The sequence below is a fragment of the Leptospira interrogans genome, assembly GCF_900156205.1.
In the GTDB taxonomy this organism is placed as follows: Bacteria; Spirochaetota; Leptospiria; order Leptospirales; family Leptospiraceae; genus Leptospira; species Leptospira interrogans.
The window spans coordinates 5,001-62,671 of record NZ_FTNA01000009.1 but is presented as its reverse complement, the minus strand read 5'-3'; the positions used below and the strand labels follow the sequence as shown (position 1 = coordinate 62,671).

The 57,671-nt window shown below is 34.2% G+C and carries 37 protein-coding genes and 2 pseudogenes (1 of these 39 only partly in view); 14 read left to right on the top strand and 25 right to left on the bottom strand.

Translation table 11 applies throughout. From position 1 onward, the window contains the following. Nucleotides 1-5: 5 nt before the first annotated feature. The 5 genes from BW942_RS09530 to BW942_RS09510 all read right to left on the bottom strand — a co-directional run bounded on the left by BW942_RS09530 (nucleotide 6) and on the right by BW942_RS09510 (nucleotide 7,355). Nucleotides 6-338 (bottom strand): hypothetical protein, encoded by a 333-nt coding sequence (locus BW942_RS09530; RefSeq protein WP_000989649.1) that lies wholly within the window; start codon nucleotides 336-338, stop codon nucleotides 6-8. A gap of 127 nt (nucleotides 339-465) precedes the next feature. After that, the gene (locus BW942_RS09525) at nucleotides 466-2,979 is read right to left on the bottom strand and encodes a TonB-dependent receptor (RefSeq protein ID WP_000767854.1); all 2,514 of its coding nucleotides are present in this window, start codon (nucleotides 2,977-2,979) and stop codon (nucleotides 466-468) included. Between the two features lie 24 nt (nucleotides 2,980-3,003). Next, the gene (locus tag BW942_RS09520; protein WP_000721110.1) at nucleotides 3,004-4,212 is read right to left on the bottom strand and encodes a HupE/UreJ family protein; all 1,209 of its coding nucleotides are present in this window, start codon (nucleotides 4,210-4,212) and stop codon (nucleotides 3,004-3,006) included. Further along, entirely contained in the window at nucleotides 4,209-5,057 is an 849-nt protein-coding gene (locus BW942_RS09515; protein ID WP_000464902.1) for a peptidyl-prolyl cis-trans isomerase, read from the bottom strand. The genes BW942_RS09520 and BW942_RS09515 overlap by 4 nt, the downstream gene beginning before the upstream one ends. A 69-nt stretch (nucleotides 5,058-5,126) precedes the next feature. Next, nucleotides 5,127-7,355 carry a DUF3604 domain-containing protein gene (locus BW942_RS09510; RefSeq protein WP_000426795.1) on the bottom strand — a complete coding sequence of 743 codons (2,229 nt, stop codon included), beginning with the start codon at nucleotides 7,353-7,355 and terminating at the stop codon, nucleotides 5,127-5,129. 268 nt (nucleotides 7,356-7,623) lie between these two features. Here BW942_RS09510 and BW942_RS09505 point away from each other — a divergent pair, with 268 nt between their 5' ends. Continuing rightward, entirely contained in the window at nucleotides 7,624-9,045 is a 1,422-nt protein-coding gene (locus tag BW942_RS09505) for an OmpP1/FadL family transporter (protein ID WP_001221079.1), read from the top strand. A gap of 988 nt (nucleotides 9,046-10,033) precedes the next feature. On the opposite strand, the gene BW942_RS09500 is transcribed toward BW942_RS09505, so the two are convergent. Next, nucleotides 10,034-11,587: an SDR family NAD(P)-dependent oxidoreductase gene (locus BW942_RS09500; protein WP_001983276.1), complete on the bottom strand. Its 1,554-nt coding sequence runs from the start codon at nucleotides 11,585-11,587 to the stop codon at nucleotides 10,034-10,036. Nucleotides 11,588-12,471: 884 nt separating this feature from the next. Between BW942_RS09500 and BW942_RS09495 the strand changes: the two genes are divergently transcribed. Continuing rightward, complete coding sequence (locus tag BW942_RS09495; RefSeq protein WP_000651726.1) at nucleotides 12,472-13,656, top strand: adenylate/guanylate cyclase domain-containing protein; 1,185 nt, start codon at nucleotides 12,472-12,474, stop codon at nucleotides 13,654-13,656. A gap of 382 nt (nucleotides 13,657-14,038) precedes the next feature. Here BW942_RS09495 and BW942_RS20955 read toward each other — a convergent pair. After that, nucleotides 14,039-14,546 (bottom strand): annotated as a pseudogene (locus BW942_RS20955) (hypothetical protein). Nucleotides 14,547-14,715: 169 nt separating this feature from the next. Then, nucleotides 14,716-14,970 carry a hypothetical protein gene (locus tag BW942_RS21735; RefSeq protein ID WP_223809842.1) on the bottom strand — a complete coding sequence of 85 codons (255 nt, stop codon included), beginning with the start codon at nucleotides 14,968-14,970 and terminating at the stop codon, nucleotides 14,716-14,718. Here BW942_RS21735 and lenC point away from each other — a divergent pair. Beyond that, nucleotides 14,855-16,222, top strand: a complete 1,368-nt coding sequence (gene lenC / locus BW942_RS09485; RefSeq protein WP_001983274.1) for an endostatin-like outer membrane lipoprotein LenC — start codon at nucleotides 14,855-14,857, stop codon at nucleotides 16,220-16,222. The two genes, BW942_RS21735 and lenC, sit on opposite strands and share 116 nt — an antisense overlap. A gap of 185 nt (nucleotides 16,223-16,407) precedes the next feature. Here lenC and BW942_RS09480 read toward each other — a convergent pair whose 3' ends face one another. The 3 genes from BW942_RS09480 to BW942_RS09465 form a co-directional block, all read right to left on the bottom strand. Continuing rightward, the gene (locus tag BW942_RS09480) at nucleotides 16,408-16,890 is read right to left on the bottom strand and encodes an SF0329 family protein (RefSeq protein WP_000837676.1); all 483 of its coding nucleotides are present in this window, start codon (nucleotides 16,888-16,890) and stop codon (nucleotides 16,408-16,410) included. A gap of 586 nt (nucleotides 16,891-17,476) precedes the next feature. Next, nucleotides 17,477-17,842 carry a hypothetical protein gene (locus tag BW942_RS09470; protein WP_000611683.1) on the bottom strand — a complete coding sequence of 122 codons (366 nt, stop codon included), beginning with the start codon at nucleotides 17,840-17,842 and terminating at the stop codon, nucleotides 17,477-17,479. A 176-nt stretch (nucleotides 17,843-18,018) separates the two neighbouring features. Continuing rightward, complete coding sequence (locus tag BW942_RS09465) at nucleotides 18,019-19,692, bottom strand: acyl-CoA dehydrogenase family protein (protein ID WP_001274139.1); 1,674 nt, start codon at nucleotides 19,690-19,692, stop codon at nucleotides 18,019-18,021. Nucleotides 19,693-20,026: 334 nt separating this feature from the next. Between BW942_RS09465 and BW942_RS09455 the strand changes: the two genes are divergently transcribed. Then, nucleotides 20,027-21,100 carry an ankyrin repeat domain-containing protein gene (locus BW942_RS09455; RefSeq protein WP_000697253.1) on the top strand — a complete coding sequence of 358 codons (1,074 nt, stop codon included), beginning with the start codon at nucleotides 20,027-20,029 and terminating at the stop codon, nucleotides 21,098-21,100. Nucleotides 21,101-21,320: 220 nt separating this feature from the next. On the opposite strand, the gene BW942_RS09450 is transcribed toward BW942_RS09455, so the two are convergent. Further along, nucleotides 21,321-22,073: a hypothetical protein gene (locus tag BW942_RS09450; RefSeq protein ID WP_000143775.1), complete on the bottom strand. Its 753-nt coding sequence runs from the start codon at nucleotides 22,071-22,073 to the stop codon at nucleotides 21,321-21,323. A 484-nt stretch (nucleotides 22,074-22,557) separates the two neighbouring features. Here BW942_RS09450 and BW942_RS09445 point away from each other — a divergent pair, with 484 nt between their 5' ends. Then, complete coding sequence (locus BW942_RS09445; protein WP_000346055.1) at nucleotides 22,558-25,581, top strand: DUF2339 domain-containing protein; 3,024 nt, start codon at nucleotides 22,558-22,560, stop codon at nucleotides 25,579-25,581. Between the two features lie 470 nt (nucleotides 25,582-26,051). On the opposite strand, the gene BW942_RS09435 is transcribed toward BW942_RS09445, so the two are convergent. The 6 genes from BW942_RS09435 to BW942_RS09400 form a co-directional block, all read right to left on the bottom strand. Then, on the bottom strand, nucleotides 26,052-26,309 hold the full coding sequence (locus BW942_RS09435) for a hypothetical protein (RefSeq protein ID WP_000106491.1): 258 nt from the start codon (nucleotides 26,307-26,309) through the stop codon (nucleotides 26,052-26,054). A 1,173-nt stretch (nucleotides 26,310-27,482) separates the two neighbouring features. After that, a complete protein-coding gene (gene mltG / locus BW942_RS09420) occupies nucleotides 27,483-28,499 on the bottom strand; it encodes an endolytic transglycosylase MltG (protein ID WP_001022114.1) in 1,017 nt (338 codons plus the stop codon). 48 nt (nucleotides 28,500-28,547) lie between these two features. Beyond that, the gene (locus BW942_RS09415) at nucleotides 28,548-29,111 is read right to left on the bottom strand and encodes a phosphoribosyl-AMP cyclohydrolase (RefSeq protein WP_000098500.1); all 564 of its coding nucleotides are present in this window, start codon (nucleotides 29,109-29,111) and stop codon (nucleotides 28,548-28,550) included. Between the two features lie 1,064 nt (nucleotides 29,112-30,175). Continuing rightward, nucleotides 30,176-33,487: an efflux RND transporter permease subunit gene (locus tag BW942_RS09410; protein WP_001017334.1), complete on the bottom strand. Its 3,312-nt coding sequence runs from the start codon at nucleotides 33,485-33,487 to the stop codon at nucleotides 30,176-30,178. Nucleotides 33,488-35,150: 1,663 nt separating this feature from the next. Continuing rightward, nucleotides 35,151-35,678, bottom strand: a complete 528-nt coding sequence (locus tag BW942_RS09405; RefSeq protein WP_000651384.1) for a hypothetical protein — start codon at nucleotides 35,676-35,678, stop codon at nucleotides 35,151-35,153. Beyond that, the gene (locus tag BW942_RS09400; RefSeq protein ID WP_002081002.1) at nucleotides 35,678-36,067 is read right to left on the bottom strand and encodes a hypothetical protein; all 390 of its coding nucleotides are present in this window, start codon (nucleotides 36,065-36,067) and stop codon (nucleotides 35,678-35,680) included. The genes BW942_RS09405 and BW942_RS09400 overlap by 1 nt, the downstream gene beginning before the upstream one ends. Before the next feature lie 234 nt (nucleotides 36,068-36,301). Here BW942_RS09400 and BW942_RS09395 point away from each other — a divergent pair, with 234 nt between their 5' ends. After that, entirely contained in the window at nucleotides 36,302-36,988 is a 687-nt protein-coding gene (locus BW942_RS09395; protein ID WP_000390247.1) for a hypothetical protein, read from the top strand. A gap of 556 nt (nucleotides 36,989-37,544) precedes the next feature. On the opposite strand, the gene BW942_RS09390 is transcribed toward BW942_RS09395, so the two are convergent. Next, the gene (locus BW942_RS09390; RefSeq protein WP_000863354.1) at nucleotides 37,545-40,070 is read right to left on the bottom strand and encodes a cyclic nucleotide-binding domain-containing protein; all 2,526 of its coding nucleotides are present in this window, start codon (nucleotides 40,068-40,070) and stop codon (nucleotides 37,545-37,547) included. Between the two features lie 124 nt (nucleotides 40,071-40,194). On the opposite strand from BW942_RS09390, the gene BW942_RS09385 reads away from it, so the two are divergent. The 4 genes from BW942_RS09385 to BW942_RS21725 all read left to right on the top strand — a co-directional run bounded on the left by BW942_RS09385 (nucleotide 40,195) and on the right by BW942_RS21725 (nucleotide 44,372). Then, complete coding sequence (locus BW942_RS09385; protein ID WP_001128536.1) at nucleotides 40,195-41,370, top strand: DUF1343 domain-containing protein; 1,176 nt, start codon at nucleotides 40,195-40,197, stop codon at nucleotides 41,368-41,370. A gap of 468 nt (nucleotides 41,371-41,838) precedes the next feature. Continuing rightward, on the top strand, nucleotides 41,839-43,161 hold the full coding sequence (locus tag BW942_RS09380; RefSeq protein WP_000594730.1) for a phospholipase C/P1 nuclease family protein: 1,323 nt from the start codon (nucleotides 41,839-41,841) through the stop codon (nucleotides 43,159-43,161). A 306-nt stretch (nucleotides 43,162-43,467) separates the two neighbouring features. Further along, nucleotides 43,468-43,836 carry a GNAT family N-acetyltransferase gene (locus BW942_RS21730; protein WP_001977355.1) on the top strand — a complete coding sequence of 123 codons (369 nt, stop codon included), beginning with the start codon at nucleotides 43,468-43,470 and terminating at the stop codon, nucleotides 43,834-43,836. A gap of 104 nt (nucleotides 43,837-43,940) precedes the next feature. Then, the gene (locus BW942_RS21725; protein WP_001982411.1) at nucleotides 43,941-44,372 is read left to right on the top strand and encodes a hypothetical protein; all 432 of its coding nucleotides are present in this window, start codon (nucleotides 43,941-43,943) and stop codon (nucleotides 44,370-44,372) included. 1,124 nt (nucleotides 44,373-45,496) lie between these two features. Here the strand turns inward: BW942_RS21725 and BW942_RS09370 are convergent. Continuing rightward, nucleotides 45,497-46,201 (bottom strand): DJ-1/PfpI family protein, encoded by a 705-nt coding sequence (locus BW942_RS09370; protein ID WP_001119768.1) that lies wholly within the window; start codon nucleotides 46,199-46,201, stop codon nucleotides 45,497-45,499. A gap of 99 nt (nucleotides 46,202-46,300) precedes the next feature. Between BW942_RS09370 and BW942_RS09365 the strand changes: the two genes are divergently transcribed. Then, entirely contained in the window at nucleotides 46,301-46,990 is a 690-nt protein-coding gene (locus BW942_RS09365; protein WP_001109095.1) for an HAD-IA family hydrolase, read from the top strand. A gap of 610 nt (nucleotides 46,991-47,600) precedes the next feature. On the opposite strand, the gene BW942_RS09360 is transcribed toward BW942_RS09365, so the two are convergent. Further along, entirely contained in the window at nucleotides 47,601-48,620 is a 1,020-nt protein-coding gene (locus tag BW942_RS09360) for a DUF2804 domain-containing protein (protein WP_000864365.1), read from the bottom strand. Between the two features lie 116 nt (nucleotides 48,621-48,736). Here BW942_RS09360 and BW942_RS09355 point away from each other — a divergent pair, with 116 nt between their 5' ends. After that, on the top strand, nucleotides 48,737-49,621 hold the full coding sequence (locus BW942_RS09355; protein WP_000230454.1) for an LIC_13029 family protein: 885 nt from the start codon (nucleotides 48,737-48,739) through the stop codon (nucleotides 49,619-49,621). A 557-nt stretch (nucleotides 49,622-50,178) separates the two neighbouring features. On the opposite strand, the gene BW942_RS09350 is transcribed toward BW942_RS09355, so the two are convergent. Further along, on the bottom strand, nucleotides 50,179-50,769 hold the full coding sequence (locus BW942_RS09350) for a DUF6962 family protein (RefSeq protein ID WP_001177666.1): 591 nt from the start codon (nucleotides 50,767-50,769) through the stop codon (nucleotides 50,179-50,181). A 620-nt stretch (nucleotides 50,770-51,389) separates the two neighbouring features. Here BW942_RS09350 and BW942_RS22225 point away from each other — a divergent pair. Then, nucleotides 51,390-51,470, top strand: a complete 81-nt coding sequence (locus tag BW942_RS22225; protein ID WP_368471397.1) for a calcium-binding protein — start codon at nucleotides 51,390-51,392, stop codon at nucleotides 51,468-51,470. 564 nt (nucleotides 51,471-52,034) lie between these two features. Here BW942_RS22225 and BW942_RS09345 read toward each other — a convergent pair. The 3 genes and pseudogenes from BW942_RS09345 to BW942_RS21720 all read right to left on the bottom strand — a co-directional run. Then, the gene (locus tag BW942_RS09345; protein ID WP_001982414.1) at nucleotides 52,035-53,138 is read right to left on the bottom strand and encodes a DegT/DnrJ/EryC1/StrS family aminotransferase; all 1,104 of its coding nucleotides are present in this window, start codon (nucleotides 53,136-53,138) and stop codon (nucleotides 52,035-52,037) included. Between the two features lie 922 nt (nucleotides 53,139-54,060). Then, nucleotides 54,061-54,909, bottom strand: coding sequence for an Lp29 family lipoprotein (locus BW942_RS09340; protein WP_001982416.1), 849 nt, complete (start codon nucleotides 54,907-54,909; stop codon nucleotides 54,061-54,063). Between the two features lie 323 nt (nucleotides 54,910-55,232). After that, nucleotides 55,233-55,322 (bottom strand): annotated as a pseudogene (locus tag BW942_RS21720) (transposase); the annotation flags it as partial. Nucleotides 55,323-56,692: 1,370 nt separating this feature from the next. Here BW942_RS21720 and BW942_RS09330 point away from each other — a divergent pair. Next, on the top strand, nucleotides 56,693-57,671 hold the 5' portion of the coding sequence (locus tag BW942_RS09330; protein WP_000734960.1) for a glycosyl hydrolase family 18 protein. It continues 302 nt past the right edge of the window; the window shows 979 of its 1,281 coding nt (coding positions 1-979); the start codon lies at nucleotides 56,693-56,695; its stop codon lies beyond the right edge, outside the window.

Here is a 57,671-nt window from a genome sequence, read left to right as displayed (position 1 = left end):
AAACACTAAAATAACAGATGTTCACTTCCCGAATGATAACGAAAAATTTTAGTTGGATAATTTAGTCGAATTGAATGCGAAGAAATCCCTTTTCGATCCGGTTTAATTCTCGCGTCAAATTCAATTTCATCACCCGGTTTGAGATTCATAGATCTGAATTTTCTAGATAAATAAAACAATTGAGATTGAATCACCGATTTTCCAGAAATCAATAAACGAATATCATACAATAGAATTTTAGATTGTTCCTGGTTTTTATGGTGTAGAACGGATTCTACCGTAGCACGAAATCGAGTTCTTTTATAAGGAAGTATTCGAATTGAGTCTTGAACCATCATTCTATTATACCATTTTTTCAAAATTTAAATTTCTAAAAACTTGATAGTGTTGTTTTATAAGCCGCGCTTTTTATCTTTTTGCTTTTGCAAGAACGTGTCCACCATTCTAGAGAAAAATCGCTACTCTTCAAAATGAAGCTCTTACACCAAACCGAATAGAACGTGGAGAAGCGGGTCTGGTATGTATATCATTGTATCCGCCTTCGTCCGGGCCTTCTGGCTCTGATTTTAATCTTGACGCATAATAATAATCTATATCACTTACTTTTGCATTTTGAATATTCATTATTTCGAATACAATACTCCATACATCGTTGAACTTTTTTCCTATTTGAAAATTGAATAAAGTCGTAGGAGGAGATCTGACGCTATTGTCTTCTATCAAAGCCCTGGGACCAAAATATCTACCTCGGATCGAACCAAAAAAACCGTTTGTTTCTTTGAGAGTAATTCCACCGGAATAAACGTGTTCAATGGAACCTGGAATAAAATTTCCTGTGCTTTCGTCCCCTCTAAATCTAGATCTGGAAATCGACACTTCCGAATCCAAAATTAAACCCTTTATCGGTTCAAAATAATTGGACCATTCTACTCCCCTTCGAGTACTGGATCTACTGGCTACGGTCGAAGCCGAATCTCCTTCAAATATGAGTTCGGAATCTAAATCTAACTGCCATAGACTCAACACAGTTTTCCAATTTTCAAAAACCATACTTCTAACTCCAAATTCTCCTCCATACGATCTTACTATCGGAGTGAAAGTATTTTCTTTATTGGTAAGTCCTCTTGCATCGTTTGTGTGAAATCCTCTACCTGCGTTTAAATAAATTTCTGTATTTAACCAAGGACCAAAAACAATTCCTCCTTTTGGATTAGCGGTTGAAAAACGTTTTCGATCGTTTAACTCCGAATTACGATCATCTACATGAAATTGAAATTGATCTCCACGAAGCCCAATAATAGTTCTTATTTTAGAACTCCAGTGTATTTTACTTTCATAATATACTGATATATTCGTTTCGATAATTTGATTAGATCGAACTATATCCAACTCAGCCCTTTTTTCGGTATGGTAGAGCGCATTCCTGATAAAATCTCTTCGCATCTGAAATCCGAATAAATTTTCAAATTTAATTTCATCCCATACGGATCGTATTTTATAACTAGATTTAAGACCGGACACTGTTCTTCTATCTGTTTGCTCAATTTGATCCCCACGTATCGGATCATCAAGATAGTAGGTTGTATTTGAAAATAAGGAAAGATCGTTATATAAACCGTAAATTAAAATTTTTGCATGTGTATTTTTGTCGGTATGCTGCGCCTCACCCGAAATCGAAGCTCGATTTGTAAAACCCCCGTCGGTAGGATCAACTGTATCAAACCTTCTAAGTTCATGGCCTATCGCTCTTTTAGGAATTTGGTGAGTTGTATGCCAATTTCCTCTATAACCCATTGCTAATATACGATAACCATTCTGTTCATCTCCTCCGCTGTAACTAACAACCCCGTTGACTTTTTTATAATTTTCTTTAACGGTCCAAGGGCCGTCATAATGCGAAGTTTCCAAAGCATACAACAGACTACCGCGACCAATCTTGTAGGATTTTGCAACGAGCGCCCTTGCATATCCTAAGGTCCCACCTTCTAAAGAAACGATTCCTTTTTGAAGAGAACGAAAGTAGGATACGTTCATAGAACCGGCTGAAGAAAAATTCCCCTCCTCTGCAGAATAAACTCCTTTTTTAAATTTAATCTCTTCAATCAGTTCGGGAATGAGAAAGCTGAGGTCTGTGTATCCTTGTCCATGTCCGTGAGAAGGATTGTTGATCGGAATCCCGTTCACATGAGAAGCGAAATCGGTTCCATGATCTAAGTTAAAACCGCGCAAAAAATATTGATTTCCCTTTCCCGATCCGCTGTGTTGAGTAGCAATCATTCCGGGAACAAATTCTGCAATTTCCCCCGTTCTAGAAATTGGCCTGGATCGAATTTGTTCAGATCGAACCGTATCTTCGCTAGCCGAGTTTAAATTTGTAAAATCCGCTTTTCCGGTAACAACAATTTCTTTCTTTTTTGTTTCTTCTTTTTCTGTGTTTGGTTCCTGAGCCATTATAACATTAGAAATAAATAATATACTAATTATCTTTAAAATCCATTTTGGAGTTATTTTTAAAACTCCAAAGAAATCTACAAACCTTGGAAATATTTTTAATAAAATGCAGTAGTTCCCGCAAGTTATGTCTCTTAGGGCAGAATCTCCGAATTTAAACGATTTTTCTGTGGCTAAATTTCGGTATGAGTTCCCACACCACAAGTTTCTAAAATAAGTTCTTAAATTTCTAAATAAACTTTTATTTACAAAGACGACCAAACTCCCCAAGATACGCATCTTTTGAAAAAGAAAAACTTTTTGAAACGATTTTGTTTTCAAGAACCCGTTCCAAAACCGACTTGATTTTATTATATTTAAGTTTGTTTTTTTACACTTTTGAAATTCTGAGATAAGTTCTAATAACGTTTCAAACGATCTCACCCAAAATAAAACCAAATATATTTTTTTAGACAAGAAATCAAAAACCAGAAATCGAAAGCAAAAATCTTTTAAAAATAATATTAATATTTTATAAATTAATTTCATTCTTAAAATCAAATATAAATGTATTTAAGAATGAACTTGAAAACTACGCTGAAAGAACCAATATGTTCCTAAAGTCGCAAGTAGAAACAATAAAGATAAAATAACACGTTCTTTGAATTTAGGTTTGATTTTTCGAAACAAACACCAAATCATTCCAAGAACAAGACTGATTAAAATCAACTGACCTATTTCCACACCTAAGTTAAACCCAAGAAGTGGAATTAATAAATGATCCCGATCTAGACCAGTCTCGAGTAAAAATCCTGCAAACCCAAAACCGTGAACCATCCCAAAAGCAAGAGTAGTAATTCCCAAATACAAACCTTTTGATTTCGAATCCGTTATATACCGATTGAAAGACAAATAACAAAAAGTGAAAAAGGACATTCCTATATATGCAAATAAAATGTGAGTTTCTCGGATCTGTAAACTCCAAACGATCCAACCTACTATCAAAGGAACAGAAGCGACCCAAAAAGAAATTTGATTCCGGCTTTTTTCCACACCTAACACTGATTTAGCGGCAACAATTAAAATTGTAAGTCCAATAAATGCTTCTATACCCGAGGTATCTGGTTTGATTTTATTTAACGTTGCGATTGAAAGAGTAAAACTATGACCCAAGGTAAAACCTGTAATCGAAAGTAAAACTTCCTTCCAATGTTTAGAAGCTAAAAGAACTGCTAATAAAAATACGATGTGATCAATTCCAGTCCCAATGTGTTCAATCCCTGCAAATACAAACCCAAAAAAACCAGAAGACTGAGAAGCAGATTCTTTTTTAAAACTCCACTCGGTTCTTTTAGATTGAAATAAATTTTCAGAGATATTCCCGTCTTCGAAACTCAATCTGGAATAATGAAGATGAGAAGGAGCATAAAATCCAGTATAAATCATAAAATCCGGAGGTGAATTTTCACATTGGAAAATCATTTCCAGTCGTATAAAAGCCGAATTGGACTTTAAAGGACGAATCGGTGTGGAAAGAAAACATTCCTTATTTTCAGAACGAACTACAATATGAGGCCGAATATAAGAAGCGAAATGATCTGATAAGTCTCCAGTTTCTCCTTCTAAAAAGGGAACTCGAGTAACTTCCCGAATCGGAATCGTTATTACACCGCTAAGAATATTTTTATCTATCTTCCAAACCGAAAAAGACTCACTCCTATTGTGAGAAAAAATTTCATTTGAAAAAAATAATATAATAATAAAATAAATTATTTTCTTCATATTTTATTACTCTGAACTAGGTAGGCTTTTTTTATTTTAGATTTTGCCTTTAACTTGTCTAAATATTCTCTTAAAGTCCTGTCACCCTTTTCCTGAATGTAAGACGCTTCCACTTCTTTCTTTACGGAATCAAAATCAGGCGTAGAACCTGGCTCCAAAACAAATACCTTGACTACAAAAAATTTTTCTCCCGATTTTATCGGATCAGATACTTCTCCGGATTTTAAATTTCCCAAAGCCAAAACCACATCCGGACCTAAATAATCCAAAAGTTTACGCAAAGGTAATAATGTATTTGGAATATAATATACATTAGGTGCCATTGTTCGTCCGGCTTCTCTGAGTTCTTTTGAAATCCGAGTGGCGGAAACTTCATCTGATTGTTGATAAACCATCACTTGATAACGAGACGTTTTTAAAAATTTATCTCGGTTTAATAAAAAATAAGACCTAAGTTCTAAAACGTTCGGTTTTTCAGAAACATTTTCCGAAATGATGGATTGAATGACAGCTCTCACGATAGAAGCCCTGATCAAACGATCTTCTCTTGCAAAACCTAACTCCAATCCCCTTTGTACCAATAATTCCTCTTCTATCAGTCGCTCCAATACGTTGGCGCGAGCTTCTTCCGTAATCGGATTTTTGCTATCGGAAGAAAGAGCAGTTAACGTTCTAAAATATTCATCTTTTTTAATATAATTTCCGTTTACTTCCGCAACCGTATCGGAAAGTAAAATTTCCCTTTCTGGAAACAATAAACCGATAAGAGCGAGTAAAAAGCCGAACAATGCCCCAGCGCCTAAAAAATACTTAGGCCCTATAACTATATTTTTCCCAAAAAACATTTTACTAAATTTCCCAAAGTTAGAACTCGACAATCATAGTTGTCAGAATCTAGCCGATTTAGAACAAATTCATTTTTGTTTCGGCTGAGTTAGATAAATTGGAGAAGACCAAGCCCGCTCTTCTACGTCCGCCAAACAATCGTCATTCGGATCGGTGCGATAATCTCCGTAACAAGGTTTCACTTTGATACAACGTCCTTGTTCGTCGTATTCACAACGTAGTTGCCCTCCGTTTACCGCTGGAGAAACTTCTTCAATTGCCCTAACGTAATAAACCGCGTCCCTTCCCAAATCGGAATAAGTTGTGTCTTGAAATTCAACTTCACAACCGGATGGATCGGGTTTACAACGAAACGTTTTCCAAGGATCTTGAATCAATTTGGAAACGGACTCGTTCGAAGAAATTTGAGGAAGGATTCTAACCACTTCGATTCTAGTAATTTTTTTTCTTTCCGAAGAAGGATGATAACATTCTCCTTTACAAAGTCTTTGTAGACGTTCGGCTCCAATTCCAGAAACACTTTTATCTGGACAACCTGGCTTTTGTTTAAATGCTCCTACAGCGCGCACTTTGAAAGTTGGATTTTGAGAAAAAGAAATCTCTGAACCCATAGGTGCTACAATTTCTGATTTTTCTCCCAGAGAATTTTTCAAATCAAACCAAAGTAAAATTCTATCTCCAGAAGTTGCATAGACTTCTTTTCGATTTAGAGAATCCCAGACCGAATCTCTATCCCTACCTTTAGAATGAACTGCAACCAAACCTCCGGTAAAAAAGAAAGAGGCCTGTCTTTCGTTATCCATGATTTCAAAAGGTCCCAGACCTTTAGGACTAAAAGGTATTGATTTAGAGACGGGTTTTTTTCTATTTTTTGCAGGCTCCATCATACCAAATGCGTTTGGTTTTTCTGGACCAGACGCTTCCGTCAGCCCCTTTCTCCAATATTCTTTATAACCGTTACCCGCTCTCGCAGTATGTGAATCGCTGGAACCTATAAAACCGAAACGAAAATTTCTGGGTTTATGAGGATTATCAAAATTAGTAATTGCTAATGCATATTGAACCGAATTACCCGGCCTATAATTGAACGCAGGTAAAAAACAATCTGGACATTGTCCTGAGTTTCCCCAATCATCTAGATCGGCTCCGGGAACAGTATTAAATCCGGACACACCTGCAATTGCGTGATTTTCTCTTGCGATAGATGCTTTCTCATCACATTCTTTTGCAGAATCACCTTCTTTTAAACATCTTGCTCGAATGATTTCTCCCGCTCTCCAACAAGAAGGTTCAAAACCTAAAGAAGGTTCGTTACAAACTGGTTTGCCATTTCGATCAATACTTACTTCTTGCCAAGGACGATATTCCTCAGAGTTGCCATGTCCTGAATAGATTTCGACTAACTTTTGTACGTCTTCGTTATGATCCTTTCCTTTTAATTGTTTATCATAAGTAATTCCGGGTGGTGTATAAAATCCCCAAGTATTACCATGAGGAATTACTAATGTAGGTATATTCCATTGTTGTAATTTTTCAAAAAGTTCGGCGGGAGTCGCGGCCCATTCGGTACAATCCTTTGGAAGTTCTTTAACATGAACTCCTGAAGGACAATGTTTATAAGAAAGACGATCTGTGACAAAATCCGCAAAATCGTAATATGCCTGTCTATTTCCTCCAGGCGCGACGATTTTTAAAATATTTCTCATCAAAAAAGGAGGACCCGAAAAAAGTTCTGTATAAGGACCAGAAGCCGCGACAGTTCTTGCAGGTACCTTATCCTCGTCAGTGTCTTTAAAGATTACGTTTCTATGTCCGTAATGACTTTCTACAGTGGTTCCCATTTGGGTCCATTCCCAGCCTAAGAAAGAAACCATATCCGGATTTTTAGGATCTCCTGCACTAGCATTACATTGGCGAATTAGATCTTTTTCTTCCTGCCATTGTTTTGGTGTTAAACCTTCTGCGTGATCGTTGATAGACCAAAAATCCAAAGCGGAACAATATCTTGCATAGTCACAAGCGTCTTTAGGTGGATGAGCGCCTTCTCCGTTGAGCATGGGTAAGCTAATTGCATAAGCGTCCATGGAGTATGTAGTATGTACGTGCAAATCTCCAAATAAGATTTGTTTCGATTGTGTCTGAGTCTGATTTTCTAAAACGACATCGGGATTTTTAGATTTTGGGGAAGAAGGATTACTAAACCAACCTTCGTTCCAAGTATTAACCGTAAAAATAAGTACAATCCCAATCAAAAATACCAACTTCAGAAAATTTTTTTTTCTCATTTCATTCTCCATTTCTTCGCCTGGGATGGTTTTGACAATATCAAGACCCAGAAATCAGGGACAGACTGGAAAAGTAGGGATAAAAAAGCAAATAATTTCTATTATAACATACAAAAATATCAACATATAAGAAATATATATTGATAAACGGAAGGCATTTTCAACTATGGATTGTATTATTTGTTATAATGGATAAAAATTATTCCTATTTGAAATTGGGTCTCTACAAAAGATTCTCCACCGACAAACGAAGAAAATATCCGTTTTTTAAAGAGATCTTATGAGAATTCTATTCAATCGAATCCAAAAAAGCACACTTCCAATCTTTATCGGTCTGGGAGTTTTTATTTCTTTTCCATCCCTCTGGGCAGTTGCAAGTAACAGTAGAAATGCGATTAACGCAAGATACGAAGGTATGGCCGGCGTTAACTTTGCGTTAGGCGGCTCTCCTATGGACGTTGCACTCAATCCCGCAAATTTATATTTAATGAAAGGAAAAAAAATAGAATTCGGCTTAGGAATGTCGCACGCCCAAATAAGACTGAAGGATCAGTTTTTAGATTCGGACCCAAGTTTAAATTATACGAATTCCAAATCTAGAACCGGAGCAGGTGCAGCTCCATACATGGCAGTTAAACTTCCAGTAACGGATACGATCGACTATGGATTTGCGGCGTATGTGTTCGGAGTTGTAAATGGGGCCGCGGAAAAAATCAACCGTAATACACCTACAGGAGAAACCGTAAATCAATGGGCGGGTTTACCTGGTATTTTTGGAGATGGTAAAAGAATCCAAGAGACTACCGAAAATCAGGGAATTTTTATTAAGGCTGTAAATGGTTTATCTATTAAGTTTGGAAATCTTTCTTTAGGCGCTAGTTTAGAATTAAACTATGGTGCTCAAAATCGCAATATAAGATATTACGACGCCTTTGGAATTCGGGAAATTCCTGGACAGGGATTTCATTACGAAAGCAGAAAGAACGCTCTTGCATTGAGCGGAATTATAGGTTCCAATTATACGGTTACAGATTGGTTCAGAATTGCATACGTATATCAATCGAGCGCGAACTTTCCGTTTGATGGTAGTTATACGATCGGGGTCAATGATCCTACCTATTATCGATCTACAGGAGTTTCCTATAATTTCCGTTCGCCGGAGAAACACGGTCTTGGATTTGCAGTTGGTCCAGAAAATCTAAAAGTAGCGATCGACTTTCTTTACATAAATTATGGTTCCTACTTAAAAAACGCCCGACAAAATTTAGAAGATCCTTGGTATCCTAATCCTCAAGGACGAAGTTCAGAAACAATTGCACATTTGAATTATCGAAATCAATGGGCGGTGTTAATCGGACTCGAACATAAAATTACAAAAGAATGGACCTATCGTTTCGGATATAGTTACAATTCTCCGATTGTTTCCAGTAACGCTTTAAACGGAGCACAAGGGATCTTATTAACTCTCAACCACGTAATTGCAGGAGGATTTAGTTATTCTTCCGGACCTTGGAGTTTTGACTTTGGAGCAAGTTGTTTTATTCCCGGAAGACAAATCGAAGGTGGTAAAGATACAGACTGGGCAATAAGTCACGGAATTTTTGGTCCGAACAACCAAAACAATATCGTAGGATATTCTTACAGTGCCCAAGCGCTTCATTCGATTGGAATCAATTTTGGTGTAACTCGTTCTTTTGATTAGTCGCGAGAGTTTTTACATCTTTTTCGATGAACTACAACTTTGTGTTAGTTCCCACAAGTTCCGAGTTTTTATTGTAAAATCTCGGGCTTGCGGTAGTTCCCACAAAACCGTCTCCTACAAGAATGATTTGTAAATTTTTGAACCGTTTTTTGTATAAAGAAACCAGCAAAAATTCCTACATTTTAAGTTTTACTAATCTCTATAAGATTAAGTATCGTAAAACGCTGTTTCAGCACAAAACATTAGAACTTTATGATATAACTCTGAGTAGGAAGACAAAAGGATACTTTTAAAAATCTAAAAAGAATCATCATCCAAACAAATTTCCGCATAAGATCTTCGTTTTGTAGCCTTCACAAAAATTTATTTTATAAATTCCTTTTCATTTTAAATTCATGTAAGAACTATTACATCTTTCGCACAAATCAAAAGAACGTTCTTAAATATATTATATTTTTAGAATATACTATTCTAAGGAAAATCAGCAAAGGACAAAAAATATTACTCCTTCTATACAAACGACCAAAAACTATATTAGAGTTGTTGAAAAATTCCATAGCAACAATTAACAAAACGCTTCAATCGACCGTTTCCATACAACGAAAACCCATAGAGAATTAATTTTTCAACAATTCTATTATGTGGATTTACACAAGTATACATATTTTATGTCGAAATAAATTTATATGCGTAATTCAGAATGTAATTTAAAAAATTAGATTCTAGAATTTAAATTATATGAATTACTAAGAAATTATTTTCCACATACCGCTTATACTCTACGACCTTACCACAGACCTAATATAACGTGAAAGGGATTGATACGAGGGAAACTCAGCAGAACACTCGAAGTAATTCAAGACGACATGGTGTATTATATTTCTTTTATACAATTTATTAACCAGAGCTGAGAGTCCGGTCCGGACTGTCTGTGGTAGCCGGATTCACCCAGATTTTTTTACGTCGAACTCACATTAATATACGTGGCTCACCAATCGATCGGAAAGTAATCTTTTAAAAATTTGCCGCACCAATGTTTACCAGTAAGAATTCCGTCAAAAATAGGATCACAAACTCTTGCGGCTCCGTCCACTATATCTAACGGAGGTTGAAAATCATGAAGGTCTTGTTTTTTTTGGGACAATTCTACAGGATCCTCGTCGGTTACCCAACCAGTATCTACTGCATTCATATAAATCCCGTCTTTTGCAAAATCACTCGCTGAGGTATGTGTAAGCATATTCAAAGCGGCTTTTGCCATATTAGTATGAGGATGTCTGTCTTCTTTTTTAAAACGATGGAATTTTCCTTCCATCGCAGAGACGTTTACGATATGTTTTTGACCCGTATTTTCCCTTCGCATAACAGATACGAGACGATTACAAAGAACAAAAGGAGCAACAGAATTTACAAGTTGGACTTCTAACATTTCAGAAGTCTGAATTTCTCCTAATTTCAGCCTCCAGCTGTTTGTTTTTCTAAGATCAATCTGTTGTAAGTCCGCGTCCATTTGACCTTCTGGAAAAACAGTTTCTAACTCAAAAGAATTATCGTGTGAATAGGGAATTTGAGAAAGTTGCGCGGAAGAACGGATTCCAACTCCTGGAATTTTTCCATTCCAACTTACGGGAAGAGCCGTTTCGTTGGCAAGATTCGCCCCGCCAAAAGATTCAAGCTTATCTTTACAATCCTTATGAAGTTTTAAAAGTTGAGAGGTTTCTTTTGGTATATCATGGAAATCTAATGATTCCAATTTCATCAAATGAGAATAAAATCCGGGAGGTCTCCGAACCGTCTGAGCCGCGTTATTAATAATAATGTCTAAACGATCTACGGTTTGTTCTATATAACTCGCAAAAAGTTCCACACTTGGAGTATGCCTTAGATCCAAACCAAAAATTTGAAGACGATCGGACCAGTCTGAAAAATCGTCTTCTTTAGAAAAACGTAATGCTGCGTCCACCGGAAAACGAGTAGTGGCGATTACTGTCGCTCCCGCTCTTAAAAGCATTAGAGTTGACTGATAACCTATCTTCAATCTGGAACCAGTAATCAAAGCGACCTGTCCGTGTAAGGACGCAGTTTGAAATCTTTTTTTATAATTCAGCTCCCCACATTCCGGACACATAGAATCGTAAAAAAAATGAAGACGAGTATATTCCTTTTTACATACATAACAATTACGTGGAGAAGAAAGTTTAGGCGCATTTTCGTTTTTCCAAATATCGGTTTGATCCGAGATTTGAAGAGGAGCTTTAAATACTGGAGTCGTTCGAGCCAATCGAATTCCGGTCGCGGCCCTCGCCTGCCTTTCTTGAATGACAATTTCTTTTCTTCTCGAATGTTTAATTGTTTTATTTCGAATTCTAATTTCGTTTCGATCGGGACGGGAAATTTTTCCGGCAACGATCATCAAAGCGATCCGTTCCTTTTCGGGAAGAGAAGTAAGTAATTGGGGATTTATGGTTAAAATTTCTAAAACTCGAATGCAATTTTTAATTTCTTCAAGAGAAATTTTATTTTCTTTTCGCGGCTCGTTCATATCAATCGTCTCGTTAAAAATACAAACTGAAATCAAAAACAGTTTAAACTTCGTTTAAATTATTTCATAAAAATCAATTCCTAAACAACTTGTATTTCCAAGCTTGGAAATGCAAAAACTATATCTATATTCTACAATCAATTTTAAAAAGATGATTTTTTATTAACTTGAGCTAGATTTAAATAGGTTAGAAAAAGTAGTAACTGATATTCGTAGGAAGTCTTAGAAATTGTAATTTCGAAGTAATTCTCACAAGATAGATTTAATTTATATAGGTTCTCACATTTTTTAAACTAAAAATGTAACAGTAAAAAATCTGTATTTTTTAACAAAATAATAGAGTTGTTGAAAAATTCCATAGCAACAATTAACAAAAGTGCCTCATCGCCTATTTCAATCAAACAGAAACGGATAGGAAATTAATTTCTCAACAATTTTATTGTTCTTCCCTTTCCAAATCTAAAAGACAGAGTTTTCGTAACTTCTTGCAGAAAACCAAATTGCTTCCAGATATCACCATTTAATTTGCAAATAGTTTTCCATACGTCAAAATAGAGTACACAAAATTTTTTCCAGAAACTAAATAAATAATTAAAATATTATAATATATTTATTTTTAATTTTTCTCAAAAACCTACCTCTTAAATCAAGAAAATTTTGGAATTTTAAATCTTACATTTAAAATGTATCTGAAAACTTTGATTTTTATATAAAAATTCTGAGTTGAAAGGTTAGACGTCTTTTAAAATAGTTCCTTATTTGTTTTTTAGTGTATTCTCAAAACCAATTCATATTGCTTATTTTAAAGCCAAAACAAAAAGTTTTTGAGAGCAACTTTAATTACTATTCCAAATACAAATGATATGCGAGCGTCGAAAGTAAAAATGAAAGACATTATCCATTGGTTATCCACTCACGAATCCAGAGCCTTAGAGGCCAAAGAACTGATAGAAATTTTAAGTCGTAAAATGATGGAGGCCGGAATTCCGATCTGGAGATTTTTTACGAGTATCCCCACCATGCACCCAGAAGTGATGGTGAGATCGATCATTTGGACAAGAGGAGAAGAAACTCAAATCGTATTCATTCCACACGATGGCTTACAACAACCGCAATATAAAGATAGTCCGATCTATCTCATCCGGGAAAAACAAATCGATTTTATTCGTTGTAAATTGACCGGCCCAGAAGCAGATCTTTCTTACCCGATCTGTATCGACTTACACGAAAAAGGTGGAACGGATTATTGTATCTTCGCTTCCGTTTTTGGAAATAATACACGAAGTGCCATTTCTTGGAGCACGGACACGCCTGGCGGTTTTACGGATGAACAAATTGATTGTTTAAATTCGATTCGAAGTATTTTGTCTTTACGTTTAGATTTAGAATCCAGAAAATTTTCAATCAATGAACTTTTAGAAGTTTATTTAGGTCCTAACGCTTCTAAAAGAGTCTTATCTGGAGAATTTAGAAGAGGCACAGGAGAAACAATCTACGCGGCAATTCTTTGCGCAGATTTACGAGACTTCTCATTTTTAAGCGAAAATAATCCTCCAAAAAGAATCGTGGAAATTTTAGACAATTACTTTGAACTAACCGCACAACCTATTCAAGAAGAAAAAGGAGAAATTTTAAAATTTATAGGAGACGCGATTCTTGCAATTTTTCCTGCAGAAGTAGATTCGTATAAGGCATGTTTGGCGGCACTCAATGCGGCTCAAAAGATTAAGAATTCCGTAATACGATGGAACGAAGAACATCCGGATTTACAAATTTATCTGGGTATGGCGCTGAACGTTGGAGACGTAGTTTATGGTAACGTAGGTGCAAAAGATAGACTTGATTTTACCGTAATCGGAAACGCGGTCAATCAGGCTTTTCGAGTCGAGTCTTTGTGTAAAGATTTAGGAAAAAATATTCTTGCCACCGAAGAATTTATCCTGAAAGCAGGGAAAGAACTTTTCGAATTTGTAGGAGCTAAACGTCTCAAAGGAATCAGCGGGGAAAGAAATATTTATTCTCCTTTAAGTCAAGAACCTGACCCAAACCCTAGAAATGTAAAGTCATGATATATCTTTTTTATTCTTCCGTTTTTAATCGCAGGTTGCAATCCAAAGTTCCCGCCAAATGCTGAATTGCTCAAAGAATTTCGGCTTGATACCTAATGCCATTGAATCCTTCCTCCAAAATACGAAACATGAAGTAAGTTATAACGCAGATTACTATGAAAATTCTTTCTATATATCCTTATGAAAGCAATCCATTCAAAAAATCAAATATACAAAGTTTATAAGAGAGATATACACTATAACAACCAATTTTTACCGATCTTGTAGACAAATCATAGAGTTTCTTTAAAGTAAAATTAAGTCTTATGGTAAGCGTAAATTACAGTGTGTCCCAAAACCTGCGGAACGACTCGAGATGTTGAGTTTCTTTTGGGACAGGTTCTTATGAGATTTTTGGAAATTCCAATGATTCACTCAAAATACTTTTAATTTTGCCAGCGTCCGCAATATCCCAAATTCGATCCAGGATCAGAACTTCGTCGCGATTATGTAATATACAATAAATAGAATATAATTCTTTAAAAGAATCTCCTGAAGTAGAATCTTCCGCTGTTATAATTATTTTCTCAATGTCTTGTTTGCGTATTTTTTTTCTCCATTGTGTTGGAATCGGAAACGAGTATACGGTGACATACCACATTTCTACTTTTATACGTATAGAATTGAAGGAACGATGAACCGTAATCAAAAAGATTAGCCCGAAAAACAATATACCAGATATTTTCTCATAAGTATAATTGGATCCTTCTATTTCAAACTCGGCTATATCAAAAAAAAATAGCTACTATCGCTAACAAAGAAATAAAAATCCCAATTAAGGAAGTATATTCAAATCGATCGTAAGAACATAGGATCCGTCCTGGCTCTTTTTTTAAGGTTACTTTGTTCATTTTTATGGAACTTCATTAAAAACATAACAGTTAGAGTATTCTTGATTTTACTTTTCCCGAAACGATTCACTTTTTAAGAAAAAATTATTACGCCAAACTAACGTTAATCGAGATTTTAAATGTTATAAATAAAATAATTTATTTTGTGTCAAATATTCAATAAATTATTTTAAAATAAATTTTTGGGAAAAAATAAATAATAATTTGTTATATTTTTAGGAAATATATTTACACATGAATCTTTCATGTTTTCTAAGTCATTTGTGTTTTGCATTTGATTAAAAAACTTGAGGAGTAAATTAACGATTATGAAAATTAAATATAAAATTGCGGTTGTATCAGTATTCACACTGGTATTTGTCGCTTGTTTCAATAAATCATCTGGAGGTGACAACTCTGCTTTAAGTGGCTTAATTTCGCTTATCTCCGACAAACAGACGTTAGGTCCAACGACGTTAAATAGGAATCAACTTCAAAGCATGCAATCAACTTTTCCAGAAGGTTACATGCCGTATATTTTTACTACATCGTCTTTCGGTGTTTTTCACAATGGAAATTTTGGAGGAATATCTGGAGCGGATGCCTTTTGTCAGAGCCATATTCCTTCGAACATTCCTAGTAGAGGAATATACAAGGCAATGATCGTAGACGGAGTCAATAGAGTGGCTACTTTAGTAGGACCGAATTCTACGGTAGGACAAAAGGACTGGGTGTTTCAACCGAACCAACAGTATCGTAGAGCAGAAGACGGTGCAAACGTAATGTTTACAAATAGTTCTGGTATGATCGATTTTCAAAGTGGTAAAAAATTAGAAAATCCATTTACCCAAGTTAAAGAATCCGGGCAATGGACTGCTTTGAATACGAATTGGACGACTTGGACATCTAACGGGTTCCCATCTACTTGTAACTCTTGGAACAGTGGCGCTTTAAATGATTTTGGAATATTTGGAAGTTCAACTAGAACGGATTCAGATATTCTTGCAGCTTTGATTTCTACTAACGAACAGGTTGGAACTTCTTGTTCTCTATCTATTGGATATTATGGCCCATATAATTTAGGTTTGGTTTGTGTGGAACAACCACCACTTCCAAAATATATATTCGTTACTTCTAGTACAGAAGAATGGCACGACGGAAATTTTGGAGGAATTGCAGGAGCGGATGCATACTGCCAGAGTCAAGTTCCTACAAACCTTCCTTCGGGGGGAATATACAAGGCAATGCTCGTGGACGGAGTCAATAGAGTTGCAACGACGATAGGACCAAATTCTACAGTAGGACAAAAAGACTGGGTATTTCTACCGAATCATAAATATATAAGAGACTATGATGATGCGCTCATTATGACTACGAATAGTTCCGGAATGTTTGATTTTACAAATAATAGAGAATTAGAAAATTCATTTTCGCAAATTGCAGCTGCACAATGGACGGGTTTAAATTCAGATTGGACCATTTGGACATCAGCAGGGGTTCCTGGACGAGAACCGATTATTTGTAACTCTTGGACTACTTCTGATAATTCTATTTATGGAGTATACGGCATGTCAAATCGTAAAGACTCAAATGTTCTTAAAGCAGCAGAATCTAATGGACAATTCACAGCGGCTTGTTCCCTTAAATTTACTTCCTATGGTAATTACAGATTAGGTTTAGTTTGTGTAGAACAATAAGAATCTATTTTCTAACCGGGAGATGATTCTTTTAGACTTATCTTTTTTTGATAAGAAATTAAGTTTTGAGATACGCCGTAAGTAAAAAAGAAACCGTTTTTTTATATTCGATTTTGTACAAATATTATAAAGTTTGAATTTTAAAAATGATTTCAATAGAGGGATCAGAAATGGTCCCTCTATTTTTATTGTCCTTGTGTGTTTTTGTTTTTAATATCTTGAATCAATTCCAACCTTTTTTCAATGACGAGTAACGCAGATTTATTTTTCGTTTTTCTTCTCAATAAAAGTAGTCTTCTAATCCCAATTCTCCTATCCGCAGCTTTTAATATATTTACAAGTCCCCATAGATCTTTTTCAAAATGTTTTTGAAACAACTCTTCTTTATCCATTTGAATATATTCTTCAATCAAATCTGATATTTCAGAAATATCCGTATTGTATGGATAAGTTTTGATAACTCCGTCTTTTTTTAATTTTTTATCTATAAATTGTTTTGGATAATCCCAAATTATATTTTTGTCTAAGGTAATCCAATATCTAGGCAAACCTGTCGATCCACGTTCAGAATGCATCGGATAAACTATACAATGAATCTGAAAATTCAAATTTTCATCGATTAAATTATACAAACGACTTTGTAACTTACTCCAAGGTTTTGATTTCATAATCTCACACGTAAATGTTGGATTCAGCTCTTGCTGAAATTAAATTAATCAGAGAAAAGATAACAAAACTTGGATGTATAAAAATAGTATCAAAAATCAACGGTCGATTTTGTAAAAGTTTTTGAGAATTACGTCTAACACAGAATTGTCGCTTTTTAAAGTAAATCCTATATTCTAAGTTTTTAAACAAACGCAAATTCCACACAACGCAAAAGGGATCGATGAATGAACTCAGCACAACGCTCTCTATGAATCGCGTTGTGGAGTCAAGTTATTGAAATTAAAAAAATTGAATATATAACTGTGATACATAATAACTTGACCAGAGTGGAGAGTCTGGTCCGGCAAAGCCGGATTCGCCCTGATTTTCTTAAGTCGATTTTGGGACACGCTGTAAATGTTGTCTCGAGCATTATTTAAAGTTTTATTTGAAAACTATGCTTAAAGTTATATACTCTTCTTCAAATATTAGACTTTTATTGATTCACTTTGTAAGCAAATTCTGGATATATTTTTCCTTTTCGTTTGGATACAAAAATGTTCAGTCGACATTGGCAGAATTTACGTTCATATAGAATAGGATAGACTATTCAAATCTACAATTTTTTTTAACTAATCGATTATGATTGAATTCAACGGATAATTCAGAACGATTCATAGCACCTCCGTCAAAATACTCATGACCACTTCCACTTCTTACAGGCATTCCCAACTGTAAATACACATATTTCCTTTCTTCGCCGATCAAAAGCCGTTCGCAATTAGTAACTGCATCGTACGATGGCAAACAGTTGCCACGATAAAAACATTCAGTAGCAAGAACACAACGACTCCCTATAGAAGTCAAATACCAAAGTCCTCGGAGATTTTTTTCACAAGTTTCTCTACTGACAGCACGCATTACAATTATATAAGCTAAAATAACCGAGATTGTTAGAATGGCTGGGATCATGAAAATAAGAAATGTGATATATCTTATACGCATCTATTGAATCCTTGCAAAATTATTTGTGAAAATTCAGTTGAAGCAGCGGATGTACAACGACAGATTACCCGCAGAGCACACTCTTTGTTCCAACACTCCATTCTAATTTTTGAATAGAGTGTTTTCAGTTTTTACCTTAAAAATTAACTCGCCGAGTATTGGTCCATTAGAGATTTTGCAATTACTCTCAAAGCCATCACTTCTTCTGCACCTTCAAAGATAGAAAAAACTCTAGCGTCCACAAAATAACGAGAAACCGCGTATTCTTCCGCATATCCCATTCCACCGTGTATCTGCATCGCTTCTCTTGTCACCCACTCCGCCACTTTAGACGCGTAAAATTTGATCAGAGTCGCTTCCATTTGTCCTTTGTGGTTATCTAACAAATTGGCCACGTGATTTGCATATTGACGAGACGCTTGTAAGATTACGGCCATTCTTGCAATTTTATATTTTGTTAAATTATATTCGTAGATTGGCTTTTGGAATACGGCTCTCTCTCGCGCATAACGTAGCGCCGCTTCCAAAGCAGCTTGCATCACTCCATGCGCGCGCGCAGCGGTTTGAATTCTTCCTCCCGCAAACCCTTCCATCTGAAAGTAAAATCCCTTCCCTCTTCCTGCTTCTCCGCCTAACAAGTTTTCTGCGGGAACAAAGTAATTGTCAAAAGAAACTTCAAAAGAATGCATTCCTCGATAACCGATCGTTCCGATCGCTTTCCCTTCTATCTTTCCACCTTCTGGTTGTGTGTATGTAAATTCGTGTCCAGTAAAAGTTGGTTTTTCTGCTAAAAGAATTGATAATCCCTTGTGTTTTAAAGAAGGATCCGACTCCGTTCTACAAAGAATTAATAATAGGTTTGCATAACCTGCAAAAGTACACCAGGTCTTGACTCCGTTGATCACCCAACCACCGTTAGCTGGTTTTGCGGTAACGGAAACTCCTGCAACGTCTGACCCGTAATTCGGTTCCGTTACCATGATCCCTGCCATTCTTTCTCCGGAAGCGAGAAGAGGAAGCCACTTGTCTTTCTGTTCCTGAGTCCCACCTTTCAGAAGAGCCTTGGACATGATCTCTGGTCTTGTAATCAATGAACCTGCAATTCCTAAACCACCTCTGGATAATTCTTCGGTCACTACGAGCATGGAAAGATTATCCGGTTTATCGTTAGGTTGAATTCCACCATACGATTCAGGAATACAAAGTCCAAAACATCCCATTTCTTTTAATCCGCCGATGATGTCTTCCGGAATGATATCGTCGTGTCTGTGAACGTGTTCCGCATGAGGTATCACTACGTCTTCTGCAAACTTCTTAAAAGTCTCACGAAACATTTCGTGATCTTCATCCAAACCGTAAGCTCCGAAATGTCCTTTCGCAACGATCTTCTCCGCGATCTCATTATAGTTTTGGATCGCCATCGCGTTTTCTAAGAATTGATTGATTTCATCGTTGAAAATTTTAGAAACTAAATCGGAAGATTTGATTCCGTATTCGGAAGGACGAGAACTAATTTCAGATCGTATATGATTTACGGTTTCCGCCGCAAATACAACTGCCATTTCTTGTTCTAAATCTCCAGTTCCACGGGAAGAGTCCCAAGCATATTCAATAAATTTTTCTGCTATTCTTTGTTCGGAAGTAAGCCAAGCGATCTGGTATTGAACGAGTTGATTTTCGTCCATCTTATCCACGGAAACTTTTCCGTTTACACTACAACGTGCGGCAAGTGCCTTCGTAACTTCTTCGATCACTCCTGCGGAAACAGTAAGTGCTTTTTTAGCGGTTGTCTGATCGATTGTTTTGATTGCGCTCATGTTTGTTTTCGAATCCTGGTAGTATGATATTTAAAGTTGGAATCCGTTTACTAGAAAATCAAAACTTATCCCTCTGTCATTTGCTTTTTGATCCATCTTCACAAGAACAATCGGCCTCAAAATAAGGCCTGGATCGTTAAAACATTTGTGTTCTCGGAATAAGTTCATTTTATTATGAATCAAGACAACGTTAAGTAAATGCAAGAGAATGAACACAACCTCCCGATTTTATTTCTTAGAAAGTTTTACGCCAGACTTACAAAATATAAGAATACAAAAACAGATTGAATCGGACTGGATGGAGCAATCCAATATAATTGGGAACAAATAGAAAATGAAAATCTTGTTTAGAATGATGATAACGATCTTGATGGCCGCTCAGATGGATTGCGCCACAATTCAAATGCTTGAAGACGCCCAATTTTTACCCACACCCGTTTGGTCCATGGCAAGATACGCAGATAAAACCATCTCTCCGGAACTGTCTAAAAATCCTAACGTCTGGAATCCTCCCCTCTGGATTTATCCAGGGACACGACGCTACTGGATGACTGGTATCAATAAGAATTTTCCTTTTAGTGTTATTGATCTTACTTTGTCCTTCTTGGCGGATACGATCCTACTTCCTATTACAATTCCGTTGACGGCATACTACTATTGGAGAGTTCCCGAGGCCTGGGAGTCAGGCCTTCTGATCGGAAGTATCGAGAACAACGATCTATCCGGAGTTCGCCGATGCATCGAGACTGGCGCGGATGTAAATTCCACATTCATTGGTCCACCTCCATTGTATTTTGCTATTAAGAACGAGAACGTTGAAATTGTGAGACTCCTCTTAGAGAAAGGCGCCGATGTGAATTTCCAAAACAACACCTTCTATGATCAATCTTTATTGTATTTTGCTATTGAGAAAGAGAACACTGAAATCGTTGAGCTTCTTTTAAAAAAAGGCGCCGATGCAAATGCAAAGAGTTGCGATCTTTTTCGCCGTTGTAATTATCTATTCTTCAAAGTAATAGAACGCTATTCTAATCTTTCCCCAAAAAAAGATAAAAGACCCGAAATTGTCAGACTGCTCTTAGAAAAGGGAGGAGCCGATGTCAATGCTACTTTGGCGGAAGACGGAACAAGTCCTCTACACTACGCAGTGGAGAAAAAACATAATATTCAAATTGTAAAACAATTAGTAGAACACGGCGCCAACGTAAACGGTAAAGATGTTTATCAGCAGACCCCACTGTATGATGTAGCCTCAAAAGAAATCGCACAATATCTTTTGCAACAAGGCGCAGATCCAACCGTAAAAAACAGCACTGGGGAAACCCCTTTGGAACGTGCAAAATATCTAATGAACTTAGACAGAAAAAATAATTATGATGCACTTAAGTTTCTTGAAGACACTCCCTAATTGCCAACAGATATTTTTAACAAATCCGTTCTTAAAGAGTTATTGAAAAACTAATTCTCCATCGGCGTTCATCGTATTGAAATGCACAATTGAAGCAATTTCGTTTAACTTCACTATGAAATTTTTCAACAACTCTATTATTAAAATATAAACTATGAGATTGAGTATTTTATTATATAACTCTGAGCAATACAAGGTTTGTTTTGAAAAAGAATGTTCGTTATTTATCTCGATGCCGAGAAACCATTTTGATTCTCTTAAATTGTGTCAGTTTACAACATAGTTGTTTATCTTCAAAACAATCGGTTACCGGATGAAAACGAACCGACTCATACAAGTGGTCTTCGTAACCATTTTCCAAATCCAAAGTTTTATTTTTGAATTTCCAATTTTTTGAATCCAAAGAAGTGGATTTTAATGCCTCGCATCCTGTAAATTTTTGACTGCAAGTTTTTTCTGATACACGAATTATTTCAGAATCGGAAGAACTATAATCCTCGGCTGCGTAGGAATGAGTCGACAGATGATCCATATATCGCCCAAAACCTTCGATACCTATTGCAGTGCAGCGTCTCATCTTTCCCCAAGGTTCAAACTTTTCTATATAAAATTCAGGATACTCTCCACAATGATGATCATTAACTACTCTTCCGGTTTTTCTGCCAAAAACTTTAAAATTACTCAATATAAGAATATCATAATTCAATTTTTTTACTGGAGAATTTTCTCCCTTGGGATGCACCGTTTCAAAAGGGCCTTTTTCTGATTTTGCAATCTCCAAAACAGAACGTCCGCAGGGTTCCGCATACTTTGTAAAGTATAGACGATTGGAAGAGTTTCCGAAAGCGGAATCGATATTGACTTCGTCTCCCAATTTGTTTTTAGAAAGAAAATCCTTAAATCGATCACAACCCCAAATAAAACATACAAACAACATAAAAAAGTAGATACGTTTTTTTGAATTAAAAGTCATATAAACTCCCAGCCTAATTTGAAACTTCGATCAAACAAATCGGTTTTCTCAAAAGCCATCTCCGTTTTACTTTCGAAAAACCGTTTTAGATCAGCAAAAATCCAATTTTGAGATAATCTCTTAGCTTGATCTTATTCGATCAAATAATCCTTAAATTAAGAAAATAGAATGTTTATAAGATAGAAAATAACACATCCTGTTAACCTCAAAAAACGAAGAAACCTTTTATAAAATGAATCTTATAAAAACGCCGAATTGTGATCTTTATTCAAAGGTTAGCGTGATACGTTATTCATATCAAATGAGATTAATACTTTTAATAGTATCTTCCTATCCAATATAGAACGCCATCCTATTTGATTTTTTTTAAATTTTACAAAGGCCTTCTTAATTTAAACCGAAACAGACATCGACTCGATCATTTTGTACTTTCAATTTTTAACAGAGAATTATAATCGACCTTCCGAATGGAAGGTGTCGTTTTTTGGACTTTAAAAAAATACAAAAACGCTTAGATGAACTGGAAGCAGAAATTGTCTCCCTCAAAAAAGAAATTTTCACCTATTCAAAAAATCAAACCGATCTAGAACCGAAAGAAGCCGCTTCTACAACATTTGTAAGCCCCTCACCAACTTTAGAAACTCTTCCTAAAAAGAGAAGTCCGGAATGGGAACTTTTTTTAGGCGGAAATTTTTTAGGAAAACTAGGATTATTCTCCATTCTACTTGCCAGTGTATGGTTCATTAAATATGCCTTTGACAATCGTTGGGTAAATGAATCCGGTCGAATTTTAATTGGTTTATCGATTGGTTTTGGGGTTTGTATTACAGGTCTTCAATTAGCTAGAAAGAAATTTCGGATTTTACCCGAATCAGTTTTAGGAACCGGATTTTCAATCGTCTATCTCAGTTTATTTAGTGGATATTACTACTACGATTTATTCTCTCTTTCGGAAACCTTTTTATATCTTTCTTTGTTAAGTATATTCTCCTCTGGTTTGGCCTATTGGATTCGAAAGGAAATTTTATACATTTTTGCGCTGATCGGTTCTATTTTATCTCCAGTGTTGATCTCACAAGGAGAAAACTCTTATCAATTTCTTTTTGGATATTTAGTATTTTTGAATATATTGCTTTTCTTAATTTCTAGAAAAATACCTTGGATCGTATCTTCTTTTTTCCTATTAATCGCAAACTTTGCATTATATCATTTTTGGGCGATAAAAAACATCAATCAAAGCGGCTTCATCGTTCCATTCTCATTTATAAATATTACATATTTATTATTTGCTTATGGAAAGGTTTTCTTTTTTCCAAAACTTTTACAAAAAAACGAAAACTCAGGTGGAATTTTTCCCCAATGGAATTGGATATTTTATCCTATCTTTCTCGTTTTAAATTCTCTAAGTTTCGGACTTATGGGATATATGCAAATAGAGGAAACTTATCCAAAATTGAGTTCCCATTTTATACTGTTCGGTGCTATTCTTTTTTCATTATGGATCTTGATTAGTCGAAAAAAATCCGACTTCTTTTATCCATCACAACTTGAAATATTTGAAATGATCCATTTGTATCTTCTTTTAGGATTTACCTTTGCCGCTCTTTTAAATTTTTCGGAAGGGAACTGGCTTACTTTTGCCTGGATCATTTTTGCGGGAGTAATTTCTCTTTTAAGTTCAAAATTCGAAAACACACATCTTCGATACGTTTCAGCCGGTTTTTGGATCCTGGCGTTGTTCAAATTGTATTTTTTCAATCCGATGGACGACGTAAACCGTTTGTTTTTGTTAAACGAACGATTCGCTTTATACGTCCTTTCTTCCTTATTTCTTTTCGGAACATACTATATTCAAAAAAACAAAGATTCTTTCTGGTTTCATCGAGGATTTATTTATATGGGAATTTTCACTTTTATTTTAGGCACTCTGATAGACGTTTATCACACCGTCCATAACGAACATTATAGAAATTTAGGATATTCTTATGTTCTTGCTTTTTATGCAGCCGTGTTTTTATTTATAGGATTTAAATACTCTTTTCGATCCCTTCGAATCGCTGGATTTATCGTTACGGCCGTGTTAGTTGGAAAATTCTATTTTTACGATATATGGACAATGAGTAAAATTGTTAGAATTATAGCCGGATTTACCTTGGGCACAGGTTTTATTTTAGTAAGTTTATTTTATCAGAAGTTTAAAGACAAAATTATAAACTACCAAAATACTTCTGGGTTACTCTTACTTTTTTTAGCAATCTTTGCTTCTTTCTTTGCCTCTCCTTTAAACGCAGAGAAGATCGACACAAAAGGTTATCGGTATTATAAGGAAATTCAAATTCCAAAACTATCTAATCCAACTGAAAGTGAAGAAGGAGAAAAACTATTTTACGGAAGAATAAAATTAGACGAGGACATTGTCAGACATTCCGGAATCAATGATAGAAGGATTGTTTATAACGATCGAACGATTCCTTTTATTTCCAGAAATGTAATGGGAGCGTACGAAGAAGGAGAAAAAAAAGTAAACCTACTCTTCCAAGAAAAAGACGAAGACATGAATGGTATCTACGTTTTAAAACTTCCTAAAATTCCCTCTAAAACAAGATATAAATCTATAGTTGCAGAAGGGTCAGGAGAATACGAAATCAAAGGGAAAATCTACTTAGGAAAAACCTTAGACGATTGGACACTAGATTCCGACTTTACGATCTATAGTTATAACGGAGAAAACGTATTAAACGAAATAAAATTCAATTCGGATGATGAAAAATTTGTTCGTATCGAAATAAGTCAAAACGCTTCCAACATAAAATTAGAATTTACTAAAGTTCTTTATGAATCGGTTTCCGAAAAAATGGAATTCAAAAAAACCGTAGAAAAATCTGATTTAGAATCTGGTTTTAATTCAGATAATAGATCGAGCGTATTCTATTTTAGAAATCCTATGAAGGTTCCGATTCATAGAGCGATGTTATTTATCAAGGAAAATAAGTTCGAAAGAAAAGTGAACGTATTCTTTAAAAATTCTTCTAAAGAATTTGAGCTATTAGAAGAGGGAACAATATTCCATAAACAGAATGGATCGTCAGAAATAAATTTAGTTTTTTCGAAACCTATTTCTTCCGAATTAAAAATAGAAATTTTTGACGGAGACGACGATTCTCTCACATTAGAAAAAATGGAAGTTTTTATTCTTCAAGAAGAAATCATATTTCCTCTCAAGTTAGAAAACGATTCAGAATCGATTCAAAATTTAAGAATTTATTATGGAAACCCTTACGCTTTTTATCCGGAGTTCGATTTTGAAAAAACTTTTTCGGATTCTATACATCTAAACGAAGCTATTATTCAAAAAGAAAGTGAAAATGAAGATTTCGGCTATTCGATCGGAGAACCTCCTGTTTCTACTTGGATCATAAGAGGTTTCTTTTTTTTCGGTTTAACAATACTGACTTTTTTAACCTATAAGGTTTTTCGTTCTAAAATTTTAGATGGACCGACTATTTAGTGCTTGTTCCAAAATCTCAAAGAATTTTTCGCGATTATTCTTTAGAAATTTTTAATATTCTGCAGTAGTTCTCATTAGGTTGAATTTAGCAATTTGCGAAATTTCTCGAGCAATTCTAATCTCATTAAATTTTCGTAGTAATTCCCACATTTTTGTGAAACTGAATCTCATTTCCTGAATGCTGATTCTTAAAGAAACATTCGCTGAGTTTTTCGGGTCATATTCAAATTCAGCAAACACCTCCTATGAGTCGGTGTTTAGGATTTTGGGCAAATTCTTAACTAACATTCTTTCTATTACTCAGAATCACATAAGTTAATTATAATATTTAAATAGTACTTTATGATAAAAATTTAAGGTACCTAATTTTATAGGACTCAATTTTTATTTTTTGGAATCCTTTATAAAACGGATTTTTAATTTGTGTAGTTTACAAAACGGCAGTTTTATAATGAAAACATTTTCTAATTTCAAACCGTTTGACTGCGAACTAAAGAAGTACGAATTCTAAGCAGATTATTTTTAATTCTTCTTTTTTGATCTTCGGTCAAAAAAATTTCTTTCTTTTCAGCCCTTTGAATGACTAAATCCGCTTTGGTAACAAACTCAATCGCTGCATCGTCTAAAGATTCTCTATTTTTCTGTTTTTCCCGGAAAACATCCAAAGCTTTTTGAACTTCAATTAGTTCCCGAGTTACATTTTTAATTTCTAAATCTGGAGTAGACATTTTCTTTTCCTGATCGATTTTAAGGAATCGATCACCTTCTTTTAGATTCGTCTCTACAACGTTTTTTGTACAGTAAATTTTTAAATCTGAGTGATAACTTTATCATAATCTATTTCAAAATATCTTAACGTTCCCAACAGATACAAACTTTTAACGCAATAATTTGATATAATGATGTTTAGAGTTTTTCCTAAAACTTCAAAGAATTTTACGCTATAATTTAGTTCTTTAGAATTTTTTAATATTTTGTAGTAGTTCCTACACATTGGGCAATTTGCGAACTTTCGAGTAATACTAATGTCGTTAAATTTTCATAGTAGTTCCCACATCTTAGGAACCAATCTATTCCAACTTTTTTCAGAAAAATGAATTCCTTACATAAACTCACGTTAGCTAAATATCAATTTCTGAACAAAATCAATCCCGTCGAACGTCAGTAGAAGCGAGACGCTTTAATTTCACAAAAATATGAGAACTCATATAACTTTTAATATTGTTCAAAAGTTTATAAATGGTTCCGAAAGACTTACTACGCGGACGCATGAAAATAGTACCAAGTTATTAACGGCCGAATTTACGAAAAAAATAGCGGTACTTAAAAAATACCGCAAATTCGAGATTATGGCATTTTAAAGCAGGGCCAAAATATTCAAATTTTTGAAACAATCACCCAAGTATTCTATTCGTGCGTCCGAGTAGTAATTTGTGGGAACTATCACATTTTATTAAAGATTCAAAAATAGAATTGTTGAAAAATTGATCCTCCATTGATTTCCGTTGTATTAAAATGGACAATTGAAACAGTTTTGTTAATCTACACTATAGAATTTTTCAATAACTATAATGTTTGATTTTAAGTTTTTGGACTCCTCTACCTAATATAAAATCGAATACCTAAATTTTTATCCCAATAGCGCCGTTTTACGTAAGTTCGATAAAATCCAATGCGAAAGCGATTGAAGCGGAGTCGATTAAATTGAAATTAAAAACGAAATATAATATTACGTTTCTTTCATGCAATTTATCGACTGGAGCTGAAAGCGGTCCGGCAACGCCGGATTCGCCCAGTTTTTTTACTCTGAATTCGCAAGATCGATGTGTAAATCTATTGAATTATGTTTTTATTATATACTTCCGAGTAATATAAAAGTTTTAAGGTAAAAATCCATTAATTCAATCGTAAAGTACGTCTATGTACTTTTTCTTGGCTTCTAAGTGTTCTTTCAGAGATTTTGCGAAATAGTGATAACCGTCCCCTTTTAAAAGAAAAAACAGATAATCGGTTTCCTTAGGATAAAAAGCCGCTTCCAACGCCGGAAAACCAGGATTAGAAATCGGTCCGGGAGGAAATCCTTTATTAAGATATGTGTTATACGGAGATACGATCTTGAGATCCTTTTCAAAAATCCTGCTATGAGGTTTATCAAAAAGATATTGAATTGTTGCGCAAGATTCCAAAGGCATATCCCTTTTTAGACGATTGTTAAATACTCCCGCCATAAGAGGTCTTTCCTCGTTTCGTTTCGCCTCTCGTTCTACTACAGAAGCAAGAATTATAAATTTATGAAGTTCTAAAGGAGAAAGATTTTTAGATTTTTCTATCTTTGTAATTCGAACGTAAAATCTTTTAATCATCATTCGAACGATTTTATCAACTGGATAATTGATCGGAACGCTGTACGTCTCCGGAAAAAGATAACCCTCTGCAGAAGTAGATGGAATTTTAAACTCTCTCAATAATTGTGGTTCACTGGCAGCCAGTAAGAAATCCTGACGTTTGGAAATGATTTTTTTAGAAACGAGTAAATCTCCGATCTGTCTATTGTTATAACCTTCTGGAATCGTAAAGTTTACGAGTTTAACTTTTCCTTCCGTAATCACTTGTAGAATTTTTCTAGAATCCATTCCATCGTTAATCTCATAAAGCCCTTGTTTGATCTTACCAGCGCTACGAGTAAACCGTACTAAATAAAGAAAATATTTGGAAGACTTGATCATTCCATGTGTGGATAACGTTTCTACAATTTTCCCGGAAGTATCCCCGGATTCGATAAGAAGTTCTATTTTATTCTGACCAGACCCGACCGCACCTCCTTTGAGTTCGTCCACGATAAAAAAAGTAACGGTCGCAATTAAAAACAGAACTCCAATAACAAATCCGGAGAAAATCAAAAACTTTTTAATATTCATAAATCCATTTATATCCTTCGACAAGTTTCCAAAAGGCAGAATACAATTTTAGCTCTTTTCTGGAAGAAAATTTCTCGGAACCGGAAGTAGTTTCCAAGTGACTCCTTCCATTCTCTCCCTAAAAAAACAACTGTAGTAACCTTCATGGCAAGCAGCTACTTCTTGTTCCACTTGATAGACTAAAAAAGAACGATCCGTAGGAGATAGAATTTGGAGAATTTTTTGAGTATGTCCCGAAGTATCTCCTTTTTTCCAAAGTTGATTTCTGGACCGGCTAAAGTAATGCGCATATCCGGTTTTTAAAGACAAAGTTTGACTTTCTTCATTCCCAAACGCTTGCATAAGAATCTGGCCTTGAAGATCGATCGCCACAACTGGAACCAAATCTTTTTTTCCAGTCAAAAGTAGTTCCGTCGTTTTTTGAAAATCTAACGGTAAAAAATCGACATGTAAAAATAAAACCGTGTCCTCGTCGCAATCCACTTCTTCTCTAAAACCTTTAGGAAGTGTCTTTCTATACTGTGATAATTCTTCTTCCATAATTCGAGTTAGAGAAGCAATCGATCTAGTTGGTTCTTGTATTTTTAGAATTGTAATTTCTCTAGAACTCATTTTCGTTTTTTAGACTCACTTGAACTTTTCTAAATTGTAAGAATGTTTTAAAATTTGTAATGCGACTTAACCTGTGGGAACTCTCACAAATCTATATTTTACGGTAAAATTTTGAAATGTGGGAACTCCACCATTTTAGTCTTTAAAAAAAGAAACTATTTCATTGTAAAAAGAATAGTTTCCACTTTCTAAGTAAACTCATTCTACGATAATTCAAACAAGAACTACCAAAATCTATAAATGTGAAAACTACTGTATTTTCACGTTTTCCAATGGTTCTAAAAATCGAAACATCTCACTCCTACAAGTAGTTTTCATTATTGTGACGTTCGCCAAACAGCGATTTTATATAGAAATTTAATTGACGACCAATTTTTTTGAATTTTATAAAGGCTCCCATCGCAAAAAATCCATTCAAAACCAACACGTGGGTTTCGATATTAAGATTTTTGTTTTATAAAACTTAATTTTTCCGCAAAAAATGTGGGAACTCACACAACCCGCATTTTTAACAGTTAAATTCTGAAAATGTAGGAACTCATACCAGCTAATACAATGTTTAAGGCGACAAAATCCGTGGGAACTACTGCATTTGATTAGAAATTTCTAAAGGACTATCTTTTATACTTTTGAGGTTTTGAAACAAACTCTTAGATCATGTGAGTTCAATATCAGAGAAATTAGGAAAATCTTTCTAAAAGTAATAGTTCCTACATTTATTTTTGGAATAGTTTTTAAAAACTAAAAACATTGAAGTTGTTGAAAAATTCCGCAGTTCAAATTAACAAAACCGCTTCAATCGTCTATTTCAATAAAATAAAAACAGATGAGAAATTAATTTTTCAACAACTCTATTATATAACTCTGAAGAATAAGTTCTAAATACAAAAACAATCTTTCTACATGATCAAACTGACAAACACAAAATTAACAATAGAACATTAGTAAATTATTATCTACTAACAACGTTCATGCGATTAGGACAAATTTATTTGAAAACGACTATAATTAGAAAAATTTGGAGAATCCGTTTAAAACGAATTCTCCATTTAAAAAACTGAATATTATTTTTTACTCTTTTTAGGAAGTTCTACTTCTACTTCTTCTTGCATGGAAGCCCATTCTTTTTCGTAAAACTTCTGTTTGTTGGTCGAAGGTGCATGTTGAACCATAGATGCGTTCATATCATATTCAGGACGAAATTTACTTTCGATCCATTCTCTAAATCGATCGATAAATCCGAAAATAGAAGGTACTACAACGAGAGTCACCACTGTGGAAAGTATCAACCCTCCTATAATCGCAATCCCCATCGCGGTTCTAGATTTTGCAGCTTCTCCAAATCCAAGTGCAATTGGGACCGTTCCCATAATCATAGCGAGAGAAGTCATTAAAATTGGTCTGAGTCGAACAAGCCCCGCCTCATAGATCGCGTCATTTCTAGACATACCTTTTTCTCGGCTCGCTTGCATCGCATAATCCACAAGAAGAATAGAGTTCTTTGCAACAAGACCCATAAGTAGAATCAAACCGATCATCGAAAAGAGATTGAGCATTTCTCTTGTAAGTGCGAGTGCAAAAAACGCTCCCGAAATCGCAGGTGGAATTGCAAACAAAATCGTGACCGGAGTGATAAAGGATTCATATAACGAAGCTAAGACGAGATAAATGAACACAAGAGCCAATCCGAACGCGAGAACTATGTTCGCTAAAAGTTCTTTGAAGTCTTCCGATTGCCCTTGAAAATTGTATCGAATTCCGGGTGGAGGAGGTAACTCTTTTCTGAGAATTTCATCCGCAATCCGAGTCGCATCTTGAACCGCACCTCCCGGCGCTAAGTTTGCATTGATCACGATCGTTCTAGCACGGTCAATCCTGTTGATTCTAGAAGGTCCAGCTGTTTCTTTACCTACACTAATCGCAGAAAGCGGAATTAATTTGTTTGCGATATTCGGAACCTTCGTTTGGTCATAAGCCATTCTCAGGTTTCTTTGATCAGGACGAAGCCTCATCTTAACTACGTATTCAATTCCTCGATCGTAAAATTTACTAACCTCGTCTCCCGCAATCTGATACCGAAGTTCAGAACCAGCAACCCCTGGAAGAACTCCTACAAGCTGCATTTTCATATTGTCCAAATGAATTTGGTATTCCGGTTTCCCTGCTCTATAATCCGTATCTAAGTCAGCTAGATCGGATAAGGACTTTAATTTTGTGAGTACCTTTTTAGAATAGGCTTCCATCTCCCCGAGATTTTCCCCTTTGATCACAAGTTGGAACGGATATTGAATCCCACCTCCCACGGCGCTATAATCAGATACGGCGGGCCTTGCATATTCAAAAGGTTTTAAAAGTTCTCTGATTTGATCCTTAACTTGGGTTGTAGTAAGTTTTCGTTTTTTAGAATCTACTAATGTAATCGCAAGAGTTCCCGCGTTAGGTTCTCCTCCATCCGGTTTACCGATGGTCACCGCAATCATTTCCATTTCCGGAATTTTTTTCAAAACTTCTAAAACTTGATCTGCTACTTGTTTGGTTCCGTTCAAACTAGTTCCAGGAGGTAAATCTAAGGTAACTAAAAATTCTCCCTGATCGTTTGCAGGTAAAAAGGTACTTTTTACCAACTTCAAAGATAAGATCGAAAGAATAAAAATTCCAAGAGAGAGTAAAAGAACGATTCCGGGTCTTTTTAAAGCCACCTTCATCACTTTCCCATACTGTCTTTCCAACCAAGTCTGGAATTTATCGAAAAGTTCCACTGCCTTATTCGGTTTTGCATTATGATCGATCTTGCCCGCAAAGTAAGCGGAAAGCATAGGTGCAACCGCAAGACCATCAAAGAGCGAAATGAGCATCGCAAACACTACTGTTAAACCAAATTGTTTAAAGAATTGTCCTACGATTCCGGAAAGAAATCCCACTGGTAAAAATACGGCAATTACAGTTAAAGACGTACCAATAACGGCTAACGTTACTTCTGTGGTTCCGGTTTCCGCCGCTTCCATCACCCCTTTTCCTTCTTCCAGTTTTCGGAATATATTTTCCCGAACCACGATCGCATCGTCTACGAGTAAACCTACTGCCAAAGAAAGAGCCAAAAGAGTCATAACGTTGATTGTAAAACCCATCGTCCACATAAGAACAAATGCACCTAACATAGAGTTAGGAAGTGCAAGTCCCGTAATGACCGTGGAACGAAAATTTCCTAAAAAGAAATAAACAGTAATAACGGCGAGTAAGATTCCTATTACGATCGCTTCAGTTACGTCTTCTACGTTATAACGAATCCACTTTGATCCATCTCGAATCAAACGGATTTTTGGTTTTCCTTCTAAGTTCTGAATTCCTTCGTTAAGTTTACCAATTCTTTTAAGCACTTCGTCTGCAACGGAAACCGTATTTGCACCTGATTGTTTATAAACATCTATAAATAAAGCGGGTTTAGTTTCTTTAATTGCAGTTGCGGAGTTTTCTTTTTTGCCTTTGAAAAAATTTCCGATTTTAGTAAGAAAAGAAACTTTTTCTTCTACTCCTTCTCCTTGGGAAGCCCAAAGATAACCGATCGTTTCTTCGTCTTCGGTTCCGTCTCGAACGGTTCCCAATTGTTTAATTAAAACTGCATTTCCTACTTCACCGCTAAAAGAAACGATTGTATTTTCGATTTGAGAAAGAGATTCATACCTGCCTAAAGTTCGATAAGAAGTTTCTTTAGAACCAGATTCAAACTTTCCAACTGGAACGTTCAAGCCAGCAGTTTTCAAACGATTGGCGATAACTACAGTAGGCATTTGATAAGAAATGAGTTTATTCCGATCCAATTCGATCTGAATTTCTCTCCTAGTTCCACCGATTAGTTTTACCGAACCAACTCCTTGCACCTGTTCTAATCTCGCTTTTACCGTTTCTTTGGCGAGGTCATATAACTTAGCCTGATCCAAATCAGCAAACAATGCCAGACGAACGATCGGTTGGTCTGCAGGATCAAAACGGACTACTTTAGGTTCTTTGATTCCTGTGGGAAGTTTCGGTTTTACAAGGCCAACTTTATCTCGGAATTGTTGTTCCGCGTATTTAATGTCCGTATCGAGAGTGAATTCTCCGAATACCACAGAGACACCTTCTTGGTTTCTGGAAGAAATTTTTTTTAGACCAGAGATTGAAGACAATTCTTCCTCTAAAGGTTTAGAAATCAGTTCTTCAATTTCTTCCGGGCCAGCTCCTGGATAGATCGTAGCAACTGAAACAACTGGAATGTTAACATCCGGAAAAAGATCCACTCCCATTCTTCCCATAGCCACCCAACCGGTAAGAAGCATTAGGAGGACAATACTACAAATAAAAATAGGTCGTTTAATCGAAAGGTGGGCGATATTCATGGAACTACCTCAAACATTACTACCAGTGAGTATTCAGCTTATTAAAAAAGAAATCAATATCAAATTTTTGTGAAGAAATTTTGAATATTCTTTAAAATAACTTATTATATGGTGATCTTATTTTTAGACTCAAATTATATTCTTAAAATGGATTCATTGGGAAACCCAATCACTTGAAATTTTCCCCAAAGATTATAAGACGTGAATTCGGTATTAGAAAGCTAGAAAAAAATTTCCTAAAAGTAGTAACTCCCACAAATGTGTAGTGATAGTATTCACCTGACAATTGGGTAAAAATCAGTGACCTATGTGAATTAAAAACGTGGTTCTTACGTTAAACTTATAGAAAATTCTATAAAATAGATTTCAGGATGACCGTAAAACCTAATTTTATGCAAAAACTTGATTGAGAAGACGAAAATCACATTTCTAAATAAAAATAGAAGATGGTAATTAAATTAAAAATTCATTTTATAAAGGTCTTCTTATAAAATTCAAAATTCCAAAAATTTTGAATTTATTTTTTCTAATCATAACATTATGATTTCCAATCTTCAAGAAAAAGAAATCTATATACGTTATTTGAAATCAGAAAAACTCTACTTTGGAAAAAGTCAGAAGAGTTATTGAAAAAATTAATTCCCCATCTTGTTTTTGTTTCATGAAATGATTGAAGCAGTTTTGTTAATCGCCGCTGTGGAATTTTTCAACAATTCTACTGAACTCACATGATCTAGAAACTTAACAGAAAACCTCAAAGAATTTTACACTATAATTTTTTAGAAACTTATAATATTATACAGTAGTTATTATAAATTAACATGTGTTCGACGTAAGAAACCCATGATTCTGAAAAAAGTTGGAGTCTGAATTTTACAGATTGATTTAAATGTGGGAACTACCACAAAATTTAGGTTTGTCTATAAAATGATGTAGGAACACTACAAAAATCAAATTCTAAAAAGATAAACGGTTTCTAAGCGACGTAATCTGTGGGAACTTATACCTTTAGAAAAATTTTTCTTACACTGAACTCACGTTAAATTAATTCGCGTTTAACAATTTACGAACTTTCAAGTGACCTGATATCGTTCAATTTTCGTAATAGTTCCCACATTCTTGTGAAATTCAATCTTATGGATCGTTCGACAGATCACGTCTGAAACTCAACACAATGACTCCTACTGATCGCGTTGTGAAAGTGTAAGTTTTACACAGGATTTGTCGTAATTCCGACAGATTTATATTGAGATCAAATACTCTTGGGGTTGGGAACTCTCGCTTCTTTGTGAACATCCATTCCTACATATACTTTTCTTTTTATTTAATGTGAGTTCGGTATACGAATGCGAAAGCGATTGTAGCGAAAATTCCGAAGGAATTGTAGCATTATGTTGCGACAGCAAGGAGCAACATTGAGTTCAAGCGCGGTCGCGAGCCATTATATACTATAAAATCTGCGAGCGATTCGCCCAAATATTCTTACGTCGAACTCACGTTATTTACGTTCCTTCTGTTGTTTTTTTGTTTTGTGGTAAATCTTTCATCTAACCCACGATTTTCAAACCCAGAAGGGCGCCATTTTGTCTAAGGTTATCTTTGGACAATTTGTTTCGGAAGAAGTAAAAGATAAATTTCTAAAATAAGAAATTACAAATCAAATCTATGAAATGGAACTAAAACCTTCCGGAAGTGCTACCTGTGGAGATTCGTTCGATTCCAGAATTGGAATTGATTTGCCTTGAAATCGAATTTCGGTTCCGTCTATCGTTTCTTCTAAAAAAGGGCTGAGATCAGAAAGACAGTTCCGATCCAGTCTAAACTTTAGCTTTTTATGATTTAAGGTTTTAGCAAAAAGACAACCGTTTACATCTAACGCAAAAATTAAATCCTTCAACAAATAAACTAAATTAGATTCTGCAAAAAAGAATAAAGTGTCTTCCGATTCTTTACAGGCGATTAAATGGATCGGATAACCTTCCAATTCTAAATAACCGTTTTCCCTCAATTCTCCAAAACAATTGTCTATGTAAATTCCAAGTTCATCTTCGTGTAGGTTTTGACGAAAGTAAGATAGGATTTCTTTTTGATCGATTCGATTTCCTCTAAAGATCCAGCGGTCTTCAGAATCTACGAAAATTTCACTATTAAATCTTCGAATAGAATGAGAATGATCCGTAAAATCCTTCATTATAGATTATCCTTGTAACGATAAGCAACACCTTCGATGACTCCCATTTCGTTGTTTACATAACCAATCACAACCGTATTGCCGTCTCCATTCCCAGAATGGACTAAAACAGGTGGAATGTTCACAATTCCTTTTCCAGTAAAAATAACACCGTCCATATGGTTGGTAAACAATTCTTTTTTGAGATTGATAATCAGATAATCCGGGATTCTACCATTTGCAAATGAACGAATAATGATTTTACCGTATGTGCGATATGGTTTTGGAGGAGAAGTATTACGAATTTCGATTTCATTCCAAGAATTTTTATGAGAAAAGCCAAATTCTTCTCTTAAAACCGTATCTGGGATAAATTCTATAGACTCGCAAGAAAAAAGAGTGGAAAGCAAAATTGGTACAAAAACAATCTTCGAAATCTGTAAAAAGATGCGAAATCGAGAATCGTCTTCCGTTTCCGGACACATGATTCCATTCAGAAAAACCGGAAATTAGGTGCAAGTGTTTTAATCTTGTTTCTCTTTGATTGAGAAGCGAGTTGTTCAAAGTAAATTCAATGTTATGATAAAACGGGATAAGGGAAACAAGTTTCGAATTTCAATCTTGCCATCCCCTTAAAACTTCAAATGGAAGATACAGAATTAGGGAAAAGATCCAGGGAAAACGTATTAAAAATCGGTTATTGTTCTTTGGATGAAATCGAAGAAAAGGTCAAGGCGTTCCGAGTGATGAATCAAGGCGCGACCAAAAAGAGATACATCATCACAAGAGAACCTGTTCTTGATTCTTCTGGAAAAACTATTCTTACTAAAGCCGCCGAGATAGATATATCCGCAGCAAAACTTTTGAGAAGACATTTCAAAGGTTCTCAAATGTTCAAAACATTCCAACCGGACGAAGGAATCGTTATTATTTCAGACATGACTTCTGCGGAAGGAGTCTCCTTTACAATGGATATTGTGACACAGATCATGAATTTAGGGGGTGGCGCCTACGAAGGATTTATAGATCGTGTGGATAGTTTTGCTGAATTCATAAATTTATTACAAAAATCTCTTTTTCCAAAACTGATCATTATCGGTTACATCGCACAAAGTCAGGTTCAATCCGAGTTATTAAATTTCGTTCGAGTCAAAAGAGTCGATAACTATCTGAGAGCGGTTGAACTTTCTCACAGTCATTATAAAGCAGTTCCCTATTTTCCAAAAATCAAACAGGTAGAAATTTCACAGCACGATCCTAAAAGTTGGGGGCGGTTTGTAGTAGAGATCATCCGAGAATATACTCGTCCTTATCTTTTGGAAGAGATATAAAATCTAAAATCTCTTTTATAAATTTTCGTTTCTAACTATATTTATTTTTACTTAAAGTCACTGTAGAACCTAAAAATGTGGGAACTCTTACAAATTTTTAAGGGCAATCGGCAATCACTGAATCTGTGGGAACTCTCACATTTAGCGAGAAATTAAAAATGATCGCTTTGGAACAGTTTTTTAATTAACATGAGTTTGGCGTAAAGAAATCTAAGATTCATTTTCTGACAAAAAGTTAGAATCTGAACTCTATAAATCTATTTCTAAAATGTGGGAACTACCGCAAATCACGATTTTACAAACAAATTCTAAAACTGTAGGAACTCATACTTTTAAAAAATTCTTTCTTATGTCGAACTTGTGTTACTTTATTATATAGCTGAGTAATTCGGGAAAGTCCTAAATAGGAAACCTACCACAAAGAATCAGTTGTTCCAATAGATCAGCTCGAAATAAAAAAATTGAAAGTGATTTTGAAAACGGAAAAGCCAAACAAGCTTTCACTGATTTTTCAACAAAAGATCAGACTCAATTTGAAAGAATTAGATTTCAAAATTTAGACTCTAAAGAATTCCAAGTTCTCACGTAGAGGGTCCGGGAGGCTACCCAAAGCGTTGAGATACTTTTTATAACGATTTTCTATTTCAGTATATTTTCGATTTCTAATATTAATAAATCGGTTATGGATCTCTGCAAAGGCAGGAGTTTTAGCCACTTTATCTCGAACTTGTTTACTAAAAGGAATGTGTCTGTAAAAAATTCCACGAACTACTTTGTTAAGTCTCTGAACACCGTCCGCTTCGTATTTCATCCAGAGTTGATAATCATTTGCAAATATATCCCTATCATTTCTAAAACGTTTAAAGTCGGAGGCCAACTTCTCTTTGATCTCCATTGAAAGATCTTTATTTTTCTTAAAAAATTGAATATAATCCGTGTAATCTGCAGTAATCGAAGGATTACCCACGTTATTCCACTCGGCGCCTAAAATGGATTTGGTGAGTTCCCATCGAAACGCAGCCAGAGCATCCGCAACCATCGTTTTCAAATCCCCTTGCGCAAAGATAGGAAGTACAATTCTTCCGGGACTTTCTTTAGAGCCAGCTCCTCTGTGAATGGAAAGATCCTGCCACATCATTACTTTGGTTCCGATGGAAGGAACTAAGATAAAATCAGGGATTACACATTTTTGAATAAATTCTTTAGTAATTCCTAATTCGTTATTATTATAAATTACTTCTCTATGGAAAATAGAATAGTCTACCGCCATCAACTCGTGAACTACTTCTTCCAAAATCTTTTTGGAAACATAGGATTTATCAATCGCCATCTGACTATGAAACTTAGTCAAAATCGGAAAGTGGGTCGCCGGACTACCCGAGGTAAGTCTAACATTTGCTTCATAAAGGGAAGCAAACTCGAACTTGAGTCTAGTGTCCGGATTGTCTAACTCAGGCGGAATATCCGATTCTTTTTTGATCACTATATTTCTATTTTCAAGTTTTACCTTCTCAAAAAAGTTTTGCCCCATTTCGTCCAAAGAAGTTGGAACTTCCCTTTTAAATACCTTCTCCAACCATTCAGTTCCAAGTGAAATAGGAACGTTGGAAGTAAAGTTAGCTGGATCTTTTTGAGTGTACATAAAGGCAATCTGAGAATCGTCCACCAACGTTTCATCGAAATAACCGTACTTTAACATGAGTTCAACTGGTTTAGGAACGTTTCGGTTAGAGCTCATGTATTTCGTAAAACATTCCTGGTACATATCCCAATAATGTCTTCCCAAAGTCCTTCTGACCTTTCTATTGTCACCTTCCGGATCGAGAGGGTTTTTTAAACTTTTCACCTTTACCATAAGAGCGGAAAATTCTTTTATCTGTTCCGCTCCCAAACCAGAAAATTGAATGATAACGGATGCAGAATTGTCTAATTCTTTACGAATCGCGTCAACGTCCACTCCTGCCGTTGCGGAAGAAGTAACGGGAGCTTGAACTTTAGGAGCGGTTTCTTCCATTTTTTTCGCAAGTGTAACTGCTTTGGATTGAAACGCTTGTGTGTTGGGAGAAATATTCGCCACAGGAACACCGAAAAGAGCCTGATGTCCGTTTTTATATTTTTCGATTTTGCCCGCAAAAGCACCTAACACAGGTATTACGAATTCTGCGGGAGCAGTGCCGTAACCAGAAGAAGTAATATCTAAAATGAGATAGAATTTTTCTACGAGACTATTTTCACCAATAAAAAAGATACGAAATGCCTCGTCCAGATCAGTAAGACAAGTCTTAAGAATTCCAGAAATTTGATCCAACACGTTCGCCAGTTTAGAACAAACATAGGCAAGCATAGAAGGATCTGCGGTAAATAATACATTTAGGATTTTAGGATCTTGCATTACCAACTTGCGAATGAAATTGAATTCTCCGTCTTGAAAATCGATTTCTTCGGGGTAAAGTCTTGTAAGTTGAGATTCGTGTTCTTCCTCTAAAAATTGAGGACTAGGTCTATCTGGTAGAATACCTCCGTTATCAAAGAATAACTTCAAGTTCTCTCTACAAAGACGCATAACCGGATCTACTACATCAGCTGAAACCTCTGGAATTGGAGAACCAGGTTTAATGTCTGGAAATACACTTGGATTGAACTGATAATATAAAATCGATAGATTGTCGTTTACCTTTTCAATTTCAGAGGTAATTTTTCGGATCTGGTTGGATTTTTTAAAAAGTTCTGTGATTTCTCGAAGTAGTGTCCTTGCGACCATGAGCCCTAAAGAAACACGAGAACCTACACTTTTAGAGATCGTATCTCGATTCATCGCATAAGTAGAAATGACGCAGGCTTCTTCCGCTTGAAGATGAAACGGATATCTGCCACTCGTAAAAAGAGCCACAGATCCAGGAGTCAAATTGGCTCCATTCAGTTTAAAAAGTTCTAGTTTTCTACCACCTGGAACTTCGGTCAAATAACGAACCGTTCCACTATGAAGTACGTTTAGAGTATTTGCGGAAGAACCTTCTGGAAACAATAAAGTTCCCGCGGGGGCTTGGGCTTGTTGTTGTGGAACGGAGGGATCAAATGCCATATTGAAATTAATGAAAAAGAAACTATTTCTTATCCATAGAGAAAACAATTTTTTAGAAAGGGAATTAAAAAACCGTTCTGAATCTGCTACTTTTAAGTGTAATTCTCGTTAAACTTGACTCCTTATGCCTCTTAAAGAGTATATCGGAAGAATGAATAAAATTGAAAAGTTGCTTCAGACTTCCAGAATTGGTATGATCACCAATCAAAGCGCTTTCGGACCAGATGGAGAATATCACTTTCAATCCATTCACAAACGTTACGATCTAAAGAAAATATTCCTCCCAGAACACGGACTTTTTGCAGAACTTCAAGATCAGGTTTCCGGTTCCAGTCTGAGATATAATCTAGATGAAGTAGAATTTATCAATCTTTACGGAGATCAAGAATCTAGTTTGATTCCAGATTCGGTTTCTTTAGAAGGATTAGACATAGTCATCATAGACATTAGAGATACTGGAGCACGTTATTATACTTTTCTTACAACTGCTTATTATTTTTTAGAAGAAATTTCTAAATGGAATTCTTCAGGAAAAAATGAAATTTCAGTAATTATTTTTGATTCTACCAATCCTGCAGGAAAAAAAATCGAAGGTTCTCCTCTTCAAAAAGAATTTGAATCTTTTGTAGGAGTGAGAGGTGTTTTACATCGTCATGGTTTGACCCCTGGAAAATTACTTTCTTATTATCAGAAAGAATTTCATTTAAACGTAAAGATCAGAATCGTAAATAAAGGATGGTATAAAAAGAAAGATTCAGAATTTAGTTGGATTCCACCTTCTCCCAATATTCCATTTCGCTCAACTTGTTATGTTTATTCTGGTCAATGTCTTTTGGAAGGAACCAATCTTTCTGAAGGCAGAGGAACTACAAGACCTTTTGAAACTTTTGGAGCTCCTTATATAAATGAAGAAAACATTCGTATTCGAAAAGTTTTAGAAGAATCTCAAGGAGGAAGTTTGATCTTAAGACCTTTGAAATTTATTCCTACCTTTCACAAACATAAGGATCTAGTCTGTGGTGGTTTTCAAATTTTGTTAAAAAAACCAGAGAAGTTTCACAGTCTATTTTTTACCCTAAAGCTGATTCGTACACTCAGCGAAGAATATCCAAATGATTTTGCTTATAGAGCAGGTGCATACGAATTCAGATCGGATCGTTCCGCAATCGAACTTTTGGTTGGAGATCGTTTTCTTTTGGATTATTTAAAGGGAAAACATTCTGATTCCATTGTATTCCAATATTTGAATGAACAAGAACGCACTTGGAAAAGAAAATGTAAAGAGATGGAATTATTTTAAGAACCGACGCGTTCAGCTTCTCTAAAAACTCAGAACTTTTTAATTTTGAATCGATTATAACCTTAAATTCTCATCTTTGTATGAAATTGCCTTTTTGCAGTCATCGCAAAAATTGACAACCCATTTGATAACAGTTTACGTAATTACTCCATTCCTATTCCGCGCAATGTGTAGTTAGAATGTAGGATCTCCTTCAAAAAAGCTAACTACTCTGGGTTAGACGGAGTTTTTAGATTTTATCGTAAAATTTAAATTTGCGGTAGTTCCCACATCAAAGAAGAATTAAGATAAATCAAATGTTCGGAAAAATTCTATTCAATCAGATTTCCAGAGATACTTGAATCTTTTGTTGTGCTCGATTGGCGGATCATTCATCTTAGACCATTTTATAGATTCTCCCGAAAAAGTCATGTCTGGCTTTACGTGATTCTAACGGAAATTACCTAAATTTAAATTGAAGAGAAAATTATGATCAAAAATCAAAAAATTGTAATGAAGCAGAAAACATTTGTTGTATTTTTACTTCTTTTTATTCTTCCAACAGCCTTATTTCCCTGGGGAACTCACTACCTCATTATGGATCAAATATTAGAACATCCTTCTATGAAATTTATATCCGGAGAAGTAGAATCTGAATCCTTGGATTCTTTCGTAAAAAAAGAAAAGAATTCTCTAAAAGTTTTATTTGACGAGTTTGCAGTTTGGGAAGAATCCAGAGGATCAAAACGATTTAAAAAAATTGAATTTCATCCAGAAACCGCATCGGTTATAGAATTTTTAAAAGCGGCAAGACTAAACCCCGCTACTCGATTTTTGGAAGTGGAAAGAATTCTTCCCGGTTCTAAACCAATGATTGGAAACGTTCCAGTTTCCTCAATCACTCCTTATCTTTTAGATCATTCCGAACTTCCAGCAAGGTTTCAATCTACACTCGGAAAAAAAGTCAAACTTAGAAACATTCTCTATACATTTATCGATGAACCAGATTGGGGAATGGATCATGACCTTTGGAATCTTCAAGAATATGGATATGGAAAACAACCTTATGGAAAAGCAGAAGGAGAAGGTAGTAAAGCTCCTTTTCATATGCAATTCCAAAATGAAAATTGGATTCTTTCCCTTTTTGTTCCCGAAGTTGTAAAAGGTGGAATGATCTTAGATCGGATCGAGTTGTTTTCTCGCCTTTCCAAATTGGCGGGAAAAACGGGACACAATTATTGGCAGTATCGTTTTGCTACTTGGGCTTGTCATTATATCCAAGACATAGGACAACCGTATCATTCCAAGGCAGTTCCCGACGCAGACTTCTCGTATTACGCCCGTTATATCTTTTCATCAAAAGAAACAAAAAAAGATATGAAAGCCAAAGCTACTCAACTTGTAACCAATCGCCATTTTTTGTACGAAGATTTTATCTCTTACAATTTGATAGATTTTTACAAGAACCCCACTACTCGGACCTTAACCGAATTTTTAGTACAAAATTCAAAAGATTTTCCTTCGTTTTCGTCTAACGAAGATTTGATGAAATTCGTAGGCAAAGAGGCTTCCGTTCACGCCTTTCAAATCAACCAATCGATCATAGATACTTTTGGAGAAAAATATACAATGAAACCTGAATATGATCTGGAAAAGGAACTTGGGACCAAAATGAAGGAAATCATTCCCACATTAAATTCGGAAAAAAGAAATCTTCTTTTAAAAGAAGCGGGTAGAGATTTTTCTCTAACAGGTTTCGCAACCAGAGAAATGTTACATTTGATTTTACAAGATTCAAATCATAAAAATTAGATTTCAGCTAGAACATTTATTCTAAGTTTCGAAAAATGTTTTATAAACTTATCTGAAAACTTTAAAAAAATCATCTTGAATCTTGTAATAAACTATAGTAATTTTTACAGATTACGTTATTTGTAACTGCTTAAGAATTTTTAAACAATATCTTTCATATTAGAGTTGTTGAAAAATAAATTCTCTATCCGTTTCTGTTGCATTGAAATGGACAATTGAAGTAATTTTGTTGATCCCCATTATGGAATTTTTCAACAACTCTATTATAAAGGATTAATAATATTCTTTCCACCAAACTCAAATTAAATGCAAAAAGAATTTACCTTTTATAAAAACTACAGAGAAAAAGAAAAGCTTAGAGAAGCGTTTTTTCAATTTACTCCCAAAGCACTTTATGGAGCAGACTTTCGCCTTTGGTATCAGCTCGGGTTCTGGGAAAATTCTTACATTCCTTATTCTTTTTTTAAAGACGAAATTATAGTCTCTAATGCTTCCGTATGCGAAATGAAAATTATATTAAACGGACAAGAATTTGACGCGGTTCAATTGGCAACAGTAGGAACTTTGCCAGAATATCAGCATCAGGGTCTTTCTCGCAAACTCATCGAACATATTTTAGAAGATTACAAATCTAAAACTTCGTTTTTTTTCTATTTGGAAACGAAAACGTATTAGATTTTTATCCTAAATTTGGGTTTCGAAAAATAGAAGAATCCTGTTTTGTTTGCAAGAATCTTAGTCCATTTCGCAGAAAAAAATCTTCCCTGAATTTTCAAATCTTGAACGTAAATTCGGAAAAAGATAGAATCTTATTTCGTAAAATTACTTCTTCTGCTAAATCGACTACAAATCGATTTGGAGTTATACAATATGAATTTATTTTATCTTTTTATTGGATTTATGTATATCCAGAGAACTTTTATTACTTTCCGGAAAACGATTCTATCTTGGTTCTACATCTAGATAAAAAGGTTTTATGGATATATGATATTCTTTGTAGAGATTCTTTTTCCATTTCTAAATTTCTCTTAGATTGGAATTTAGAAGATATAGAAGAAATTCGTTTTGGCTTTTGCCCAGATCGGTTCGATCTTTTGAATTTGGAAATTAAAAACGATATTATTACTCAAACAGATTCTCCTTTGTTTGTAAAAGGTTTTCAATCAGCATTGAAATCTACTTTTTTATTTCCCATGTTGGCAAGAGCCTAATTGAAATAATAAGAATGTCAGTATCTATTTTAGTTTACAACTTTCATATTTTTTAATATTTTATTTTAACAATATTTGTGCCAAAATTATATTAGAGCTTGTCCCAAAACCTCAAAAAATTTTTTCTCTATAATTTTTTAGAAATTTTTAATATTCTGTAGCAGGTTCCTACAAATTAGGTCGCAATTTGCAAAATTTCGAGCAGTTTTAATGTCGTTAAATTTTCGCGCTAGTTCTTACATTTTGTGAAACTCAAATCTCATTTCCTAAAGGCCGTTCGATAAGTTTTGGGACAAAGTCTTAACGACAGAATTTATAATTTCCATTTTAAAAACGATTTATAAAAAAACCTTTATAAAATCTAAAAATAATAATCGTATATTCAAATTTTTATATGAAATCTCTATTTTGATACCTTCATCAAATTAAAAATTCATTTTATGAATTCTTATTGATCTTTAAAAAATTGAGTACCATAAATCTTTACTACAAACCCTATTTCGGTGCAAAATGCTGAAACTTTATTCTAATAGTTCTAAGCAGAAGAACATAAAAAAAGGTTTGATTCACCTCATTTTATTTTAGTCTCAAAATAAAAATGAACTTTGCGGTATTTTTATCGTTTAAATTTATGGTAGCTCTTATGAACTTTATAACATTATAAATTAATTATGGTTTTCAAAAGTTATATAGTCACTACTCATAACTATATAATAAAGTACCTAATATTTTGCATGGAATTAGTATTTTGTGATAAAATTAACGGTACTCAATTTTATAGAGATCAGTAATGTTAGTTCGGTTTAAAAAAATGAAAAAGAATACAAGCAAAAGAAAAATAATGTTCCTATTTTGTATTGTAGCGGAAATATAACTTTTATGAAATGTGGGAACTACTGCAAAATTTCGTTGTGAAAGCACGATTTAAAATCACAAAAAAATAAAAAGAGACGCAAATTGTGGGAATTATTCCATTTTGAGAAAAGATAAATTTTTCAGAATTAGAAATTCATTACACCAAACACACTTTAACTGGAAATGTACGAGTTCCTACATCCTAATTATTTCTTTTTGTTTGAATAAAAACCAACAAATTCACTCTGAATTGAAAGTTACTCGTAACTTCAAGATTTAGACCAAGCGTTTTTAGACGTTAAAACCCGGATAGCCGCCGCCTTCCTACGATTTTGAGTGATTTCTCGATTTGACTTTACCTTATCAACCAAATGGGAAGTGGCGGTAGTAGGATGTCCTGAAGTAAACGGAGGGGCTGGATTGTATTCAATCATAAGTTGAATTTCTTCGGCGAGTTCGGAGCCGAAAAATTCTGCAGTTAAAAAAAGAGCAAAATCGATTCCAGCAGTAACACCACCTCCGGTAATTCGGTTACGATCCTTTACAAAACGTTCGCTGGAAATCTGAACCGGAAATAATTTTAAAACATCTAAAGACATCCAATGAGTAGTAGCTTTATAACCGTCGAGAAGACCGGCAGACGCAAGAACCAAAGAACCGGTACAAACCGAAGTGATGAATCTAGAATTTACGGTTTTTCTTTTGAGAAAATCCAAAACAGTAAATTCTTCCATTAGAAGAGTTGTTCCGGGACCACCAGGCACAAGTAGAATATCAAGATCTGGACAATCCGCAAAATCAAAGTCCGGGATCAACTTCATACCAGATTCCGACTGAACTGGATCTTTAGATTGTGCAAATAAAAATATTTTTACGTTTGGGATTCTTGAAAAAACTTCATAAGGTCCTGTAAAATCGAGTTGGGTAACTCCCGGGAAAATAAAAATTCCGATAGAGAAATTAGCATGCGGCATAAATTTAAAGAATAGATTATGTAAAGTGACTTACAAGTCATTTTTGATTTTAAAATTCTTACAGAGATGCAAAAAACCAGGAGTAAATAAACTAGGTCTGTGAATTATCAAAAATATTTATTTTTAGATGTAGGAGATACAATTCTCCATCTAAAAAAATCCGCCGGAGAAACATATCTTGAAATCCTTTTACAAGCAGGGTTACAAAAGAAAGAGAATGCGGGAGAGATTTACAGAAGAGCATTCACTGAGTCTTGGCAAAAAATGCAAAAAAATTCTCCACCAGAACATAGAGATAAATACCAATTTCATTCAGGAGGAACTCCAGGTTGGTGGAAGGAACTACTTGAAGATTTTTTGAAAAGAGTTCCAGACCAAGTCTCAATTGAAAAAGCGTTTCCGATTATATATCATAAATTTGCAGACCCCGAACTATGGACCTTGGATCCAGGTTTTTGGAAACTTAAAGATTATTGTAAAGAAGAAAACTGGGGACTCGGAGCAATTTCAAATTGGGATCACAGACTCAGAGCACTTTTAGAAGCAAAAGGAATATTAGAATATTTGAATCCTGTAATTGTAAGTGCCGAATTTGGGTATGAAAAACCTTCTCCAAAAATATTTGAAGAAGCGATGCGTTTAGTAGGACTTTCGGGTGATTGTTTAGTTTACTGTGGCGATAAATACGAATTGGATATAAAAATACCAAAATCATTAGGTTGGAGGTCTTATTTAAAAGGAGAAAAAGGAGATCTAAAAACTTTATCCGAGTTAATTCAATTTTTATAAATTAGATCTATAAAAGAAATCAAGATTGAAATCATGTGTTCTTTACAACCACAATCTTATACTTCAATTTCTGCTCAGAACTACATAATAAAAAACCAAATCCAATAGTTTACACTCCAAAAAAGTAAATTCAGCGAAAAAAATCTGGGCAAATCTGCTTTGCCGAGCCACACCTTCAGCTATAGTCAATAAATTGCATGAAAGAAATGTAATGCGTTATTTCGCTTTTAGCTTCAATTTAGAACGCGATTCGTCGAACGATCTGCAGAGCGACCCGTAGGAGCGATGCATTGAATTCAGGAATGAAACGTTGAGTTACTTCGGGCGGGACTATAGAAGCGAGACGCTGAGTTTGAGAGAGTGTTCTGCTGAATTATCGTTTTCGCATCGGATTCTATCGAATTCACATTATCCACAAAAAGATTCGATAATAGAGTTGTTGAAAAATCCCATAGTAGAGATTAATAAAATTGTTTTAATCGGCCGTTTCCATACAACGAAAACTAATGGAATTAATTTTTCAATGATTCTATTATTTTTCTAAATCCTCTCACACTAAAAATTTATTATTGAACAGTTAAATTATAATATATTAAAGTTATAATTCTATCTACCAAATGGAGCGATGAAACTCCGTAAAACCATAAACATCTCGGAAAGAAATGTTTTTTTTATCCGTAAAGCGAAATTTACCCGAAAATTTTCCAACAAATTGTCTGAAATATAATTTGGAAACAATTAGATTCATTTTATCTTTTCTTTCTCCTTCCGGAACGAATGTGAGATTTACAAAATCTTCTTCATCGTAAATTTTCCAAGGTTTGGTGGGATCTTTTTGAGAAAAATCGAAGATTATTCTGGAAATCCTCTTTCGCTTTCGATTGATCCAAAATGCGTTTTCGGAAAAAAAAGTTTCATTCACTAAAGCTGCAAAGTTAGCGCCAATTGAAGTTCGATTGGAAAGGATCCCACCAAACGCCGCCCAATACCAATTGGTTTCTCTTCTGAGATAGCCTCCGGACCAATCATAAAGAATTGTAGTTTTTTTACGATCGAATGAAAGAGATTTATCTTGATAAGAAATTTCTAATGAACTTGGAATTAGAGGAGAACATTTTTCAGTAAAAGTCCAATGAGTAGGTTCAGAAGGATTTAGAACTCTCAAAGGAGAATGACTTTTGAGTGCAAAATCCGCTTGAAATTGAAACCGCAATTTATTTCCTAAAAAAGCGTCTACGTCAAGTGTACCTTTAGGGTGTGATTTGTAGATATTTAGAAAAGAACTTCCTTTTTGGAATTGGATCTTATATTCGTCCGGATTGACTGGAAATTGTAATTTGTTTTCATTATCTAAACCTTTAGTATCAAACTCAAATAAAATTCCATCTTTGTAATGATATAAATAAGTAAATACATTATACACATATCCAAGACTAACAACAGCAAAACCAATTAAGAATTCGTCTGTGATAATTCCAATATAATTGAATTTTTTAAATGCAAAACGTTTTCTAAATCCGCTAATTTCTTTACCAAAAAAATCCAACAGTTGAAACTCTTTATAATTAAATTCAACCGGACCATCAAATACCCCGTAGTTGACTTTATTTTCAGCGCCTATGACTTTCATTTTGATCAGTTAGATTAATGCAAAAGGTTTAAAATGCAATGTAAATATTGTATTGTTTACAATTTCGCTTTACTTTTATTTTTTTTAGATCAGCATTGGCCTCCAATTCAACGCTTATGGTAGAAACAAAAAGCCAGAATTCTTCCAAATCTTACGGCCTTGATGAGGCCGACCTTAAAATTCTAAAATCTAAAAAAACATCTCGTGAAATTTCTATTCTACTTTATCGAGTTCTTTATAGAACGGAAGAAGTACAACAAGGTGCAGTTAAAGTTCTAAAAGAAATGTTATTAAGGACTCATACCAATCATCCCGACTTGTTTCCGATTTTAGACCGAACTAAATTCACCAAAGATATGATTGATCTCTACAAAACTTCTTCATCTCTAATCCCTGAAAAGTTAGAATTATTCTTTAACGCGGTTCACATATCTTTTCAAAACGAAATTCTTTATCTAGTAGGTAAATCCGTTCAATTTTCTTTCGACATTATCTTTGTCGTGATTGAGACAATTTTAAATGAAATGAATCTTCCCGAAAATGAAAGAACCGTGAATATGAAGGACAGAGAAACGATTCTAAAAAATTTCAGAGCTTACAACGACCTTTCCAAAATCTTCAACAAAATCGGAAACACAAAGGTAGTGATCGACAAGAAGGACGACATTATCACCGAAATTTCCATTCTTCATAAAGACATCACAATCATATCGATAGAAAGTATGTTTCGTCATATATTAGCCCAGCTCTTACTTTCTAAAAAATATAATTGTGGAAACTTAATCGAAAAGTGGGCTCAAGAATACGGAATGGAAGATAACATTCCTTCGATGAAACGTGTAATACCGGAAAAAACTCCTCTTACCGAATTTAGACTTCAATTTACAAACGCGGTCAAAATTCTAAAAGAAGAGAATGAAATGGATCTGATGTTTTTGAGAACTTTGGCAAATTATTATTCTTCGTGGGTAACCCAGGTTTCCGAACAAATCCCATCTTAATAAGAAACATAATAATATTATGATATTTTTAATAAATAAAATATCGCATAAATCGTAGCAGAAAAATTTTAAAAATCAAAAATTCTTCTTTCAAAAAAGATTACAATAATTATAACTTTCTTTTCAAGGGTTTTAACAGCATAACAACTACTTTGTTTGAGAGTTTCTTGGATCGTTTTAATTTTGATGTAGAGAATTTCAGATAACTACTCAAAACTATATAATAAATTACCCAATCTAATAGTTTACACTTCAATAATAGAATTGTTGAAAAATGAATTCCCCATCCGTTCCATAGAAACGTCGATTGAAACAGTTTTGTTAAACTTGAACTATGGAATCTTTCAACAATTCTAATGTAAATCCAGCGTAAAAAAACCGGAACGAATCCGGCTTCGCTGTACTACTTTCAACTCCAGTCAATAAATTGAAGTTTATCTGTAAAACCTGGATTTGTGGGAGTTTCCACAGATTACTTTTTTTGAGACTTTATAAGTTTTTAAATAAAATTTTCACCATTAAACTAACGTTAGTAATTCCCAAATTTTGGAACAAAATTAGTTTAATCGTTTGAGAGAAGCACCTAAAGAATAAACGGCAACTGCTAAAACGACGTGAAAAATGTCTACGTTCAAAACTGGTCCCCTAGATCCAGATGTTCCAATCACAAGCCCCGCAAGAATAAAAAGAATCGCGCCTAAAATCCCATATAAAGCCGGGACTTTATTTTCTCCAGAATTTTTACGAATACAAACAAGAATTGCCGTAATCATAGAAATTCCACCTAACACAGTAGATACGATTGGAAGTGGAAAGATATAACCAAAAATCAAATAAAAAGACAACAAAACTCCTCCAACTGGATAGAGATTATTTTTTTTCAACTTTTTGATTCCAATATGAAAAAAACCGGTTCCAATCAATGGTACTCCCACAAAAGAAGCAAAACCCACTGCAAAACGATAAATAGGATCTAAAACTTCGATTCCTAAAAAGTGAATCGTTCCTAAACCGGCAGAAATTCCTATCGCAAGAAATCCTATAAAACCCGCAGATTTCGAATAAGAAGTTTCATTTTTAATTTGAATCGCGACAAAGATGGATACAAGACTTAAAATGAAATCGGAAAAAACGGTAGTCAATTGCATGGAAAATGATCTTTATTATAGAAACAATTTTTGCAATTCTTTTTCAAAAAACAAATGACTGTATTGCCTGGATTTGTTTAAATAAATCCAAGTATTTTACGTCAAAATAAATCTACATGCGTAATTTAGAATGTAATTTGAGAAATTAAAATTTGTAATTTAAACTCCTCAATAAACTTTATGAATCACATTGAGAAATATTTTCCTCACAATTCATCACGTTTTTTATATATACTTTTGATTTGAAAGAACGTTCTGCTAAATCTCCTACGCTTCAATCGAATTCTATCGAACTTACATGAAACAGCACTTTGTAACAAACATTTAGGTGTTTAATTTTATAGAGATAACTAACGTGAACTTGTGGAAAAATAATTTTTTAAAATAACAACTTCCATATTATTCTCGGAGTTATATAATAAAACACCGCAATTTTATCGTAAAAGCCTGTTTGAATGCAAAATATTCTTCTGTTTATATAATATGAGTCCGGCATAAGAAAAAATTTTCTAAAAGTATGAATTTCTACAATTTTAGAATTTGTTCGTAAAATCGTGGTTTGCAGTAGTTCCCACATCATTACAGACAAATTTAAGTTTTGTGGGAGTTCCCGCACTTGATTGAATACGAAAGATTCAATTGTTATAAACTTCTATTTTATAAATTATGAGAATTCCCACATTGAAAGAATCGATCTGTAAAGTTCCAATTCTTTCAGAAGAATAAATCATAGATCCTAAACAAATTCACGTTATATACTTTCTAAGTAACTACAATTACTAATCTCTATAAAATTGAGTACCGTTAATTTTATCACAAAACGCTGGTTCCATATAAAAATTAGGTACTTTATTATATAGTTATGAATAATAACAAAACTCACTACAAAGTGAGCCATTCCACAGATCTCTCATCAATGAGTAGTGTATAACTTTGAAAAATCCTTTTAGAAAACTTATACAAAATTATAAAGTCCAAAGATAACATTTTTACTACGAAGACGTATCAAAATAATATTATGGATTTATAAAAAAGATAAAATGCAGAAACTATTTCCAAAAGCCATGAATTCCGGAATTATTCAGAAGTATAAAATATCTAGCACTTTGCACTGAAACAGAACCTTACAATAAAAAATGCGGTACCAATTTGATAGGAATCAGTAATGGTATTTTGTAAAACGTCTACACGAAGACCTATCGTTTATTTTATGAGTTTTTATAAACTTATAAAACCGATTCTGAGTTTAGAATACTCGTAATCGTTCAATAAATTCTACGGATTGCCTGAGAAATCCTTTGAATATTATCTTTTGTTAAATTAGGGTAAATTGGAATACAATGGCCTCTTTGAAAGAGCCTTTCTCCATTTGGAAAATCTGCATTAGAAAGTTCTAAAATATGATGAATTGGTTCTTCCATTACTCTTTGAGTTCCAATCTGTAAAGAGCGAAAATATCTTTCTACTTGTTCGTAACTTCCAGGAGCAAGAATAATAAAACGATTGAATGTATCTAAATTTGGATCTCCATACCAAGTTTTAACTGAAGTTCCTGAGATAGACTGTAAATAAACTTGCGCGATTTTTCTTTTTCTTTCTAAGATGATTCCAATTTTGGAAAGCTGTTCAATTCCAAGCGCTGCTTGATAGTCGATAAGATTATAGTCTAACTTGGGTTGCCCCTCTTTTCTTTGGTATGGTTCTTTACCTGTTTTCATCGCTCGAATTTTTTTAGCGAGTGGTTCTTGATCTGTAATGATCATAGCACCGTTTCCAGTTGTGATCATTTGATCTACTGAAAGTCCACAAACAGCAAGACTTCCTTGTTTCCCCGGAATAAAAGTTGCACTTTGTGCACCCAAAACTTCAGAAATATCTTCGATGACCGGAATTCCTTTAAAATCGTAACGTCTTGCATCTACCACAGAACCAAAAGAATGATCTAAAATAATCGCTTTAATAGAAGAATCTGCTAATTTTTGCGTCAGCTCTTCCGAATTTAGATGAAAAGAATTTTTATCCAGATCAATTACAACCGGAGTCGCTTTTAAAAGAAAAATGGCGTCAAGTGCTGAAACGGACGCAAATGTAGAAAGTGCGACTTTATCCCCTGCTTGAACATCCAACGCCAGAAGTGAGAGATGATAAGCAGAAGTAAGATGATTTGTGGAAATAACTTGTTTATAGCGGAAAGTGGAAGCAAATGCTTTTTCAAAACGTGTAGTTACATTTCCAGTTGTGAGATGATCCTCCACGAGACATTCTAAAACCGTTTTCAAATCTTCTCTGGAAAGAGTAGGCTTATGAAATTCAATTTCTGTCTTTTTTTTAGAATTCTTTTCTAAAATTTCAGTTTCGGTGCTACTCATGTCCAACTAACTCAGTTTCTAATAATTTTATTATGTCGCATTATGTATTTGAATTCGATCTCGTAAAGACCTTTTTCTACATCTTATAGACATAGTTTGCAATTGGATCAAAAAAGTACAAGAAAAATCTCTTCGTAAAACTGAAATTTTGTGGGAACTACTGCATTTTAGACCGAAACGAATCAACTCCAAGTTTTACCGATTTTACAAAATGAACTTCCTGAATTTAGAAATAGATCTTTTAATATGAAGATGTATGAAAATAATACTATGAGTTTATTGAAAAAATTAGAATAGGATGTGAGCCTATTTCAAAAATCGTCTTATTCCAAAATAAATAAGAGTTCCTAGATTCATTTATAAAATGATAGATCCTGATCAAAAACAGTGGAGTTCCCACATTTCAAAATTTTGCCATAAAATATAGATTTGTGAGAGTTCCCACAAATTAAGTCGTATTACAAATTTTAAAACATTCACTTTTTGTGATTCGATTCGCGGTAGTTCCTACATTTTACGAATCCCTACAAAATTGAGTGTCCATAAATGTTACGATAAAGTATCGGTTAACGTGTTTTCGGTATGATCCAATGCGAAAACGATCGAGTCGCAGAACCTTCTTTTAAGCTCAGCGTATCGCTTCTATTGGCACTCGCTCGACAGATCACGTTCTATAACAAATTAAATTTAGGAAAAGATTTTGTTTTCAAGCGAATCTTCAACTCAAGTTGTTGATCGGAGCTGAAAGCGTAATCCAAAACGCCGGAGGATTCGCCCAAACTTTTTTATGTAGAATTAACATGACTGATGTGTAAACGATTGAGTATTTTATTATATAATTTTGAGTAGGAATGATTTGTAAAGTTCAGATTTCAACTTTTTTTAGAAGAATGAATCACCAATATTCCTCCACAAACTCATGTTATTTACGAAACGGAAATTGAGTTTGTATAAAACTCACTATATCCGATTCAAATTGAGGCCCATGTTCTTGATAAACAAATTTTGGAGGAGAAGATACTTGTTTGAGAAAATTACATCTCATACGACTACATTCTTCCGGAATAGATGAGGCCCATATTGCACCTAAAACGGAATACCCATGATCATATTTCATAGATGTAAGTTGATTTAAATTTTTATCATAAATTTTAATTTCAGTTCCAGCTTGCAAGGAAGCATAACTTGGAATCAAACCAAAACTTAATACCGAAAAAACAGAGGAGAATAATTGAATTACGCTACTTCCGAAGTGTTTTGGAGTTTGAAAAGCAGGAGTATGAATTCCTAATACATAATAATCAGTTCCTATATCTTTTAATTTAAAGATACGTTCCTCACCTTTTTTTTCTACACTTGTTACGTATGTCAATTCAAGAACACCACTTTCTTTGACTTCATTTAAATAATCTTGAACAAACTTTTTTACCTTATCCGAAGAAACGTCCTTTCTATAACCAACAGATTTCAAATCAGATGCATAAACTCCATTCTGAAATTTGAATATAGTTCGATCTGGATAAACCAAACTCGCAGTATAAACCCGAGTTTCAGCAGAAGATTTAGTAATTTCAGTCTCATAAGGACGAAAACCTATATAAGTAATTTTTACTTTAGGTAAATTTGGAATCGAAGTATTTTCCGGGATGTTTTTTTCTACGTAATAATGATAATTACATTTTATTAAAGTAGTAATCATCATAAAAAAAATCGAAAAAACGAAAGTTTCCTTCCAAGAAAGACGTATCTTTTTTTTCTCTAATTTGGTCATAAAGTTCGCTTCCCGCTCTAAAAGTAATTTTGAATTTGTTCTATAAATCATCTGCTATTGAATCAAAATTGAACAATGATAATCTTTACAACAAATACCTTAAAATAAAAACAAATCATTACTACTAATCTCTATAAAGTTGAGTACCGCAAATTTTTATTGTAAAACCCAGCGCAAGCATACTGAGGGCTTTAATAGTTTTGAGTAATCCTCAAAATGATTCTAAAATGAATCGTAATTTTTTTTCAACCTAGATTTATATTCTTACGATTTATGATTTGTATAAGGAAATCTAAATAGAATAGAATTGTTGAAAAACTCCATAGTTCAATTAACAAAACTACTTCAATCGACCGTTTCCATGAAATAGAAAACAGATGGAGAATTGATTTTTCAACAACTCTAATAATTTTAATCTTCAAGTTTCTGTACGGAATTATTCTTTGTAATCATCAAAAAAATAAAAATCTATTTTACAAAAGTCTCATAATTTACTTAAATTTTCCAATACTTAAGGGTTGCTGCAAATAATTATAGAATCTGATTTTTACACTCAAATAGACTTTTGCGATAAAAATTCGCAACATTCTACTTTAAATAAAAGAATTAAAGTATCTAATCTATAACTTTCAAAAATTTTCATGATTCAAATTAGAACCGCTTCAATTAGCCGTTTTTAGAAACAGATGGGAAAATTAATTTTCAACAGCTCTAATTAAAGAACCTGAAAAAAATTTTCTATTTTTAAAAAAACAGAACCTAGATTTATTTAAACAATTACATCTCTATCAATAATTCAAAATAAATATTATAATATTTTAAAATATAAATAAATTATTCCATTTTCTATTACTACCAATAACAATAGAAAAAAATATTTTACACTAAATGATTCTTGCAATCAAGATTCGCTACTTGTTATATTGCTCTAAATCATCTTTGTAAAATTGAATACCATGAACTCCAAGGCAAATTTGTTATTTAACTTAGAATTTTAGACTCTATTTTGTAACCCTTAGCAAAACGAATTGATAAAACCACTTTATTACTGATACCTATAAAATTGAGTATCAAAATATTTGTCACAAAGTGCCGCTTTACGTAAGTTCAATATAATCGAATGCAAAGCAATTGAAATGTAGGAAAACTCAGTTAAACTGCTCTTACTAAACGTTATATTAAACAAGAATGTCCAAAATTCTATAGTAAACTAAAGATTTAGAACTTGCCCCAAAACCTCAAAGAATTTTACGAAATAATTCTTTAAAATTTTTAATAAAATGCAGTAGTTCCTACATTTTTGTGAAACTCAATACATCGCTTCTATGGTCGCTCTGCAAGTCGCATTTGGCAATTTACGAACTTTCGAGCAGCTCTAATCTCGTTAAATTTTCGTAGTAGTTCTCACATTGTAAGGTTTGGGGACAAGCTCTAAGTTCAAAATTTATAATACTTTATTTTATAAGAATCAGTAAAAATTAAATTTCTACGTAAAAATAATACAATAATTATATTTAAAAAGTATAATGTACTAATATATTCATACATCATGAGAAAAAGAACCTAAAACCCAGTATATAACCAAAATAATACCAATCCTTTTTATCATTTTTATTGGTGATAGCAAAGACACGCTGAGTTCAAATTCAGAAATCAAAACGGAAGATTCGTTTCAAAATTTATGGTACTATCTTCATCTTTAGATAAATTCACTTTTCAGAATAGAATCCGAATTTAAACTGACCGAAAAAATTCAATCCGGAAACGGTGTACCGAGCTCATTTTGAAAAAACTTCTTTTACTTTTTTTTATCTTTATTTTATTACTTTCGACGTGGATAGGATTGTATCTTTTCCGTATCTCTAAAGCTAAAAGTATATCTGAGTTTATTAATTCGATATACGATTTAAAAATTGATACAAAAGAGAATGAAAAGAAATTTTTAGCATCCACTTGGTCTTCCGATATAGTTGCAATGACACAAAATATTCATCTATATGACGAGATTCATCCCTTTCTTTATACTCTGGAAGGAGGTAGAACCAATACGGGCAAGATCAAGTCCATTTGGAATCATGAAGCTCAAGAAATTTATATTTGGACTTTAAAAACAATTTCCCCAAAAACAAAAATCATTCCAACGATCTTTCGATGGGAAAACGATTTCGAAAAAGTTTCGGATGCTATCGGACTCAACGGAAACGTAAAAATTCGTGACTATCATATTCAACAAATCTTAAAAGAGATCGATACTTACAATTACGACGGAATCGACATCGACTACGAAGGAATGACATGTGATAAAAAAGAAAGTTTCGAAATTTTTCTAACCCTCCTTTCCAAAGAATTAAAAAAGAAAAATAAACTCTTATCAGTTGCAATTCATCCTAAAACATTCGCTGAACAACCATCAGATTATTTTTGCAAAGAAAACGGCAAGAAGATGCAGGTTGATTTTTACGAAGCCTACAGAGGTCAACTTTCACACGACTATGAATTTCTAGGTAAAGTCGCAGATAAGGTCAAGATCATGGCCTACGAATTACATCCAAGGAAAAATGCCTTTCCGGGTCCTGGTCCACAAGCACCATCCTGGTGGATTGAAAGAATATTAGAATATTCTACTAAAAAAATCCCTAATTCTAAGCTATATATGGCAATTCCAACTTATGGCTACGACTGGCCATTAAACTGCGATATTCCCTCCAAGGCAGTTTTTTATTCCCGCGCTCAATATATCAAAACGAATTGGAATCCGAGGA

Excerpts from the sequence above, each read along its gene's own strand:
- BW942_RS09390 (WP_000863354.1), bottom strand. The coding sequence starts at position 40,070 with ATGGCATTTGATCCCTCCGTTCCACAACAACAAGCCCAAGCCCCCGCG.
- BW942_RS09385 (WP_001128536.1), top strand. The coding sequence starts at position 40,195 with ATGCCTCTTAAAGAGTATATCGGAAGAATGAATAAAATTGAAAAGTTG.
- BW942_RS09520 (WP_000721110.1), bottom strand. The coding sequence starts at position 4,212 with ATGAAGAAAATAATTTATTTTATTATTATATTATTTTTTTCAAATGAA.
- BW942_RS09470 (WP_000611683.1), bottom strand. The coding sequence starts at position 17,842 with ATGATCCCAGCCATTCTAACAATCTCGGTTATTTTAGCTTATATAATT.
- BW942_RS09450 (WP_000143775.1), bottom strand. The coding sequence starts at position 22,073 with ATGACTTTTAATTCAAAAAAACGTATCTACTTTTTTATGTTGTTTGTA.
- BW942_RS09340 (WP_001982416.1), bottom strand. The coding sequence starts at position 54,909 with ATGACCAAATTAGAGAAAAAAAAGATACGTCTTTCTTGGAAGGAAACT.
- BW942_RS09355 (WP_000230454.1), top strand. The coding sequence starts at position 48,737 with ATGGTAGAAACAAAAAGCCAGAATTCTTCCAAATCTTACGGCCTTGAT.
- BW942_RS09500 (WP_001983276.1), bottom strand. The coding sequence starts at position 11,587 with ATGAACGAGCCGCGAAAAGAAAATAAAATTTCTCTTGAAGAAATTAAA.
- BW942_RS09410 (WP_001017334.1), bottom strand. The coding sequence starts at position 33,487 with ATGAATATCGCCCACCTTTCGATTAAACGACCTATTTTTATTTGTAGT.
- BW942_RS09395 (WP_000390247.1), top strand. The coding sequence starts at position 36,302 with ATGGAAGATACAGAATTAGGGAAAAGATCCAGGGAAAACGTATTAAAA.
- BW942_RS09370 (WP_001119768.1), bottom strand. The coding sequence starts at position 46,201 with ATGCCGCATGCTAATTTCTCTATCGGAATTTTTATTTTCCCGGGAGTT.
- BW942_RS09415 (WP_000098500.1), bottom strand. The coding sequence starts at position 29,111 with ATGAGTTCTAGAGAAATTACAATTCTAAAAATACAAGAACCAACTAGA.
- BW942_RS09345 (WP_001982414.1), bottom strand. The coding sequence starts at position 53,138 with ATGAGTAGCACCGAAACTGAAATTTTAGAAAAGAATTCTAAAAAAAAG.
- BW942_RS21730 (WP_001977355.1), top strand. The coding sequence starts at position 43,468 with ATGCAAAAAGAATTTACCTTTTATAAAAACTACAGAGAAAAAGAAAAG.
- BW942_RS09405 (WP_000651384.1), bottom strand. The coding sequence starts at position 35,678 with ATGAAGGATTTTACGGATCATTCTCATTCTATTCGAAGATTTAATAGT.
- lenC (WP_001983274.1), top strand. The coding sequence starts at position 14,855 with ATGAAAATTAAATATAAAATTGCGGTTGTATCAGTATTCACACTGGTA.
- BW942_RS09510 (WP_000426795.1), bottom strand. The coding sequence starts at position 7,355 with ATGGAGAATGAAATGAGAAAAAAAAATTTTCTGAAGTTGGTATTTTTG.
- BW942_RS09525 (WP_000767854.1), bottom strand. The coding sequence starts at position 2,979 with ATGAAATTAATTTATAAAATATTAATATTATTTTTAAAAGATTTTTGC.
- BW942_RS09480 (WP_000837676.1), bottom strand. The coding sequence starts at position 16,890 with ATGAAATCAAAACCTTGGAGTAAGTTACAAAGTCGTTTGTATAATTTA.
- BW942_RS09465 (WP_001274139.1), bottom strand. The coding sequence starts at position 19,692 with ATGAGCGCAATCAAAACAATCGATCAGACAACCGCTAAAAAAGCACTT.
- BW942_RS09350 (WP_001177666.1), bottom strand. The coding sequence starts at position 50,769 with ATGCAATTGACTACCGTTTTTTCCGATTTCATTTTAAGTCTTGTATCC.
- mltG (WP_001022114.1), bottom strand. The coding sequence starts at position 28,499 with ATGAATATTAAAAAGTTTTTGATTTTCTCCGGATTTGTTATTGGAGTT.
- BW942_RS09435 (WP_000106491.1), bottom strand. The coding sequence starts at position 26,309 with ATGTCTACTCCAGATTTAGAAATTAAAAATGTAACTCGGGAACTAATT.
- BW942_RS09530 (WP_000989649.1), bottom strand. The coding sequence starts at position 338 with ATGATGGTTCAAGACTCAATTCGAATACTTCCTTATAAAAGAACTCGA.
- BW942_RS09515 (WP_000464902.1), bottom strand. The coding sequence starts at position 5,057 with ATGTTTTTTGGGAAAAATATAGTTATAGGGCCTAAGTATTTTTTAGGC.
- BW942_RS09380 (WP_000594730.1), top strand. The coding sequence starts at position 41,839 with ATGATCAAAAATCAAAAAATTGTAATGAAGCAGAAAACATTTGTTGTA.
- BW942_RS09360 (WP_000864365.1), bottom strand. The coding sequence starts at position 48,620 with ATGAAAGTCATAGGCGCTGAAAATAAAGTCAACTACGGGGTATTTGAT.
- BW942_RS09455 (WP_000697253.1), top strand. The coding sequence starts at position 20,027 with ATGAAAATCTTGTTTAGAATGATGATAACGATCTTGATGGCCGCTCAG.
- BW942_RS09505 (WP_001221079.1), top strand. The coding sequence starts at position 7,624 with ATGAGAATTCTATTCAATCGAATCCAAAAAAGCACACTTCCAATCTTT.
- BW942_RS09495 (WP_000651726.1), top strand. The coding sequence starts at position 12,472 with ATGAAAGACATTATCCATTGGTTATCCACTCACGAATCCAGAGCCTTA.